Genomic DNA, 54,821 nt, shown 5'->3' with positions numbered 1-54,821 from the left:
AGTCGCTGTCGTCGTGGTCGCGTTCGTCACCACCGTCGCTGCCGTCTGGGTCACATCACTCGGTGGCGTCCCGGGTGGACTCGGCGGTGGTCCACCACTATTTGCGATACCGGTTGTCATCCTCGTGAACGTTTTTCTCGGCGGGCCACTTGCCGAGGAGGCCGGATGGCGAGGCTTCGCGCATCCACTCCTCCGTGAGCGCTTCGGTCCCGGAACCGCAGGGGTCGTCATCGGGAGTCTCTGGGGGCTGTGGCACGCACCGCTGTTTCTCCTCTCGGGCCAATCGTTCGCCGTCGGCGGCGGCGACCCACTCGCGTTCGTCGCGTTGACCGTCTCGTGGTCGGTTCTGTTCGGCGTCGCCACGGAGTGGGCTGATGGAAGTCTCGTCCCGGCGGTGTTCGGACACGCAGCGGTCAACACGTTTCTCGGAACCTACGGCGTGTTCGCGGCGGCCCACAACCGCCCCGCTGTCGTCGTCGGGTTCATCATTGTCGCTGTCGCGTCGCTCGTCGTCTACCGGGTCAGAGCCCGCTGGCCTACCCTGCTGTCGCCGGACGCGACGTGACTGTCTCGGTACGCGCTGGTTTTGCAGCGATTTTGCTGAGACCCCAGCATCGCGTGCGAGAGACACACGCAGTGCCCCCGCGAGCGAACTCTTAAACCATTTCACCGGGTATCCACGCGTATGCAGCACGTCAAGGTGCCGCAGGACCGTATCGGTGTTCTCATCGGCGAAGGTGGGTCGACACTCCGCGAAATCGAGCGACGCGCAGAGGTTCGACTCGACGTCGACTCTGAAAACGGCAGTGTCGCCATCGACAGCGTCGGCGACCCCGTTCTCGGGATGGTCGCCCCCGACGTCGTTCGCGCCGTCGGCCGCGGCTTCGCCCCTGAGGACGCGATGTTGCTCCTCGACCAAGAGATGGCGATGTTCGAACTCATCGAAATCGACCGACACACCCGCAATAAAAACGACATGCGGCGAAAGAAGGGCCGACTCATCGGCGAGAACGGCCGCACCCGCGAACTCATGGAAGAGTTGACCGGGGCGGACGTGGTCATCTACGGCTCCACGCTCGGCATCATCGGCCAACCCGAAGAAGTCGAGGCCGTCCGCCGCGCCGTCGAGATGATTCTCGACGGTGCCCCGCACGGTGCCGTCTACTCGTTCCTCGAACGGAAGCACAACGAACTGACCAGCGGATTCAACGTCCGACAGAACAACTGACCCGTCTCGCCGACGAGACACCACTGAGGTGCGGCACGCACCGCCGCCGACGCCACCGTCGGGGCACCGCTTGCGACGCACCAGCCCCGTATCGTTTTTCCACCGCCCGACGTACCGAGAGCTGTGACGCCACAGTTCGAGAGCGACAAGGGACGGCCCGTCACGGCCGACGAGATGCGCGAGGCACCCGGTGTCACCGTCGAACCCGACACGACTCTCACGCTCGCGCTCCCGAAGACCGGGCTTGCTACTGCGGAGGCTGGCGACCTCCTCCTCGCAGACATCGGGATTCCACGAGGCGTCTACGACTCACTCGGCATCGACTACGCCGACCCCTTCGATGGCGCACGCCGAGTTTGGCTTCGTAGTCGTTGATAAACCCATGTAATCGACCGCCGTCGTCGGGTCACGACCGCGCCCCCGTGTTGCGTTTTGACATGCCACTATTCGGAAGGTTTTTATAGAATCACAAACAATCAGGCGATGACTATGAGCCAGCGAATGCAGCAGGGTCAGCCCATGATCATTCTGGGCGAAGACTCGCAGCGCACATCCGGTCAGGATGCGCAGTCGATGAACATCACGGCCGGGAAAGCCGTCGCAGAGGCCGTACGCACGACGCTCGGCCCCAAAGGGATGGACAAGATGCTCGTCGATTCGTCGGGCCAGGTCGTCGTCACGAACGACGGCGTCACCATCCTCAAGGAGATGGACATCGACCACCCCGCGGCCAACATGATCGTCGAAGTCTCCGAGACGCAGGAGACCGAGGTCGGCGACGGCACGACGACCGCCGTCGTCATCGCGGGCGAACTTCTCGACCAGGCCGAAGACCTCCTCGAATCTGACGTCCACGCGACGACCATCGCGCAGGGGTACCGTCAGGCCGCCGAGAAGGCCAAGGAAGTCCTCGAATCGAAGGCTATCGAAGTCACTGAGGACGACCGCGAGACGCTCATCAAAATCGCCGCCACGGCGATGACCGGCAAGGGCGCAGAGTCCGCCAAGGACCTGCTCGCCGAACTCGTCGTCGACTCCGTGCTGGCAGTTCAGGACGACGACAGCATCGACACGGACAACGTCTCCGTCGAGAAGGTCGTCGGTGGCTCCATCAACAACTCCGAACTCGTCGAAGGCGTCATCGTCGACAAGGAACGCGTCGACGAGAACATGCCGTACGCGGTCGAAGACGCCAACGTCGCTATCCTCGACGACGCGCTCGAAGTGCGCGAGACGGAAATCGACGCCGAAGTCAACGTCACCGACCCCGACCAGCTTCAGCAGTTCCTCGACCAGGAAGAAAAGCAGCTGAAGGAGATGGTCGACACGCTCGTCGACGTCGGCGCCGACGTCGTCTTCGTCGGTGACGGCATCGACGACATGGCGCAGCACTACCTCGCGAAGGAGGGCATCCTCGCGGTCCGCCGCGCCAAGTCCTCGGACCTCAAGCGCCTCGCCCGCGCGACGGGCGGCCGCGTCGTCTCCAACCTCGACGACATCGAGGAAGACGACCTCGGCTTCGCCGGCTCCGTCGCCCAGAAGGACATCGGTGGCGACGAGCGCATCTTCGTCGAAGACGTCGAAGACGCGAAGTCCGTCACGCTCATCCTCCGCGGCGGCACCGAGCACGTCGTCGACGAACTCGAGCGCGCTATCGACGACTCCCTCGGCGTCGTTCGCACGACCCTCGAAGACGGCAAGGTGCTCCCCGGCGGCGGTGCTCCCGAGACGGAGCTTTCGCTCACCCTGCGCGAGTTCGCTGACTCCGTCGGCGGCCGCGAGCAGCTCGCTGTCGAGGCGTTCGCCGAAGCGCTGGACATCATCCCGCGCACCCTCGCCGAGAACGCTGGCCTCGACCCCATCGACTCCCTCGTCGACCTCCGCTCGCGTCACGACGGCGGCGAATTCGCCGCTGGTCTCGACGCCTACACGGGCGACATCATCGACATGGAAGAAGAGGGCGTCGTCGAGCCCCTCCGCGTCAAGACGCAGGCCATCGAGTCCGCGACCGAAGCCGCTGTCATGATTCTCCGCATCGACGACGTCATCGCTGCTGGCGACCTCTCCGGTGGCCAGACCGGCGACGACGACGACGAAGGCGGCGCACCCGGCGGCATGGGCGGCATGGGTGGCATGGGCGGTATGGGCGGCATGGGCGGCATGGGTGGCATGGGCGGTATGGGCGGCATGGGCGGTGCTATGTGAAAGTCGGGGGATCCGACTTTCACGTAGGCCACCGAGCTTCGCTCGGTTACGCCGATGTAAATCGCGCCCCAGTAGGCCACCATACACCCATCCACTGACTCACGCATCGACTCGAAACGTCGGCCTGATCCGACCCGATTTTTTTTGCGTCACGCCCGATAGCGGCGCGAATCGACACACGTAGAGTGAAAAGAGCGCCCAATCAGTCTCGAATCCAAATCTTCTCCCACCAGCCCATGCGATAGTCAACCATGGGCGACCGAGCGTGCTATCGAGAGTTCTGTCCCGACTGCGACGCGCAGGTAACAATCGTCGATTCGGCGTGTCCCGATTGTGGGCGAGAGTTGGAAGTCGTCTGAGATTCGGCGTTACTCCGGTACTTGCGCGTCGATGTGGTGGACCGCGTGCGGGGAGAGATACCGGCCGCCCGGCACCTCGACCCAACCGTTGACGAGGACGCGGACCGGTCCCTCGTGGAGCACAGACTCCATCTCGGCGTCGCCGTAGACGACCGCGTCGTCTATCGTCTGTTCGAAACGTCCACCGAACGGGGAGTCAGACGCGAAGACCATACAAAAGACAACTAGCCGATACGTATTGAGAATGGTGGGTGACCGGAGTATTCACGAGGACCCAGAATCGACCACATCGGCGCGCCGAGCGAGGAAGTCGACCAGCACTGAGACAAGGAGCAGGGCCGCGACGAGTTTGAGGCCGCGGGCGACGTCCAGTCCGAGCACCCCCGCGATACCGAAGTGTTCGACGACGTGGAACGTTGCGGCGATGAGTCCTAGACAACCGAACAGGGGCCTCGTGAATCGGCCGCCGAGGCTCGTCACGAAATTGTAGGCGGCGACGCCGAAGACGACCGCGGCGGCAACGATGCCGAGAACGTCCATACGAGGCATCTTGCGCCACTCGATCAAGAAAATGTCGCTATTCTAACCCGATCGAAACACGCATATCCAAGGGCATGTTCCGATGCTCGTCAGGAATAGAGACTCTACCGAAAAGAGCGCGACGGGATGTTCCGACACGCCTCGCTGGCGCTCAGCAACCAACCGCAGTTCAGCAACAAAAAGAGCGCGACGGGACTCCCGCGAGGCATCGCCGAGTGGGAGTCAGTCGCGCGAGCGAGGCCTCCGGCCGAGCGAGCGCGACGGGATTCGAACCCGCGACCATCGGATTAGAAGTCCGACGCTCTGTCCGACTGAGCTACGCGCCCTCGGATGCCACAAATCGGCCCCGGAAGAAAAACGAATCGGGTTCTATCCGTCGAACCGGTACAGGGAGGTGACCACCGGCAGCCGATTGAACATCCAGAAGGCAACCGGAAGGCCGACGACAGTGATTGCGAAGAACGCCGCGGCGTTCGCCCAGAACCAACTGAACCACCAGCCGATGAACACGAAGTAGACGGCACGAACGAGAAGCGACCGCTGCCCGCGGGCCGAGTCGGGGTCGGTGAGCGACCGTGGCTCCTTCAACGAGAGCACCGTCGGGACGAGATTGATGAGTTTGATGCCGAGCGGGAGGCCGATGATGGTCGCGTTGAGGAACCACGCGACGTTGACGACGAGCGGCGTCGCCCACCACCCGACGACCACGAACCACAGCGCGCGAACGACGAGCGAGCGTTGAGACATAGTCTACAGTGGGCGACGAGACGCGAAAAGTGTCGCGCCGCCCGCAGGTCGGTGTCGTGAACGAGAGAATCAAGCGACGACAGAGGAAGAACCGAGCGACAGTGACGGGAGAGTCGGGCGACGGGAAATCGAACCAAGCGACGGTGAAGGGAGGGTTTAACAGCGCGAGCGCGGTAGCAACCGCCATGAAAGTCATCGGGACAGTCGGCCTGCCCGGCAGCGGAAAAGGCGAACTCGCCGAAGTAGCCCGCGAGTCGGGGATTCCCGTCGTGACGATGGGCGACATCATCCGCGGGGAGTGCCGTGCTCGCGGTCTCGACCCGGCGACCGAGCACGGAACGATTGCGAAAGCACTCCGCGAAGAGGAAGGCGACGACGCCATCGCAGCGCGCTCGCTTCCGGTCGTCGAAGACCACCTCGAATCGAACGGCGTGGTGCTGGTAGACGGCCTGCGGTCGGACGTGGAACTCGACCGCTTCCGCGACGCCTTCGGCGAGGAATTCGTCCTCGTGAGCGTGGAAGCGCCGTTCGAAACGCGCGCCGAGCGTCTGCTTGACCGCGGGCGAGACGCGAGCGACACCGACGTCAAGTCGCTGAAGAAGCGCGAGGAGCGCGAACTCGACTTCGGGATGGGCGAGGCGATGGACCGTGCCGACGTGGTCATCGAGAACACCGGCACGCTGGCGGAGTACCGCGAGAAAATTACCCTCCTGTTCGAGGAAGGCCCAGACGCCGTCGCGGAGGCCAACGCATGATATACAGCGTCGACGTTCGTATCGAGGCCCCCGTGCGCGACACCGAAATCACCGACCGCGTCGGCGACGCCGTCGAGAACCTCTTTCCCGGCGTCGAACTCACCCACGAAGACGGGACGCTCGTCGGCGAAACCCACGAGTTAGAGCGCTTTTCGGAGCGCCTCCACGAGCAGGCCATCCTCGATACGGCCCGCCGCGAGTTCGCCAAGCGACAGGACGACGACGGCTTTTCGTTCGCGCTGAAGAAGCAGGCGGCGTTCAAGGGCGTCGTCAACTTCGCCGTCGGCAACCCCGACGAACTCGGCGACATCGAAGTCCACGTGACCGTCCGCGACCCGACGGTGGACGAAGTCATCGACTACATCGCACCGCCGACCGAAGACGGGCGACCGGTCGACCCGAACGACAGATAACGCGGCGACGGCCGCGGCGTCTCAGGCGACCAGCACCGCCACCGCGATAGCGATAAATACGATTTTTAGCCCCGTGTTGACGGCGATGACCTTCGACCCGAATTCGGGGCCCCAGATGCCGTACTGGAAGGGTATCGACCGCTTGAACGTCGAGACGGCAAAGGAGATGATACCGCCGATGAGCATCGTCGCCACGGCCTGTTTCGGCGTGAACGTCTGTCCGATAGCCGGCGCGATGGCCGCGGCCCCGGCGGTCGTGTCGAACGCGAAGGCGACGACAATCGGGACGGCGGCACCCGGCAGTCCGACGAGATTCGTCAGCGGACTGGCGAGCGCGGTGAACGATTCGAGGTCGGTCGTCCGCAAGAGGAGCGTGACGAGCACGTAGACGATGGCGAGTCGCGGGACGATTCGCCTGAGCGTCTTCCACGTCTTTCGCCCAGCGTCTTCGAGCATCGACCGGAGCGACTGTTCGTCCTCGCTGGCCTCACCAGCACCATCAGTCTGTGCGACTGCGGTAGCGTCGACGTTCCGCCCCGAGAGGAGCACCGCTCCGGCGACGACGCCCGTGAGCGTGATGGCGAGCGCGATAGCCGCGCGAGCGCCGACGTACATGAACCCAACCTCTTGGCCGAGAATGGGGATGAGAACGGGCCAGTAGAACGTGAAGATGTGCTGGACGAAGCCGAAGAACGTGTTGATGGTGACCGCAACGAGCGTGGCCCGGTCGTCGAGGACGCCGGATTCGCGGTACTCGGCGAGCATGCCGTATCCGGCCGTCGTCGAGGCGGCGGTCGTGACGATGGCTGTTCCCACCTCGTCGGGGAGGTTCGCCGGACCCGTCAGGTACCGCGAGAGTCCGGCGATTCGCTCCACGAGTCCGAACGCGACAACGAGGTTGGCCGCGAAGACGCCGAGTGCGATGTAGACCGCGATACGGGCGACTCGCGGAAGTACCTCGAACAGGACTGGGAGAAACGCCGACGGTTGCACGGTCTGTCCTGGGGAGCGAGCGAACTAAGCGGCGTCGGTCGGGGAGTGGGTGTCAGCAGTCGGCAGCGAAATCACACCAGCACCTGCACCACGCCGAACAGCACCACGACCCCGAGCACGTCGCAAACGTTGGTCACGACCGGGATGACCACGTCGTCCGGGTCGAGGCCGAACTGGTAGGCGGCGTACGTCGCGGTAAGCGTCACAGCCACCGCCAGCACCGCGAGAATCGTGCCGCTGGTGAGCGCGACCAAGATGACAGTCTGCGCTGCGAGCGTCGCCCCGCCCGAAACGAGCGCGGCCAGCACCCACGCACCGAAACCGATGACCGGGAACATCGTCACCGCGAGGGCGAACGTCGCAATGGCGTTGCCAGCGAGTTCGTCGTCAGCGGGTGAAAACGAGAGCGTCCCGAGGTGGAACGACGTCGAGAGGCGTGCCGCGAGAATACTTCCGAGGTTCCCTGCCGTCCCGATAGTGACCGGCACGAGGACGAGAAGCGACGGATACCGCAGTAATTTCGACTCGAAACTCCCGAGGACGAGTCCGCTTCCGAGTTCGACGAGCGTGAGCACGAGCAAGACCGGGAGCATCGCCCGCGAAATCGCTCGGACAGTCCACTCCGTGGGCATCTCAGAACACCCCTGCGATGGCGAGGACAGTTCGCACGGCGATGAGCAAAAACAGGATGCCGAACACGTCACCGGTCGTCGTCACGATTGGACCGACGAGCGTGTCGGGGTTGCGGCCGCGGCGATAGCCCGCGAAGACGACGGTGACGACGACGGCTGTGAGGACGATACCAGATAGGAGTCCGGCGACGATGGCCACGCCGACGAGAATCGGAAGCGGTGCGACCTTGCTTCCGAGGAGTGTCAGGAGGAAGAACGCGGCGACGGCGGCGAAGGTGCTGGTCAGGACACCGTTTGCGAGGGCGGCCGCCGCGGCGGCCTGGAGTCTGTCGTCGCCTGCGGTGACGCGCGGTTCGATGAGCCCCTGATGGAGCGCGGTTGCGACGCGGGCACCGAGCGAGCCGTAGACGTTCCCGCGAGTCGCGAGCAGCGCGGGCACGAGAACGAGAAGTCCTGGAACCGCACGGAGTTCCGCGCGCATCCCGCCGAGGACGACGCCCGCGACGAGACCGCCGACGAGACTCGCAGACAGCGCCGGGAGTGCTTCCCGGTATGCCTCGACAGCGACGTCGCGCACGGTCATTGTGGGGTGCGACGAACGCGAACGTTAAAAGTCGGCGGTATCTCGGAACTCCCTTCGAAAAACCGTGAGAGACGAAGTCGGAAACGAGAGGTTCGTGTCGGCGTCGTCAGAACGGCCCCATGCCGCCCATACCGCCCATGTCGCCGCCTTGCTGCTGCATCTTCTTCATCATCCGCTGCATGTCGCCGTCGCCCATACCCTGGAACTGCTTGATGGTTCGTTCCATCATGCGGTGTTGTTCGAGGAGTTCCTGAATCGTCTCCTCGTCGCGACCGGAGCCCTGTGCGATGCGCTGGACGCGAGAGGCACCGATGATGCGCGGGTTCTCCAGTTCCTCGTCGGTCATGGAGTCCATGATAATCTCGAACGAGCGCATCCGGTCTTTCGTCACGTCCATGGCGTCGTCCGGCAGTTGGTCTTTGAGCCCGCCGCCGAGTCCGGGAATCATGTCGAGAACCTGGTCGAGCGGCCCCATCTTGTTCATCGCCTCCATCTGCTTTTGCATGTCCTTGAGGGTGAAGCTCCCCTTCATCATCTCCTCGGGGTCCCAGTCCTCGTCCTCGGCGGTCGTCTCCGCCATGGCGCGCTCGACGCGCTCGGACAGCTGCTTGAGGTCGCCCATACCGAGGAGCCGCGAGATGAAGCCGTTCGGCTCGAAGCGCTCGATGTCCTGGACGGTCTCACCCATGCCAAGGAAAGCGATAGACGAGTCCGTCTCGTTGACTGCGGTCAGGGCACCGCCACCTTTTGCGGTCCCGTCGAGCTTGGTGATGACGACGCCACCGATGCCGATGGATTCGTCGAACTGCTGGGCCTGTTCTTTCGCGCCCTGCCCGATTGCCGCGTCGAGGACGAGCAGGTTCAGGTCGGGCTGGACGACGCCTTCTATCTCCTCGATTTCGGCGATGAGGTCGTCTTCGAGGGCGTGGCGACCGGCCGTGTCGACGATGTGGACGTCTGCGTCTTCGGTCGCTTCGAGCCCTTCGCGGGCGATTTGGACCGGGTCGTCGCAGTCGGGGTCGCCGTAGAAGTCGACCTCCGCCCGCTCACACATCTGCTTGGCCTGGTCGTACGCGCCGGGGCGGAAGGTGTCAGTCTGGATGACCGCGGGGCGAAGTCCCTTCTTCGAGAACCACCACGCCATCTTGGCGGAGGTGGTGGTCTTCCCCGACCCCTGCAGACCAGCGAGCATGATGGTCTGGGATTCGAGGGGAATCTCCGTCGACTCGCCGATGAGGGAGACGAGTTCTTCGTAGACGATTTTCAGGACGTGGTCGCGGGCGCTCGTGCCACCCGGCGGCTCTTCCTCCAGCGCGCGCGTCTTGATAGAGTCAGAGAGGTCCATGACGAGGCTGACATCGACGTCAGCGGAGAGCAAGGAGCGCTGAATCTCCTTGACGATCTCCTGAACGTCGTCCTCGTCGATGCGGGACTTACCCCGCAGCTTATCGAGACTGCCGCGGAGGGAACTCCCGAGATTGTCGAGTACCATTGTCCCTTCCTACGCCGTCCCGTCGGTAAAGGCTTTATCCGTCGCGTCCGCGGGCGAACACCTTTCGGTCGCGCAAGCGACACCACGAACGATGACCCGAATCCTCGTCCTCGACCAGCCAAATCACGATATCCCCGCCGAGGAGTACGTCGATGCGCTCCGCGAGCGCCTCCCTGAGGCGACACTCATCCACCCGAAGACGACCGCCGAAACCCTCGATGCCGCCCGCGACGCCGACATCATCACCGGAACGTACCTCCAGGACGACGTGCTCGCTGCCGCAGAGAACCTCAAGTTGTTCGCGGGCGCGGCCGCCGGATACGACCACCTCCCGATGGAGACGCTCCGAGAGCGAGACGTCGCGGTCACGAACGCATCCGGTGTCCACGGCCCCAACATCGCCGAACACGTTATCGGCTGGCTCCTGATGATTACCCGCCGCCTCGACGAGGGAATCCGCCGACAGGAACGCCGCGAGTGGCGGTCGTTTCAGGCGTACGGCGAACTGAACGGCTCGACAGTCACCGTCGTCGGCCTCGGCGCAATCGGACAGGCGGTGGTCGAGCGACTCGAACCCTTCGGCGTCGAGACGATTGGTGTTCGCTACACGCCCGAGAAGGGCGGGCCGACCGACCGCGTGGTCGGCTTCGACGACCTCGAATCCGCCCTCGTAGAGACTGATTTCCTCGTGCTCGCGTGTCCGCTAACCGACGAGACACGACACCTCCTCGACAAGCAAGCGTTCGACGCACTGCCGAACCACGCCGTCCTCGTGAATATCGCCCGCGGTGGCGTCGTCGACACCGACGCGCTCGTCGAGACGGTCCAACGCGGTCGAATTCGGGCGGCCGCACTCGACGTAACCGACCCCGAGCCGCTCCCGGAAGCCCACCCGCTGTGGAACTTCGAGAACGTGTTCATCACCCCGCACGTCGCGGGCCACACGCCGCAGTACTACACCCGACTGGCCGACATCCTCGCGGAGAACGTCGAACGGTTGGAAGCAGACGACGGGTGGGACGGAGAAACGGCCGACGAACCGCTGCGGAATCAAGTGCTTCCCGAACCCTGACGTACTTCAGCGACGGAATCCTAGCCAGAGTCGATGACCGGCATCGCGTTCGGACTCGGCCCGGCGACTCTCCTTGCCTTCTGCGCCGCGGCTATCGCGCTCATCCTCACACCCGGCCCTGACACGGTGTACGTCCTCGCTCGCGGCGTACAGGACAGAAATTCGGGGATTCGCTCGGCACTCGGCATCGCCACCGGCGTCTTACTCCACACCGCAGCGGCGACGCTCGGGTTGGCGGCATTACTCCGAGCCGCGCCGGTTGCATATCGCGCCCTGAAGTACGCCGGCGCGCTGTATCTGGTCTATCTCGGACTCACAGCCATCCGGCACCGTGAGTTCGACCCGCAGGTAGAGACGAGTTCGGGCGGGAGTTTTCGCCGCGGCGTTTTCGTAAACGCGCTCAACCCGAAAGTCGCGCTGTTCTTCCTCGCGTTTCTGCCCACCTTCGCCGGGACGGGAGCCGGGGCCGACGTTCGGATGGTACTTCTCGGAGGGGCCTACGCAGTTCTCACGGCGGCGTATCTCTGTCTGGTCGCGGTCGCGTCCGACCGCGCGAGCGACGCGCTCGAATCACGGCGAGTTACCTCGGGGCTCAACTGGGTCGGCGGCGGCGTGATGGTCGCACTCGGCGTCGGTCTCGGCCTCGAATAGCCCTAAATAACATATTTGATAATTTCAGCAGTAGCCTTATTGGCTACATCCCCATGCCGTACGGTATAATTGGGCTGAGTAGCGATAGTACACGTTCGAATGACACTTTCAGTATCACTGTAGATTCGTGGACAAAGACAGCCGGAATGCGGTCAGAGCGTTTCTCACCAGTCTCGTCGTTCTCTCTGCGGTGGTGTTTGCACCGGCAGCGACCGTCGGCGTCAGTTCGGGGCCGGCCGTCGCGTCGGCGGCGTCCGCGCCGGTAATCACGAATTTCACATCTGAGAACACTGGCGGACAAACGGTCGAAATCAGCTTTTCGTCCTCCAAGTCGCTTCAGCAAATCGACGTCGGGTTCTACAACAGTTCGCTGAACCTGAGCGACTTCGAGAAAGTCACCGAGTACAACATCGACGAATCGAGTTTTTCGACGAGCAACTCGACCGCACCATATCACTACACAGCCACGCACACAGCGTCCGAGGACGGCAACTACACCGCCGAACTGCTCGTCGCCAAGGGCGACGACGGAAACAACGGTGCGAGCGGAGAGAAACAGTCCGTCGTCGTCGACACGACGCCACCGAATATTTCCACCCTCGCTGTCACCGACGACGCCGACGGCAACGGCCACGTCACGACCGGCGACGCCGTCACAGTCAGCGCGACCGTCGTCGAGAACACGACGAGCATCGGGTCGGTGACGGCCAACCTCAGCGCCTTCGGCGCAGACGCCGCCGAACCACTCAGTGCCACCGGCGGCGACACCTACGAGACGACCATCACCGTCGGCGCCGAGGGAGCACCGACCGAAGGAAACCACTCGGTCGAAGTCATCGCGACCGACACGGACGGCGCAGGAAACGAGGAGAACGCGACGACCGGAACGACGCTGACGGTAGACACCTCGACGCCGTCGGTCTCGAACGTCCAGTTTACCGGGACCGCAGTCCAAGACGGCGTGCTCAACGACGGCGACACGTTCGGCATCGAGGCGGTCATCACCGACGGCCCGGCCGGACAGACCCTCGACGGCGCACAACTCACAGTCGACCTCTCGTCGTTCGGTGCCGGTTCTGCCGTCGTGCTCACGAAAGACACCGGCGACACCTACACCGCGACAGCGACCGCGGACGGCGCGGCGGCCGCACCAGATGGCTACTACAACGCGACCGTGACCGCCGTCGACCGGGTCGGCCAGAGCGCTTCGAACGAAAGCGGGGCGGTCGCAATCAGTGCCCCGCCGGACATCACCGCCTACAGCGTCACCAACCCGAGCGGACAGAACCTCACCGTCAGCTTCGACTCCTCGGAGACGCTGGCCGACATCGAAGTGTCCGTCAGCGGGCCAAGCACGACGACGCTGACAGACACCGATTTCACCGAGTCCGGCGGCACCTACACCGCGACGTGGAACACCAGCACAGAAGGCGATTTCACCGCCGACCTGCTCGTCGCCAACGACTCGACCGACCTAAACGGCGCAGGCGGCCGGTCTGACACGACGACCGTCGACACCATCGACCCGTCGCTGACGAACGCAACGCTCGTCGATGCCGCCGACGGCGACGGTGTCGTCGCGGACGGTGACGACGTGCGCATCCACGCAAACGTGACTGACGCGACGAGCGATATCGCCAGCGTCACGTTCGACGCGGGTGACTTCGGCTGGGGAGACGCCGGTGAGAGCGAGGCGTTGACAGACTCCAACGGCGACGACGTGTACGACTTCACGGCGACCGTGAAAGCCGAGAACGCGGCGTCCGACGGAACCACCTCCGTCCAACTCACGGCCACGGACGCCGAGGGCAACGTCGAGTCGGTGACGACCAGCACGCTCGTTCTCGATACGACAGCGCCCACGCTCACCGACATCTCGGTAACGGACGCGACAGACGGCGACGGAATCGTCGAGGACGGCGACAGCATCGAGATTCGCGCGAACAGCACCGACGCGACGAGCGGCGTCGTCACCGTCACCGCCGACGCCTCCGCCTTCGGTGCAGGCTCGGCAGTCACCCTCACCAACAGCGGCGGCGGTACCTACACCAGGACCGTCACGGTCGACGCGGCGAGCGCCTCCGGCGAAGGGACCTACGCAGTCGCGGTGACGACGACAGACGACGGCGACAACGAACAGACAGGGTCGTCGGGAACGCTCGCGTTGAACACCGCACCACCGACAATCACGAATCCGACCGTGACCGACGCGACCAACGGAGACGGCGTCGTCGCCGACGCGGACTCTCTCACTGTCTCAGCGACCGTAACCGACGTGGTGTCTATCTCGACGGTGACCGCGAATCTCTCGGCGTTCGGCGCTGGAACCGCCGTCTCGCTCACCGACGGCGACGGCGACGACACCTACGACGCCACCGTCNTCTCGGCGTTCGGCGCTGGAACCGCCGTCTCGCTCACCGACGGCGACGGCGACGACACCTACGACGCCACCGTCGCGGTTGACGACGCCAGCGCAGCTGCAGACGGAAACCACTCGGTCGAAGTCACCGCGACCGACGAAAAGACGAAGCGCGCGTCCGCAACGACTGCAAACCTGACGCTCGACACGACCGCACCGAGTGCGACCGGCGCGACCATCTCAGACGACGGCGACCGACTCGTGACCGACGGCGACAGCGTGACTGTCAGCGTGGACGTAACCGACGCGACTGCGGTCAGTTCAGTCACGGCGAATATCTCGGCGTTCGGCGCTGGAACCGCCGTCTCGCTCACCGACGGCGACGGCGACGACACCTACGACGCCACCGTCCCGGTCGACGACGCCAGCGCAGCCGCAGACGGAAACCACTCGGTCGAAGTCGTTGCGGACGACGGCCACGGGAACGACGTGACTGTCACGACGGGCGAACTCACGCTCGATGCGGCCCGGCCCGGGTCGTTCTCGCCGACCGTCGAAGACATCGCCAACGGTGACGGCGTCGTCGGCGACGGCGAGTCGATTCGCGTCACAGCGACCGTCTCGGATGCGACGAGCGGCGTCGTCAACGTCACCGCGAACCTCTCGGCGTTCGGTGCCGGTGTCGTGGAACTCACACACGTCACGGGCGACACCTACAACACGACGGCCTCGGTCGACGATGCCAGCGCGGCCGCAGACGGCACGCATTCGGTCGTCGTGCGCGCGACCGACGCGGCCGGAAACGACCGAAACCAGTCTGCGGGCGACCTCACGCTCGACACGGACGCGCCGGTCGTGACGAACGCGACGCTGACAGACGCAACCAACGGAAACGGTGTCGTCGCCGACGGCGACAGCGTGACACTCTCCGCGAACGTGACCGACGCGACGACGATTCAGAACGTCACCGCCGACGCCTCCGCGTTCGGTGCAGGGTCGGCCGTCACTCTCACCAACAGCGGCGGCGACCGATACGAGGCAACCATCACCGTCGATGGCGGCAACGCGACACTCGGGTCGCAATCGCTCACGGTCGCCGCCGAGGACGCGCAGGGGCGAACCCAAACGGCCGGAACTGGGAGCCTGACCGTCGATACCGTGAAGCCGACCATTTCGGACGTGAGCCTCGACGACGACGGCGACCGGGTCGTCGGCGACGGCGACGACCTCACGGTGACGGCGACCGTCTCGGACGGAGAAAGCAGCATCGGGACGGTGACGGCCGACCTGACCGACTTCGGACTCGGCGCGGCAGTCACGCTGAGTCACTCCTCGGGCGATACCTACGAGGCGACTGCCACCGTCGACGGCGCGAACGCCGCGGCAGACGGGAATCACACTGTCAGCGTCACCGTCGCCGACGCCGGGTCGAACACCCGGTCTGATACGACCAAAGAGATAACGCTCGACACGACCACTCCGGTCCTCTCGAACAGTTCCGTGACTGACGCGACCGACGGGGACGGCGCTGTCGACGGCGGCGACCAACTCACGCTCAACGTGACCGTCGCCGACGACACGGCGCTGTCGGGTGTGACCGCAGACGCCTCGGCGTTCGGTGCCGGGTCAGCAGTCTCGCTTTCGGACCCCAACGGCGACGGTGAGTACGGCGCGACAGTGACCGTCTCCGAGTCGGGAACGACCGACGGCGCACAGAGCATCACGTTCGCTGCAGTCGATACCGCCGACAACGAAGGGACGAAAGCAGTCAGCGGACCGACCCTCGACACGACACCACCGGGCCTCTCGAACACCATCCTCACCGACGCGACTGACGGAAACGGCGTCGTTGCGAACGGGAGCGCAGTCACTATCTCGGCCGATGTAACCGACCTCACGACCGTCTCGACCGTCGTCGCCGACGCCTCCGCGTTCGGCGCTGGCTCGACGGTCACGCTCTCGGACGCCGACAACGACGACACCTACACGGCTACCATTACCGTCGACGAGGCCGGTGTCTCGTCTGACGGTGCCCACGACGTCACGGTTCAGGCGACCGACGGGCAGGGCAACACGCAGACCGCCACCACGACACAACTGACCGTCGACACCGCAGCGCCGTCGCTCTCCGGCGTCTCGATAACCGACGCGACAGACAGCGATGGCACCGTGAGCGACGGGGACGAACTCGTCGTCTCCGCGACTGTCTCGGATGCGACCTCGTCAGTATCGTCCGTCGTCGCCGACGCCTCCGCGTTCGGCGCTGGCTCGGCGGTCGCCCTCACGGACGGTGACAGCGACGGGACCTACGAAGCGACGCTCGTCGTCGACGAACCCGGCGTCGAAACCGACGGCAGCCAATCTGTCAGCGTCACGGCGAACGACTCCGGCGGGACCGCACAGACCGCCACGACTGGCACGCTGACACTCGATACGACGCCACCGGCGACGAGCGGGCTCTCACTCACGGACGTGACAGACGGTGACGGCGCAGTCGGTGTCGGCGATACGGTCACAGTCAGCGTCACCGTCGCGGACGCGACGACCAGCGTCGATTCCGTGACGGTGTTCCTCTCGGACTTCGGCGTCGGCTCTCCGGTCGACTTGACCGACGGCGACGGCGACGACACCTACGAGACGACTGTGAGTGTCGGAGGGAGTGCGTCGGCCGGCACACAGTCCGCGACGCTCGTCGTCGAGGATACCCTCGGAAACGGCGGCGTAGTGCAGTCTAACACCGTCTCAGTGGAAGTCGATGGCAGCAGTGGTGGCGGGAGCGGCGACGGCGGTGGGAGTGGTGGAGACGATAGCGGCGACGGTGCAGGCGGGTCGGACGGGAGTGAATCGGCCGACGACGGTGGGTCGAGCGGTGGCGGGAGTACCGACGGAGATTCGGAGCGCTCCAGTTCGGACGACCGCACCCAACCGGCGACTGTCGTTCGCGTCGAGAACGCCACGACTGACGGGCGCGCCACGAACGTCTCGGTCGGGAACCCCGCACGAAACGAACCAGTCGCGGTCGACTTCGGCGGCGAGGTCGCGACCGACGGGATGAACCTGACGCGACTCTCGGTCACGACGACACACGAAGGCAACTACTCGCTCTCTGTCGCGGGCGACTCGCCTCTTCTCGACGCGGCGGACCCCGGCGAGGTAGTCGACGTGACGGCCGGAAGCGGTGCTGACGCGTCGACTGACAACCCCGCTGCTGACGCGTCGGCCGACGACCCGACAGCCCAGTTCGACGGCGTCGTCTTCGGGTCGCTTCGCGTCGACCACGAAATCAGTGATTCGACCATCGACGCGGCCGCGTTCACGGTCGACCTCGACGCAGACCGACTCGAGCGCCTCGGCGTCGATGCGGACGAACTCTCACTGTACCGGTACCACGACGGCACGTGGAATCGCGTCGAGACCGCCGTCGAGCGCCGGGACGGTGGGACACACACCCTCCAAGCGAACTCGCCCGGCCTCTCGCGATTCGTCGTCGGCGTCGACTCCGACACTCTGCTCTCGGTCGACGGCGCAACCCTCTCTCGGCCGAGCGTCTCGACTGACCAACCGCTGACGGTGTCGGCCGAGCTCTCGAACCCACGCGGCTTCGGCGTGAAAAAGACTGTCGCGGTGACGGCGAACGGAGCAGTTGTTGGGACGCGCGATGTGACACTCGACGCGGGCGAGCGAGCGACCGTCAGTGTCAACGTGACGCTAGACCACGGCGGCGTGACGAACGTCTCCGTCGATGGCGTCTCCGCCGGGACCGTAACCGTTCGAAGCGACGGCCAGTCCGCAACAGAGACGGCGACCCCAACCTCGACATCGAATTCGACGCAAGCAGATGGGGACAGTACCGAGTCGGGACAGTCGGGACAGTCAGAATCGAGCGCACCATCCGAGGAATCGACAGCCAAGCAGTCGGCGACAGCGACCGACACGCCCGGGTTTGGCGTGGTCGTCGCGGTCGGAGCGGTCGCCATGCTCGCGGTTATCGCACGCGTTCGAACTCGTCGTCAGAAAGGGTCGTAGACGGTCGACGGACCGTCCCGCAGTGTGGGTTTCGAGCGCTTACTCGTCTTCGCCGAGGAGTCGCTCGACCATCGCTTCGGGGTCGAACCGTTCGAGGTGGTCGTACCCTTGTCCGACACCGAGGAACAAGATTGGCTTGCCCGTGACGTAGGCGATAGAGATTGCGGCCCCGCCGTTGGAGTCCGCGTCGGCCTTCGTGAGGATGGCCCCGTCGATGGCCGCCGCCTCGTTGAACTTCCGGGAGCGCTCGACGGCGTCCTGTCCGGCCACGGCCTCGTCCACGAAGATGGTGAGGTCCGGGCCGACGACGCGGTCGATTTTCTCCAACTGCGCCATCAGGTCGTTCGAGGTGTGCAGCCGACCTGCAGTGTCGCCGAGGACGACGTCGATGTCGTGTGCTTCGGCGTACTCGACGGCGTCGTAGATGACCGCCGCCGGGTCACCGCCCTGCTCGTGGGCGATGAGTTTCTTGTCGAGCGCGTCGGCGTGCTCTTGAATCTGCTCGTTCGCCCCGGCGCGGTAGGTGTCTCCGTTGGCGAGCACCGTCGAGAGACCCTGTTTTTCGAAGTACCGCGCGAGTTTGGCGATAGTGGTCGTCTTCCCGACGCCGTTGATGCCGGTGAAGATGAGCGTGACCGGCTTGTCCGCCTCCTGGATGCGCTTGTCGAAGTCGAACTGGCCGACGCTGATGACCTCGTAGAGCGCGTCGTGGAGCGCCTCTTCGACGAGTTGGCCCGTGCTCTGGACCTGCTTTCGCGTCTCGCCGACGAGTTTGTCGCGGATGGTGTCGAGAATCTCCTCTGCGACTTGCATCTCCACGTCGCTCTGGAGAAGCGCCATTTCGAGTTCCCACAGCGGGTCTTCGAGGTCTTCTTCCTCGATGACGACCTTCCCCGTGGCGAACGCGGCGGCGCGCTTCAGGCGACCCGCACTCGACGAGTCGTCTGCTTCCTGCTCGGCCAGCGCGGCCTTCGCGGCGTCGGACGCGAGCGATTCAGGCTCGTCTGCGTCCGCTGCGGCGTCGGCATCAGCCGACTCGCTCGCCGCGTCAGTTGTGTCCGCCGAGGCATCTCCCGAGTCACCCGCGTCGGCTGGGGTCGTCTCGGATTGGGCTTCGTCGGACGGTTCGGGTGCCGGTTCGGGGGTGTCGGAGGTCGAGGCGGCTGTCTCCTCACTGTCGGATTCGACAGCCGCAGGCTCGGCCGCTTCCGAGTCGTCGGCGGGGGACTCGGCGTCGGTCACCGCGTCGTCGTCGGCCTCGGCAGCGGCTGCTTCGGCTTTCTCTTCGGCGGTGTCTTCGACGTCTTTTCGGAAGCGGTCGAGTTTCTTTTTCAGTCCGTCGAACATCTAAATTGAAAGGGGGAGTCGCTTACTCGTCGTCGTCGCCGTCTTCGCCCTGCATCTGCTGCATCTGCTGCATCTGCTGTTGCTGCATCTGCTGTTGGGCTTCCATCGCCTGCTGTTCGATTTCCTCGCTCTCTTCTTCGAGTTCCTCGATTTCGCCGCGGATGGTGGCGATGTTCTCGTCGAGGAGGTCCTGCTTGCGCTTCAGGGATTCGACGGCGTCGCCCTGGCTCTGTTCGGCCGCGTAGTTGCCGCCGAGGGAGACGATGATTTCGTCGATGTCCTGCACTTCGGCGCGGAGGTACGCGTCGCCGCCGAGCGGGACCTGCACCGTCGAGCCGGTTTCGAGCGTCTCGATTGCTTCGATAGCCTCGTCGATTTCCTGCTTCTCGGTCGTCAGGTCGTCGATTTCACCTTCGAGCGATTCGATTTCTTCGTCGATGGCCTGCAGCTCTTGGGAAAGCTGTTGGAGTTGCTGCTGACCACCGCCCATCATGCTGCGGACACCTCAGAGAGGGAGACCTTCGTACGTTTGATGCCGTGTTCGCTCCCGATGAGCGAGTAGGCGAACTCTCGTGCGACGTTCTCGTTCGGTGCGTCGACAACTTTCGTGAAGTTGTGTGTGACACCTCGGCTGGTGAACGTACCGCTGATAGTGAACTGGCTCATGGCCGTGATTCTGGCGGCGAGCGGGAAGAGTCTTCCTACTCGGGTCGCCGAGAGAACGAAGAATCGGCGGACGCGCGTCCTCAGTCGATGTAGCCGAGGGCGTCTTCGATGCGGCCCAGTTCGGGGCCGGTCGTGTCCTCGCCGACGACGTAGCTCTCGTCGTTGGCGACGAGACCGGAGCCGACGAGCGGTCCACCGTAGTTTATCGTACCGATATCTGCTCGCACGTCGAGGACGTCTTCGAGCGCGTCGAGTTCCGGTTCGCGGGACTTGGGGTGACAGAGGACGCCGCGATTGTTGGCGACAGCAGCCGTCCCCACAGTCCGAACGTCCGCGAGGTCACCGCGTTCGACGGGAACCTCAAGTGCCTCTTCGACGGCCGAGACGGCTTCGTCGGAGAGGTCAGGATGGACGTACGCGCCGTAGTCGTTCGCGAGAACGACGTTTCCGGCGGCGTTGATGCGACCGGGGAGTTCGTAGACTGGGAGGTCCGCGGCGTCGGCGAGTGCCTCCTGTTCGCGGGTCGTCGCGCGACTCGACACGAGGAGTCCGTTCTCGTTACCCGTCGCTAACGCACCGACGGTGCCGGACCCGCCGACAGTCGTCGCCAGCGCCGGGACGCCCAGTTCGTCCGAAAGGTCATCGACGAGCGAGTCGTCGGCGTCCGGGCGGACGATGAGGATGTCGTCGGTCGCTCGGGCGAAGACACCGATGTACGAGGAACCGGCGAAGGAGGCGCGGAGCACCGTTTACTCTGCCGGTTCGGCTTCGACGACAACGTCGCCGTCTTCGTCGAATCGAGCGGCACGGACGCGGAACTTGCTCGGCGGCGACTGCCGACCGTGCGCCCAGATTGCCTCGTTGATTTCCGAGTCGAGACGGACGTCGTCCGCGTCGACCTTGAAGTGCTTCGCGAGGTGTTCGCGAATGATCTTCATCGCGCGACCTGCGCGCTCGTGGGACGGGACAGCCTTCACGTCACGGAGCGGGACGGTGACGACTCGCTCCTCGAAATCGCTTGCGCTCATGGCTTACTCGTCCGTGTTACTTCGCCGCCAGTTGCGACGCTTGGGGTTTCGCGTGACTTCCATGTCGGTCTTGAGCATGACCCACGCCGGGACACGACTGTTCTGGCGTTCGAGCTTCGCCAGACGCTTCTTCTTAGCCTTCGACTTCTTACCCATAGTGGCCTACAGTTCCAATCCTCCGCATAAAATCTTGTTCCTTCGCGTCTGAGCAGTGTGTGAAGGTGGACCACGGTGTGAATAGCGAGAGGTCAACTCCAAAACCGGCGCACACACCCGGAACCGACTCATTCAACCCCGCCCGTGAGAAACCCCGAGTCGAATGAGTCGGACCCGTACGCTCGTCGCCTTTCTCGCCCTCGCTGCGGTCTGGGGAAGCGCGTTTCTCGCAACCGACGTTGCGCTCGGGTTCGTCCCGCCGGCGTTCCTCGCGGCGGTCAGGTTCGACATCGCGGCGGTTCTCTTGTTCGCGTTCACTGTCGCCCGCGGCGACCGATTCATCCCGACCGCACGCGGCGAGTGGAAACCCATCCTCGCCGGGGGAGTGTTCAGCATCGGCGCGCACCACGCGCTCCTCTTTTCGGGGCAGGTGTACATCCCCGGTTCTGTTGCCTCCGTCCTTCTCGGCATCATCCCACTGGCGACACCGACTCTCACCCGACTCACGTCCACCAGAGAGCGACTGACCCCGCTCGGTGCAGTCGGACTCACACTGGGCTTCCTCGGCCTCGTCGTCATCGCTAACCCGAACCCCGAGAATCTGCTGTCCTCGAACCTCGTCGGCGCGGTGCTCGTCCTCGGGTCGGCGCTCGCGTTTGCGCTCGGTGCCGTCTTCACCCACGACAGCGAGACAGGGATGTCACTGCTCGCGGTGCAGGCGTGGATGATGCTCATCGGGGCCATCACGCTCCACGTGACGAGCGCGGCGCTCCCGTGGGAGTCGGCCGCCGACGCGTCGTGGACCGCGACGGCACTCGTCGCCACCGGCTACCTCGCTGTCGTCGCGGGGGCGGGTGGATTCCTCCTTTACTTCTGGCTCCTCGACCGAATCGGCCCCATCGAGGTGAGCCTGCTCGAATACGTCATCCCACTTTTCGCCGCGCTCGCGGAGTTCGTCTTCCTCAGGCGCATTCCGACCGCGACGACGGTGGCTGGCTTCGCGCTCATCTTCGCCGGGTTCGTCCTGTTCAAACGCGAGGCGATTCGCGGCGAGTTGCGGCGAGCAGTCGAAGGGCGGCGAACGCGGTTACACGACGATTGAGCGTGGCTTCGAGATGGTTTCGGGTCTACAACGAAAACCGTGACACCGTCTCGTAGACGGGACCGCCCGACCTGAGTTCGCTCTTTTTCAACTGAACGTCGCGCACGCGAAACATCCCGATTCGCGGGGCTTCGCCTTCGACAACTTTCCTAACCCGGTCTTTCCCGCGGGCGTCTTCCATCCGTGCGAGCGTGACGTGCGGCGTGAATTCGTGTGACTCCCCATCGAATCCGAGCGCTGTCGTCTCACGTTCCAGCGCCTCGTGGAGTCGCGTCATCTCCGCAGCGCCGTCCTGTACGCCGGTCCAGATGACCCGGATGTAGTCGAGCGATGGGAAGACACCCAATCCACCGACAGTGGCGTCGAACGGCCCCACGTCGGCGGCGTCGATGGCGTCTTCGACCGCATCTTCGATTTCGGGAACCCGGTTCGCGGGCGTCTCGCCGAGGAACTTCAGCGTGACGTGCGCCTGCTCGGGGTCTGTAAACCGAAGGCTACCGGCGTCGCCGAGCAGTTCCTGCACCGACGCGACGGACTCGGCGACCGATTCCGGGAGGTCGATTGCGAGGAAGAGTCTCATGACAGTATATCGACCGAAAAGCGACGTATAGATTCCGCCCGAGAGCACTCAGTCGTCGGCCGCGGGCTGTTCGTCGTCGGCCGGGACCCACGTCCGAGCGACACCGGCGAACTCGCCGTTCACGAACGTCGCTTCGTACACGTCCGGCATCGTCAACCCGGTCCAGAACTCGTAGCCGTATCGCGAGTCGTAGGCATTCAACACGAGCGCCATGAGCGTGCCGTGCGTCCCGACAACGACGTGGCGGTTCGGGTAGGCTTCGACGAGTCGTTCAATGGCAGCGACCCCGCGGGATTGCGCCTCAGCGTGCGACTCCCCGCCGGGGTGGGAGGCCGTCGGATTCGCCCAGAGGTGTTCGACGGCGCTGTCGAAGTCCTCTACGTGGTCGTCCGTAAGTTCGCGCTCGCGGAGGTCCTCATCGACGACGAGCGGGACGTCGGCAGCGTCAGCAACCCCCTCGACAGTGGCGCGAGCGCGTTCGTAGGGGCTGGTCACAACGACATCGGCAACGTCAGCGAGGTGGGCTGTCACCCGTGCAGCGTCGCGTCGGCCGCGACGCGAGAGACCGCGCGTGCGCTCTGCGTTGGGGACGTACGGAGAGTGAGCGTGCCGGACGAAAGACAGCACAGTCGTCTCGGGGGCAGTCATTCGTAGAGCGCACCCGACCGAAGCCTAAAAAACAGTCGATGTCGCCGCTCTGACGTAGCGCTTAACCGCGACGACGCCCAAGCCCGGCTATATGACCGACGACGGCAATCGACCCCACCGCTTCTCTGAGGGACAGGGGTTCGACGAGGACTATTCGGCTTTCTCGCTCGACCCGCCCGAACTGGAAGTGGACCCGACGAAGGTCGACCCGGTCGACTCCCGCGTCCTCACGGACCTCCTCGACCAACGGAACATCGACCCAGAAGACGTCGACGTGGAGAAACTCCTCGACGTCGGCCTCTCGTACATGCAAATCAACCGCTTCGAGGAGGCTACCGAGGCCCTCGAACGCACCGCCCGCTTCGCCGAAGACGACTCGCTTCTCGAACAGGAAGCGTGGGTGAACAAGGGTGCGGCCCACGCGCAACTCGAAGAGTGGGACGAGGCAATCGGGTCGTATCAGGAAGCACTCTCCATCGACGAGGAGACCGAACACGGCGCAACTGCACACACCAACCTCGCGTACGCGCTCTGGGAGTCCGGCCGGACCTCTGACGCGCTCCACCACGCCGAGCGCGCCGTCGAACTCGACCCGCGCTTCCCGCAAGCGTGGTACAACCGAGGGTTCTTCCTCCACGAGCGCGGCCTGAACGAAGACGCCGTCAACGCCTTCGACAACGCGATTCGCCTCGGCATGCGGAACGCGACCGTCCTCGAAGAGAAGGCGCGAGCGCTCGAAGAACTCGGCCGCGAAGACGAAGCACAGCAAGTCCAACAGCAGGCTGACGAAATCCGCGACCGGGCCGAAGAGAACCTCGTCGAGGACTACTGATGTTACTCCGCGAACGAGAGACGCCGGAAGGACTGCTCGTGTCGGTCTGTGACCCCGATTGCATCGGTGAGACCTACAGCGAAGGCGATGTCTCACTCGACGTGACCGAGGATTTCTACGGCGGCGACGAAGCCGAACCGGCCGACAGCGAGACCGTCGTCGACAGTCTCACTCGCGCAACCGTCGCCAACATCGTCGGGGAAAGAGCCGTCGGCGTCGCCATCGACGCGGGTCTCGTCGACGAAGAGACGGTCCTCGAAGTAGACGGCACGCTCCACGCGCAACTGCTCTGGCTCCGTTAACGGGACTGTTTACTCAGCGGCGCGGCGGTCGACGCCAGTAATTTCGAACCGGGCACCGCCAGACACCGACTCAGTGAGTTCGAGACACCACCCGTGGGCACCGGCGACCTGCGAGACGATAGACAGTCCCAGACCCGTGCCCTCACTGTCGACCGAGTATCCGGCGTCGAATACCTCATCGCTGTCACGTTCGGGAATTCCAACACCGTCGTCTTCGACGTAGAAACCGGGGCCATCGGGATCCTCCAAGAGCGGACCGACTGTCACCGTTAGGTTGGTATCCGACTCCTCTGGACGGGCGTGTTCGATAGCGTTCCGAAACAGGTTCTCGAAGACGTGCGAGAGGAGGCTGTCGTCCGCCTCGAACAGCATCGTGTCAGCGACGGCCAATTCCACGTCACCAGTCTCGACGTGACTCCATGCCGTCTCAGCTTTCGTCTGGAGGTCGACCGTGCTCGTCGTTTCGACGGTGTCGTGGCGGGCTAACACCAGCGCGTCGGAGATGATGTCGTCCATTCGTTCGAGGGAGCTGACGATGCGCTCGATGCGCTCTGTCGCGATTCCCTCGTCGAGGACTGCCTTGGCGTATCCGAGCGCGACTGAAAGCGGGTTCCGGAGGTCGTGCGAGAGAATACCTGCGACGTTCTGGAGTCGGTTCGCCTTCTCGTCGACCTCCAGTTCGGCGAGTTTGCGGTCGGTGATATCGAGATGGACGACCTGTACGTACGTCTCATCTTCGTGCTCGAACCGGGTCACGCGCATCGTGAACCAGCGTCGCTCGTTGTCGCTGTGGCAGGGGTATTCGTACGAGAACTCGTCGTCGGTACCGTCGATGACCGAGCGAATTCCGCCGCCCGCTGCCGTCGCGGACTGGTCGGGGTCGACGTCACAGACACCCAAATAGTTCATTCCGATAGAGCTCGCGTCACCAGCGTAGTCGTTCTCAGTTCCGAAGCGCTTCCACGCCTCGTTCGTGTACAGAATCGTCCCATCTATGTCCAAAATCGCCAGTTGTGTCGGGAGAGCATCCAGACTCGAAGCCGGGAGCGTGGATGGGAAAGCCATAGCATACCTTGTGTCGAGAAGTACTTCACGTTTCGCCTGTCCTGACAGTTCAAGAAGTAGTACGAGCCATCCGAGAGGAGGGTATCTCGACCGATGCGACACCAAACGTGATAGATTCCGGCATCATTGGCTGGTGTTCGAAACTGGAATTGGTTTCGTCGCCATGGCTGGACCGAAGACGTGTTGTGCCTACGGCCGTAACCCTCGCATAATGGAAGTGCAGGAATCGTACCCAGTCGACGTCGACTCACTCCGTGCGGACTTCCCGATTCTCCAGCGGAAGGTCGGCGGCGACATCTCGACGCCGGGCGAGGATGACGACGACACCGTCCCCCTCGTCTATCTCGACAACGCTGCGACCAGCCACACCCCGGACCAAGTCGTCGACGCCATCGCCGACTACTACCGTGAGTACAACTCGAACGTCCACCGCGGTATCCACCACCTGAGTCAGGAGGCCTCCGTCGCGTACGAAGAGGCTCACGACCGGGTCGCCGAGTTCATCGGTGCCTCCGGCGGTCGCGAAGAAGTCGCGTTCACCAAGAACACGACTGAAGCGATGAACACAGTCGCCTACGCGTGGGGGCTCAACGAACTGGGTCCAGGCGACTCCGTCGTCCTCACCGAGATGGAACACCACGCCTCGCTGGTCACATGGCAGCAGATTGCCAAGCGAACCGGTGCCGAGGCGCGCTACATCCGCATCGACGAGGACGGCCGCCTCGACATGGAACACGCAAAAGAACTCATCGACGACTCGACGAAGATGGTCTCGGTCGTCCACATCTCCAACACGCTCGGGACCGTCAACCCCGTCTCCGACCTCGCCGACATGGCCCACGACGTGGGTGCGTACATCTTCGTCGACGGCGCGCAGTCGGTGCCGACCCGCCCGGTCGACGTGGAAGCCATCGACGCCGACTTCTACGCCTTCTCAGGCCACAAGATGTGCGGCCCGACCGGTATCGGGGCGCTCTACGGGAAACGCGACCTCCTCGACGAGATGCAACCGTACCACTACGGCGGGTCGATGATTCGCCGCGTCACCTTCGACGACGCCACCTGGGAAGACCTCCCGTGGAAGTTCGAAGCCGGGACGCCGCCTATCGCGCAGGGCATCGGCCTCGCCGCCGCCATCGAGTACCTCGACGACATCGGCATGGAGAACGTCCAGGCCCACGAGGAACTCCTCGCAGAGTACGCCTACGACCGCCTGAACGAGTTCGACGACATCGAAATCTACGGCCCGCCGGGCGACGACCGCGGTGGTCTCGTCTCGTTCAACCTCGACGGCGTCCACGCGCACGACCTCTCGAGCATCCTCAACGAACAGGGCGTCGCCATCCGCGCCGGTGACCACTGTACGCAACCGCTCCACGATAAACTGGGTGCCGCGGCGTCGACCCGAGCGTCCTTCTACATCTACAACACGAAAGAGGAAGTCGACAAACTGGTCGACGGCCTCGAAGTCGCACGCGACCTGTTCGCCTGAATACGGCCCGCGTTCCCGCGTCTCGGCTCTTGCTCGCCCCAATGCATTTGTTCTGCTGACACGTCGTCGGAGCGTATGCTTCAATCGGTGACCGACTTCCTCGTCGAGACGCTCCGGCAGACCGCCGCGGAGTTCGGGACCGCGGTGCAGGATGCCGCACCGAAGGTGCTCACTGCGGTCGTCTTCCTCGCGCTCGCTTACGTCGGCATCAGAGCGATACTGTTCGTCGTCCGCGGCGTCCTCGACGGTATCTACCCCGAAGAACAGGACCTCGTCGTCGACCTCGGGGTCGCCGTCGCGGGCGTGTTTCTGTGGTTCGGCGCGGCGCTCGCGCTGTTGAACATCGTCGGGATGGAGGAGATTGCGGCGAGTCTCGGGACGGCGACCGGGTTCATCGCGCTCGGCGTCTCCTACGCGCTGTCGAACATGATAGCCGACACAGTTGCGGGCGTCTACCTGCTTCGTGACCCTGATTTCAATCCCGGCGACCGCGTGAAGGCCGATCCTGTCACGGGGACGGTCACCGCCATCGAACTCCGCAAGACGCGCTTCGAGAGCGACGAGGGCGACACGGTCGTGGTGGCGAACCGCGACGTCGAAAAGAAGTGGACGAAATACGACGAGCCGACGACTACAGCAGACGCGACGTAAGCCGTGAAATCGGCCGATTTTCGGCTCCCCGGAATCCTTTTACGGCGCTCGGGCGTAGCCCCGACGAATACCAATGGGCATTGGCTCAGACATGTATCGTCAGCAGATTTTGGACCACTACAAGAACCCCCGTAACCACGGTCGGCTCGACGAGCCGACGTTCAGCCACACGGGGGAGAACCCCTCCTGCGGCGACACGATTACGATGGACGTGCAACTCGCCGACGACGGCGAGACGATAGAGCGCGTCGCGTTCTCCGGCGACGGGTGTGCCATCAGTCAGGCCTCGGCGAGCATGCTCACCCAGCGACTGCCGGGGACGACGCTCTCGGAACTGGAGGAGATGGACACCGACGACATCACCGAGATGCTCGGCGTCGATATCTCGCCGATGCGCATCAAGTGTGCCGTCCTCGCGCGACAGGTCGCACAGGACGGCGCGAAGATTCACGACGGCGAGATAGAAATCGAGAAGACGAAGACCGAAGACGACGACTAGTTCGGACCTGTTTTTCGTCGGCCGTCGAGTCGGAAGCAGAGTTGTTTCCGAAGTCAGGAGCAGAGCTGTCGCCGAAGCGACTGAGCCGCCGCTCTCTCTGGGTGCAGTTGTGTGCGGAAGGAATGTGGGAAGGAAACGCGTTGGGGAGCGGGGAGAAAACGCGTTGGGGGAACGCGTGTGGGGGAATGTGTGTAGAAGTGTGTAAGTGACGTGACGCAGCCGAAACGCGTTATTCCGGCTTCAGGCCGCCGTCCTGCACGCGCATGACTGCCTCGCCGTCGGCGAGGTTCGGCGCGTCCACGAGGCGGACGATACGCTTGTCACCCTTGGACTTGCGGAGGTAGATACGGAACGTCGAGGTGTGGCCCAGGATGTTGCCACCGATGGGCTGGGTCGGGTCGCCGAAGTAGGAGTCGGGGTTCGACGCAACCTGGTTCGTCACGAGGATACCCGTGTTGAACAGGTCGCCAATGCGCATCAGGTCGTGAAGGTGCTTGTTGAGCTTCTGCTGGCGCTCGGCGAGTTCACCGCGGCCGACGTACTCGGCGCGGAAGTGAGCGGTAAGCGAGTCGACACAGAGGAGGCGAACCGGCCAGTCGGTGTCCTCGTGCTCACCAGCGAGTTCCTTGGCCTTCTCGGCGAGGAGAATCTGGTGATTGGAGTTGAACGCCTTGGCGACGTGAATCTTGTCGAGGACATCGTCGACGAGTTCCTGCATCGTCTCTTCGTCGTCGACGGAGCCTTCGATGCCGCGGTCGGCGAGCGTCGCTTCGAGGACGTCGTCTTCGAGGCCACGGACCATGTCGTCGATACGCTCCGGGCGGAACGTGTCTTCGGAGTCGATGAAGATACAGCCGCCGCCGAGACCGCCCTGTTCGGGCGGAAGCTGGACGTTGACGGCCAGTTGGTGCGTAATCTGGGACTTACCGGCACCGAACTCACCGTACACTTCGGTGATGGACTGGGTTTCGAGACCGCCACCGAGGAGTTCGTCCACTTCGTCGATTTGCCAGCTCAGCTTGCCGATTTGCTGGCGTCGTTCGAGCACCATCGAACCGGTCTCGAAGCCACCGACGTCGGCGGCGTCGCGGGCGGCGTTGATGATGTCCGAGGCCGTGCTGGAGCCAATGTCGGCCTTGTTGGACAGTTCGCCGGGGCTGGCGACTGCGATAGACTGATAGCTGTCGTAACCGCTCTCGACGAGTTTGTCGGCTGTGGCCGGGCCGACGCCGGGGAGACTTTCGAGGTCGTCTTCTGCCATACCAACTCGTTCCGCCCATACCCACATAAACCCTCGTTAACAGCAAGGTGAAAGTGAAATCGGGAGACAGCGGCGACCCGGTGACGAGCGTCTGACGGAGGTTCAAGTGAGAACGCGCGGATTTCGGCGAGGAAAGTTAGTCAGTCCGACTCGTCCGGACAGTCACTCCCACGGGTGGCCGTTCGGCGTCGACGGCCACAGTGGGTACCAGTAGCTCTCGTCGTCTTCGATTTCCAACTCACCGTCGAGGACGGATTCGAGTTTGAACTCCAGTTGTTGGTTCCGCTTCGACGTTCCCTGTGGCGAAAACGGGTAGTACGCGCCGCGGCGGAACGAGTACACCCAGTAGGCTCGGTCGCCGTCCTTTCGGAAGCCGAAGAGGGCGGCGAGGAGGCGCGACCCGTAGCCGCGTTCGATGAACTCGTCGGCCGCGAAGTGGACGCTCGTCACGAGGTCCTCTGGGTCGTCGTCGACGAGAACGACCCAGTTGTAGCCGTGGTCGTCGGTGTGGCGGCGGAATTCCGTGCCCGTCTCTTCGCTTCCGGCGGAGAGGATAGACTCGACAGCGTCGACCGTGTCCGCGAAATCGGTGCTATCGACAGAGGAGAAACAGAGGGCCGCCTCGTCGGACGAGTCGAATCCGAGGTCCGCCTCCATCGTCAGGTAGGCGGTGCTCATTCCGAAGAGGTCGTCGGGGTCGGCCTTGCTGGTCGCATCCGACTCGGCGCTGATGCCGAGGGCGGAGCGAAGCGAATCGAACAGTCCCATGGGCACCGCTATGAGTGGCTACAACTTAGCGTCGTGGGGCGAAAACGAGGGTCGTCAGGGTGGGCGAGCGAGCGCGCGCCTCAGAACGTCTCCATCTCGCGCTCCATGTCGCGGAGGCGCTCGACGCGGTTTTCGGTCGAGGGGTGAGTGCTGAACAGCCGGCCGATGAAGTCCGACTTGATGGGGATGATGAAGAACGCGTTCATCTCCGAAGTCTCGCGCATGTCGCGCTTCGGGACGTTCTCCATCCGACCCGAAATCTTGAGCAGCGCGGAGGCGAGCGCAGACGGGCGGCCGGTGATGACCGCTGCACCGCGGTCCGCAGCGTACTCGCGGTAGCGCGACAGCGCCCGGATGAGCAGATACGAGATAATCCAGACGACGAGCGAGGCGAGGATAGCCACGATGACCGGCATGTTCTGTCGGTCGCGGTCGCCGCCGAAGAACCAACCCCAGCGGACGATGAGGAAGGCGATGCTGGAGAGGAACGACGCGATGGTCATGACCATCACGTCGCGGTTCTTCACGTGCGCGAGTTCGTGGGCGATGACGCCTTCTAACTCGTCGTCGTCGAGGGTGCGCATCAGCCCCGTCGTGACGCAGACGGCCGCGTTCTTCTGGGAGCGACCCGTCGCGAAGGCGTTCGGGACAGACGTGTCCGCGATGGCGACCTTCGGCTTCGGGAGGTCGGCCTGCTGGGAGAGGCGACCGACCATCGCGTGGAGTTTCTTCGCCTGCGGGCCGTCGTCCTCGTCGACGACAGTCGCACCCATGCTGTAGAGCGCGAGCTTGTCGCTGAAGAAGAATTGGGCGAAGAGGAAGATGCCCATGAACCCGACCATGATAGCGAGGTTCTGGAAGTAGGCGAACAGCACCCCCGCGAAGACGATGTAGAGGGCGAACAGGAGGAACATCGTGAACGCCATGCGACCACGCAGTCCCCAGTCCGGTTTCCATTCCATAGGGCGTGATTAGTAATCCGGCTAATAAACGCTGTTGGAGTGAGATGAGCTAACATATGGGGCCAGATTTAGCAGACCAGCGGCCCATCATCAAGCATGGAAACCGTCATCGTCACCGGCGCACTCGGGCGCTCCGGGCGCTGGATTACCGACCGACTCGCCGAGGACTACGAGGTCGTCGCTGTCGACCTCGACCACCCCGGTTTCGAAGTCGACGCCCGCGAAAACCTCGACTTTCGGGCCGCCGACCTGACGAACGTGGGCGAGGTTGTCGACCTCGTTGCCGAGTGCGACCCCGACGCCGTGGTCCACTGGGCGGCAATTCCCTCGCCGACGCGCCACGCCGGAAGTCGCGTCTTCGAGACCAACGTCGAATCGACCTACAACGCCCTCGTTGCGGCCGCTCGCGCCGACGCGCGAATCGTTTGGGCCTCGTCCGAGAGTGCCTACGGCTTCGCCTTCGCCGAGGAGACGCCGCTTCCCGACTTCCTGCCCATCACCGAAGACCATCCACTTCGGCCCGAAGACCCGTACGGGACCGCCAAAGTCGCGGGCGAGGAGGTGTCGAGGATGGTCGCCCGCAAGCACGACGCCTCGACCTGCGCCATCCGGCCGTCGTGGATTCAGTACCCCGGCGAGTACAACTGCCGCGACATCGCCGAATCGGGTGACCTCGCGGGCGGTGCGGGCAACTGCTGGTCCTACGTGGACGTGCGCGACGTTGCGGGGTTGGTCGCCGCAGCCCTCGAACACCCTGTCGACGGCCACGAGGCAGTCCACGCCGCGGCCGCGGAGACGTATCTGGGGCGGGCGACCGCTGACGCAGTCGAGGAGTTCTGGGGAGAACTGCCAGATGACTGTACTCTCGATGGCGAAGAATCAGCGCTCTCGACAGCGAAAGCCGCCGAGTTATTCGATTGGGTGCCGGAATATTCGTGGCGCGACGCCGCCGACGCCGAGGTTTCGGAGCCGACGCTCTGGACCTGAGCGACCGCCGAGAGACGGCGAAAAACAGCGGAAATCGGGACACACCGTTTTGACAGCCGGGCGCGTAGGTCCATGCAGATATGTTCGCCGACAGAGAAGACGCTGGCCGCAGGCTGGCCGACCTGCTCGACGACCGGGAAACCGAGGCAGACCTCGTTCTCGGTATTCCGCGGGGAGGACTCCCGGTCGCCCGCGAGGTGGCCGACCGACTCAGAGCGCCGCTCGACGTGGTCGTCGCGTCCAAAGTCGGCGCGCCCGGAAACCCGGAACTCGCGGTCGGAGCCGTCGCCGGCGACGGGAGCGCGTGGTGGAACGAGGACCTCGTCTCCTATCTCAGCGTGGACGACGACTATCTCGAACGCGAGCGCGAGCGCGAGGCCGAAGCGGCCAGAGAGAAAGTGTCGATGTACCGCGGCGGCGACCCGCTCCCAGACGTCGAGGGCAAGCGCGTCGTGGTCGTCGACGACGGGGTCGCGACCGGCGCGACAGCACGGGCCTGCCTCCGGCAAGTCGTCGCTGGCGGGGCAACACACGTCGTGCTCGCGGTTCCAGTCGGACCGCCGAGCACCGTCACCGAGTTGGAGTCGGAGTGCGACGACGTCGTGACAATCGACTCGCCGGAGGCGTTCGGCGCGGTCGGCGCGTTCTACCGTGACTTTACGCAAGTGACAGACGAGGAAGCCGCCGCGTACCTCGACTAGAGCCGCACGCTGGAGCCAGCGCGACTGTGACGCGGAACTTAAGCGGCACAACTGTCTATGCCCTCCAATGAGCGATTCCCGCGACTTCTGTCCCCGCTGTGGGGACCCTATTCCGGAGCGAGACGAACCGCTTCCCGGGATGCCCCGCGAGCGCGACGACGTCCTCTGTGATTCGTGTTACTTCGACGACTTCGAACTCGTGGATGCCCCCGAGAAAGTGCAGGTCCGCGTGTGTGCCCAGTGCGGTGCAATCGAACGCGGTAACCGCTGGGTCGATGTCGGCGCACGCGACTACACCGACATCGCCATCGAAGAGGTGTCGAACGCCCTCGGCGTCCACGTCAACGCCCAGGACGTACGCTGGGGCGTCGAACCCGAGCAGGTCGACCAGAACAACATCCGGATGCACTGCCATTTCTCTGGCGTCGTCCGCGACACGCCGGTCGAAGAGACGGCTATCGTCCCGGTGAGCATCGCACGCGAGACGTGCCAGCGCTGCGGCCGCATTGCCGGCGGCTACTTCGCCAGTCTCGTGCAGGTCCGCGCCGACGACCGGACGCCTACGACCGAAGAGGCCGAGACAGCTATCGAAATCGCCGAGTCATACATCGCAGAGCGCGAGGACAAAGGCGACCGAGACGCGTTCATTTCGAGTATCAAGCGGACGCCCAACGGCCCGAACATCAAGATTTCGACCAACAAGATGGGAAGTGGGGTCGCAAAGCAGATTCGCGAACGCTTCGGCGGCACCATCGAGGAACACCCGACGCTCGTCACGGAGGACGGCGACGGCAACGAGGTCTACCGCGTCACATTCGTCGCCCGCCTGCCGCGGTACACCCCCGGCGACATTATCGACCCCGAAGACGGCGACGGGCCGGTGCTCGTGCGGAGCAACCGCGGCCGACTCAAGGGGATGCGCCTCACCTCAGGCGACCTGTACGAGTCGGAGTTCGAGGACGGTGAGCGACCAGAGGCCGAGCATCTCGGTTCTATCGACGACGCCGAAGAAACGACCGTCGTGACGGTCGAAGACGAACACGCGGTGCAGGTTCTCGACCCCGAGACGTTCGAGTCGAAGACCATCCCGCGACCGGACTACTTCGACCCCGACGCTGCGATGGTTCCCGTCCTCAAGAGCCAATCTGGCCTGCACATCCTACCGGACGAGGCAGTCGAGGACGAAGACGAGGAGTAAGCAGACCGAAGAACGGTACCGAGACCAACGAGGGCGAGGAGGCGGGAAGATACGAGCGGGCGGCAGTGCGCTCTTTTTGCAGCGAGAGCAGAATTTGCAGCGAGAACAGAACAGGAACGAGCCGTCAGCTAACGAACGTCGAGATATCGAAACCGAGAGGTATCGTTAGTCCGCGCGGGCGGGGCTGTCGGAAGAGACCGCCGTCGCGGGCGTGTCCTCGCGCACCGTCACACCGTGGCGTTGGAGGGCGACGACGAGTTCGTCCTCAGAGTAGCCGGAGCGGGCGGCCGCCTGCGATAGTGTGAGTGTCCCGCTGCGATACAGTGTGATCGCCGAGGCGAGTGCGGTAGAGTGCATGGCCGATACACAGAGTATCAGTAGCATTGGTGTTAACTATTTCGTGAGAAAGCATATCAAACACAAACTACTCAGCGCATTTGGTTTACATACAGGATATAAATCAGAGATTCTAGCCACACACCCACAAACACATTAACAACCATTGAAGATTCGTCCGGGAGTTCTCGACACTCTTGGACGGGCGGGAATTATTGCATCGGTAGTCGAATGGTAACAAATAACACAATTGGCACACTGAGAGAGGAAGCAGTACTCAGAGTCGAGTCAACTAGAATCTCAAAAGAGATGGACGCTCTGCAGGAGCAAACCCAGCCATGTTTCCGTTATCACACCTGCGAATCGTGCCGAAGCGTTCATTTCTCCCCAGCCACGTCGTACGTCCATGGACAAACAGCAACTGCTCGCGCTGACACTCGTCGCGCTGATGCTGGGGTCGTCGCTGTTCTACGCGGTTAGCTTCGCGCTGTAATCACTCGCCCCAGACGTCAGAAAGCGGATGGTCCCCGCGACCACCGTCGTTCGAATCCGACTCCGAGCGACTGCGACCGTCGCGAGAGCCGCCACGAGAGCGACCACTGCTCCCAGATTGGCCACCTGATGACTGCCCATCCGAGGACCGACTACTGGCCGAGTTCGTCGCGCTCGACCCGGTTCCAGTCCCGTCCCTCGACTGCCCCGACGACTGGCCACCGAATCCCGACTGGCCCTGCGTCGCATTACTTCCCCGACCCCCGGCAGCGACGGGGTCGAACTCGGGGAGGTCCGGTTTCGACATCCGGTCGACCTGTTCGGCGAACCAGTCGGGCATGTCGTGGCGCGTCTTTTCGAACAACTGCAACAGACTGCTGTCGGCGACGTAGGTGTCGCCGTAGTCGTCGGGGGCGCGAACGACCCGGCCGCACGCCTGAATCACGGTTCGGAGCGCGGCGCGACGGTACCACGACCACTGACCGTCTTCGAGACGGCGGGCGACGCGCGAATCGTTCGTGTTGAGATACGGCGCTTTACAGAGCACCTGCCACCGACAGAGGTCGCCTTTCAGGTCCAGTGCCTCCTCCATCTTGACCGAGAGGAACACCTCGGGGCGGTCGGTCGCCTTCCACGTCTCTAACTCGGCGTTGCGGTTCTCCCGGTCGTGACCGTGGATTCGATTGCCGAGTCCCATCTCGGCGAGTCGGCGGCGAAGTTCGGCCTGAATCGCATACGAGTGACAGTGAATCAGGCCCTTCTCGTCGGGGTGTTTCGCCATCAGGCGAACGATGAGGCGGGCGATTTTGGGGAGCGTCTCGTCGCGGTGTTCGTAGGTCATCTTCCCCTGGGCGACGTTGTACAGGGGTCGGTTCTCGACCGGGAAAGTGTGGCCCACGTCCACGAGCGCGACGTTCGAGGGGTCGAGGCCGACCGACCGACAGAACGCTGCCTTGTTCAGGATGGTCGCCGACAGGAGCGCGAACCTGTTTCCGCGGTCCCAGACGGTGTGTTTGAGGTACTTCGCCGGGTCGAGCGGCTTGATGGCGATAGGCGACCCCTCGCCGTCGTGCTGGTCGACGACCCACGTCGTCGGACTCTGCGGGTCGCGGTAGTCCTCGACGAACCAGTTGAGTTCGCCGCGGAGTTCCTGGAGGCGGTCGCGTCGGGCCGCCTCTTCGGGCGTCAACTCGGGCTTCGCCAGCAACTCGTCTTTCGCCCGCTCGCAGACGCCAGCGACAGTTTCGGCGAATCGTGCAGCCCGCTCGACGGGGTCGCCCGCCTCGGAGAGGTCAGGAACGCCGATATCGTCCCAAATCGGGACTGTCCGAGGTTTCAGGTCGATAGTTGCGTACATCTCGGCCCACTCGGCCAGCCCGTGGGCCTCGTCGATGACGACCACGTCGCGCTTTCGGAACACATCCGACCCAGCGGTCTGCATGAAGTACGCGAGCGTCATCGCCGCAATCTGGCGATTCGAGGCGATAGCGCGGTCCGAAAAGTACGGACACCGATGCCGAATGGAACAGTCGAATCCGCGCTCACGGGCGCAGGGGGCGCGGTCGACCGGCGTGTCTTCCTCCCCGCGGATGATGCAGTTGTAGTTCGACTTCCCGCGGATTATCTTGAGGTCAGAAAGCAGGTCGTCTTCGGCTACGTCGTCGAGTTGCGACACCTGCGGCGTCGTGTAGTAGGCGTCTGTCGCCTGCGCGGGCGTCGCCTCCTCGACGGTCCGGGCCGCGCCCGCGATAGAACGCGCGAGGAGCGACTTGCCACTCCCGGTCGGCGCGCGAACCAACACCACGTCGTTGCCGTCGGCGAAGGCGTCTCGAATGTCGCGCAGTGCACGCTCCTGATTCCCACGATACTCAGGAGCCGGAAACGAGTCGATGATACGCGACGGGTCCACGATGGTTCCTGTCGGTGGGCGGGCCTAAATCCACCGCTCCCCGACGGTTCGACAGGAAGACAGTTACAGCGCCGCCACGTCTTCGGCCGTCGGTTCGCGGTCGCCCGGAAGGCGCTCCATACACTCGAAACAGAGGAAGTGCTCGGACCCGTCGACGAGTTCGAGCGTCATCCCGCCCGACGAGGAGGTCGGAAAGTTCCACAGGTCGCCGATACCGCCGGCGATGCGGACGCGCTTCCCGCAGACGTCACACGGTTCTGAAGCCATACACCGGGAGAGGAGACGCGGCGGGAAAAACACCCCGCCGAGGGGTTCATGTCCATCGACGTGTAATTTCTATGGCATGCGTGTCGATTGTGAGGATTGTGCTGGGTGCTGTATCGACTGGCGACCAGTTTCGCCCGTCACGCTGGACCACGAGCGCCGCGGACCGCGGGCACCACTCGACGACACCTACAATCTCGTGCCCCTGACGCGCGACGAAGTGCGCGAGTTCGTCGACGCCGGTCTCGGAGACGTGTTGACGCCGCGACTCTGGGAAGCAGCGCCGGGTGAGGGCGTCGAAATCGACGACATCGAGGTAGCTGCGATACACGGGAAACCGGCGTTCTTCGTCGGAATGCGAAAGCCGCCGAAGCCCGTCTCCCCGTTCGGTATCGAGCGGACGTGGCTGCGCAGCTGTGTCTTTCTCGACCCCGATACCCTCCAGTGTCGCATCCACGAGTCGGACCTGTACCCCGCCGAGTGTTCGGAGTACCCCGGTCACAACCTCGTGCTCGACAAAGAGACCGAGTGCGAACGCGTCGAGCGAATCCACGGTGGCGACCGCCTGCTCGACGACACGCCGCCAGAGAACCACCAGGGCCTCCTGCTCGGTCCCCACGCGCTCGGGGCGAAACTGTTCGTCCACCCCGAGCCTGAACGTCTGGACGGCGTGGTCGAACGACTCCGAACGCGCTCTCTGACCGAGGCCGACAGAGCCGAGTTCGTCGGCGTCGCGGTCGGCTCGCACCCGGGTTCGACCGAAGTCGACGACGAACGCGCCCGCGACGCCCGCGAACGAACACTCGAAGCCGACTCGTGGGCCGGAGACGCGTTCGAGACGTGGGTCGAGGCGGCAACTGTGCTCGGTGAGGACGCGGTCGACGCACCCGACCCGGCGGACGTCGAAGTCGCACGCGGTGCTCCCGAGACGCCTGGTTGGGACGCCATCCGGCAGGAAAACTGAGTCACCGACAGCGCGACCGCCGCCCGCGACGAGTCTTTAACACCTGTGGTGTCGTTAGCATGAGTCATGAGAGTGCTCGTCACTGGTGCGACCGGATTCGTCGGTCGGCACCTCGTCCCCGCCCTCCTCGACGCCGGCCACGACGTGGTCGCGTTAGTTCGCGACGCAAGTCGGTACACGGGACCGGACGCTGTCGAGGTTGTCGAGGGCGACCTGCTCGAATCGGACTCGCTCGGCCCGGCGATGGAGGGCGTCGACGCCGCGTACTATCTCGTCCACTCGATGCAGTCGGGAGGCGATTTCGAGGAACGCGACCGCCTCGCGGCCCGCAACTTCGTGGATACAGCGTCAGCGGCGGGCGTCGAGCGAGTCGTCTATCTCGGCGGCCTCGGCGAAGAGCGCGACCGACTCTCGCCGCACCTTCGCTCTCGACGCGAGGTGGAACACCTCCTCGAATCTGGCGCGTTCGAACTGACGACGCTCCGGGCGGCAATCATCGTCGGTGCTGGGAGCGCGAGTTTCGAGGTGATTCGCCAACTGGCGAAGCGTCTTCCCTTGATGGTGACGCCGCAGTGGGTCGAAACGCGTTGTCAGCCAATCGCTATCGCCGACGTGGTTGGCTATCTCGTCGGCGTCCTCGACTACCCCGAGACGGCGGGCGAGACGTACGAAATCGGCGGCCTGGAGGTACTCACCTACCGCGAGATACTTCACCGAGTCGGGTCCCATCTCGGACACGACCCGCGAATCGTTCCGGTACCGGTGTTGACGCCGCGGCTCTCGTCGTACTGGATTAGCCTCGTGACCGACGTGGACGCCGGAGTCGCACGGCCGCTCATCGAGGGACTGAAGAATCCCGTCGTGGTGCAGGACGACCGCATTCGCGACATCGTCTCGGTCGAGGCGACGCCCTTCGACGAGGCAGTCGAGCGGGCACTGGGCGAAGAATCCGAAGACGAGACGACCGTCACCGTAGAATCACCGACTGAAACGGTGTGAGTCGCAGGCAGTCGAGTGAGTCGCGGTCAGTCGAGTGGATGGCTGGCGACGACGGGGTTCAGAGAGGAGAACGCAGGACGATTGATAAGTCACGGGACCTAACCAGCGGCGTATGAACGACGCCCCGGAGTACGGCGAGACGTGGGTCTACGAGAGCATCGTCGGCGCACTTCCGGGCGTCAACATCAGCGAGGCGGGTGCAATCGCGCTGCAAGTCGCTATCTTCGAGGTCGCCGTCCTCGCTCTCGCGTGGGTGTACGACCTCTGGGCCGCGGCGGTGGCCGGGACTGCTGCAGTCGTCGTCGCCGCGGTCGGGAGCATCGTCATGCTCCGAATGGGACAGTTGACCCGCGCCGCTGCCGTGCCGGGTCCCTACCGACGCCTCCTGTTCGGGTCGAGCATCGAAGTCGTGTTAGCGGTGCTCGCGTTCGTCGCGCTCGTGACGCATCTGTTCGTCTTCGACGGGCGGCAGACGGCAGTCCCACTCGTGAGGGTACTGTTCGGCCCAGAACCACCAGTCGTGGTCGTCTATCTGATGCTGCTCGTCCTCTGGGACCTCTGTTACCGCATCGGAACGTCGTGGTGGGCGGCGGTCGTCGGCCTCTGGGGCGTCCTCCGCTACCGCTTCGACGACCCGACTGCGAAGACTGTCGGACGAGTCAATCTGCTCAACGTTGGATTCGGCGCGGCACAGTTGCTCCTCGTGCCGTTTCTTCAGGACCAACCGATACTCCTCGTGGCGGTTGGTGGACACGTCGTCGCCGTGACCGTCGTCTCAGGAGTCGCAGCGACGCTCGTTCGGGTTCGGTGACACGGCGGCCGAGAAGCGTTCGCGAATCAGTCGCCCTTCATCTGCTTGAACTGCTCAAGGAGGGCCTCGGTCGAGTCGCCGGAGTCGTACTCGACCGTTCCGCGGTAGGTGTTTCGGTCGTCGTCGGTGCCGGGTTCGACTTGACTCGTCATGCGTTCGCGGCGTTCGTGTTCTTCTTCGTCGTAGGCACCCATTGACATGGTTCATCATACCGTGTGAAGTCTTCCCACATATAATTAACGGTGACAATCAAAATCATGATAGATTCGGGGAGGATGGCGGGAAAAGATAAAACCTCCCCGTAGACTACACCACCTGTGGCACGCCCCCTCCGCTTTCGCTTTGCAACCGGTCGCTGGGACGAATCACGAGTTCGTCGCGACGTCTTCGAACCGCTGGACTCGAATCTCGGTGCGACGATGCGTTCGCCAGCGCACGCCCCACCCGACGGTTACGAGGCGCGTCGGTTCGACATGGAAAACGGCGACACCGCCCTCCTCGCGTGGACTGACGACCACGCCTACTGGTTAGGCAACACCGAGACGCCGAGTTCGCTGTGGCGAACAGACAAAGAAGGGTTCGACGAGGCACCCTTCTCGATTTCTCGCTGGGCACAGCGCGAGCTCATCGACGAACTGTTCGAGGAGTCGCCGTGGCTGGAACCGTATCCGCATCTCTCGTGGTTCTTTCTCCCGGTGTTCCTCTCGAAAGACGGGCGCGAGACGACTCGCGAGTTCTTCTACGACCACGCAGCGGGCTTCCCCGATGCGACACGCGAGGAGGCGCTGTCGTTCTACGAGCGCCTCTTTGCGACCGGGGCGCTCGACGAGTACCGAGAAGTCATGGCCGGAAAGCTCGGCACCTCCGAGTACTTCGACCGAATTCGGATGACGGCGGCGATGGGCGAGTTCGACGTGGCGCACCTGCTTACGGAGGCTGGGTACGACATCACGCCAGAAATCGAGGTCACGACCGGCCACTCCATCGACTTCCGCGTCGACGACGCCCGCACGGGTGGAGCACTCGTCGAAGTGACGCGGCCGCTCCCGCCGAATCGACGGTCAGTGAGCAATCCGGTCGCGGCGATTCGAGACACCGCACAGACTAAAACCAGCGGTCAGGGCCAACTCGCCGAACACGGCGGTGGCGTAACGCTGTTCGTCGATTGTTCGTCGTTCCCCGACGACGACTGGGCCGCCATCATGGGCGAGAAACCGGACGTCCGTCACCGGCCCGCAGTCGTGTTTCGACTCCGGCCGTCAGGAGACGTCGAAGGGTACGCGAAGGGGTCGGTCCCGGTGGACCTCCCGTGGCTGTCGTAGTTAGAAGGAGAGCATCTGCGGACCGTCTTCGCCCAGCGGGCTGGGGTCGCGGTCGCTGTAGTATCGGCGACCGATTGCCTCGTGCCCGACTGCAGTGTAAAGCGAGTCCCGCACGTCCTGCGGGCAAGTGTACGTCTCGTCGCCGAGACGTGCCAGAATCTGTGCGACAGTCTCCTGGCCGTTTTGGAGCTCGATTACTTCGTCCCCGTAGTGTTGGACGAAGTCTGTCGAGCTAGTCGGGTATTCGTGGCGATCGATTGCGTCGCCGAGTCCGTTCAGGCGCATTACACCCCAACGAAACCGGACCACATTCTTAATGATTTTCCATGAGCGTCATTAGAGACTTTGTAGTCCTTAATCATCCTTAATTGAAGATTTCGCGTAAGGCTTCTTGTCCCTCGCACGGACCACAGGGTATGACGAACGACGCCCCGGTTGCGGACCTCCACCTCCATACGACCGCCTCGGACGGTCGTCTCACTCTCGATACGCTCCCGGCCGCGGCACGTGCTGGCGGCGTCGAGGTCGTGGCCGTGACCGACCACGACCGATACCATCCGCAACTCGATGCACCTGTCGTCGAACGCGAGGGCGTGACTATCGTCCACGGAATCGAACTACGCGTCGACGCCGAGGACCGCCGCGTCGACCTGCTCGGGTACGGCGTCGAACAGACAGACGCCCTCACGGCCGAAGTCGAGCGTCTCCAGCAGGACCGCGTCGAGCGCGCCCGAAAAATCGTCGCGGCCGTCAAGGAGACGACCGGCGTGCACCTCGATATCGACATCCACCACGGGATTGGTCGGCCGCATATCGCCCACGCTATCGACGCGAGCGACGCCCCCTATGACTATCAGGAGGCGTTCGACGACCTCATCGGCGCCGACGGCCCGTGTTACGTCCCGCGTGCTCTCTCGACCTTCGACGACGGTGTCAGTATTCTCCGAGAGGCGTGCGACGTCGTGAGCCTCGCCCACCCGTTTCGCTACCGCGACCCCGAGTTCGCCCTCGAACTCTGTGCCGACCTCGACGCAGTCGAGCGATACTACCCCTACAGCTACGAGGTCGACACCGACCTGCTCGACGAGGCTATCGAAACCTACGACTTGCTCACAACCGGCGGGAGCGACGCACACGACGACACACTGGGGAAAGCCGGACTCCCCGCAGCGGAGTTCGAGCGCTTCGCGGACGAGATTTCAGGTCTCTGATTCGTTTTTTAGCCGACAACTGCACCGTCTGACGCGGGCGTAGAGTTAAATCATATCGGGTCTGAAAAGGGGGTATGCAGTGTCACTACTGCGACCGCGAGGCCGCATACGCCGCGGAGAAAGACTCCATCAAAGTCGGCCTCTGTGAGCGACACTTCCGTAAACGCGTCGAGGAACTCGCCGAATCCGAGGAACTCGCCGCCCTGAAAGAAAAACTCGACATCAACCGAACGAAGTGAGGTCGCAGTCCGGTCCCCGGACATCCTCCGCTACCCTCCTTCGAGCCATCCATTTTTTTGGACCTGATAGTCGAGAGAGCTACGCGAGAACTCGACCACCGAGCAGGTAGAGCGCCGCGAGCGCGCCCTCGAAGACGAGCGTCCCGAGCGCAGAGAGCGCGAGGAACCGCCGCGGCGACATCTCGGCGAATCCCGCCGGAACGGTGAGCATCCCGCGCGTGAACAGCATCGCGTTACTCGCCGGGACGACAAGCGGGCCCCAGCGGTCGAACCAGCCGTCGAACCGCTCGATTTTGGACTCGTCGATACGGAACCACGACCGCGAGAGGAGATACTCGCGGCCCCCGCGCTGGGCGACGAGAAACAGCGCGAACTGGCCGACTGTCGCGCCGAGGACGGCAATCCCTAGGATGGGTAGGAGGTGCTCTGGGCCAATCAGCACCAGCGCACCGGGGACGAGCAGTTCACTCGGCGCGACGTAGAGTAACATCGCGCCTTCGAGGACGAACACCGCAAAGAGGACGACAAAGGCGAGTTCAGACGCGAGAAGTTCGCGAAGGAAGGGCGGAAGTTCTGCAACCGGGGCACTCATCGCTCTCGCGTTGTGAGGGGTGTGGCAAAGCGGTTATGGTGTGACACGGTACCGAGAGCGACGCCGTTTTGCCACCGCCTGTCGAAGCCGACGTATGGACCTCACCGACCGCCCGCGACGACTTCGGACAGACGGGATTCGACCGCTCGTCTCGGAGACGACGCTCGACGCGACAGACCTCGTCGCGCCGGTATTCGTGGACGCGACGACCGACGAGCGCGTCCCCATCGAGTCGATGCCGGGCCACGAACGGGTTCCGATTTCGGAGGCGGCCGAGCGCGTCGCGGAAATCCGAGAAACGGGCGTCGAGGCCGTCATCGTCTTCGGTATCCCCGAGTCGAAAGACGCCGAGGGGTCGCGCGCGTACGCGGAGGACGGTGTCGTACAAGAGGCGGTCCGCCGCATCACCGCCGAGACCGACGCCTACGTCATCACCGACGTGTGTCTCTGTGAGTACACCGACCACGGACACTGCGGGGTGTTGGAATCGCACGCCGAAGACGACCCGACACTCACCGTCGAAAACGACCCCACGCTCGACCTCCTGACGATGACGGCGGTGTCCCACGCCGCGGCCGGTGCCGACATGGTCGCCCCCTCGTCGATGACCGACGGGATGGTCGGGGCGATTCGCGAGGGACTGGACGACGCGGGATACAGCGACGTTCCAATCATGTCCTACGCCGCGAAGTACGAGAGCGCCTTCTACGGCCCCTTCCGGGACGCTGCCGACGGTGCCCCGGCCTTCGGCGACCGCCGCCACTACCAGATGGACCCCGCCAACGCCCGCGAGGCGATGCGCGAAGTCGCCCTCGACGTCGAACAGGGTGCCGACGTGCTGATGGTCAAACCCGGCCTGCCGTATCTCGACATCGTCCGTGCCATCCGCGAGACGTGGGACCACCCGGTCGCCGCCTACAACGTCTCCGGCGAGTACGCGATGCTCCACGCTGCCGCCGAGAAAGGATGGCTCGACCTCGACGCGGTGGCTCACGAGTCACTGCTGTCGATAAAGCGCGCCGGGGCGGACCTCATCATCACGTACTTTGCGGAGCGCGTGGCAGAGCAGTTATCGTCCGGTCGCTGACCGACCACCAGCCGTTTTCTCGACCCCGTGAGACCGGACCGCGCGCGACGAAATCAGCCGTCTGTGGCAATATTTTCCTGAACGTTCGTCCACACAGAGCCGAACATTCGTCTCAGTTCTGGACGGAATACAACCTTATACGCATAGTATTCTACCGTATTTTGTTTGTTCGTCTTATTATGGACCACCAAATTGGACAGTTTCAACCCCACTCTTTATTTACTACCTTCTCATGAAGCTCAACCGTGATGAAGCACCACAATCTACACAGAACTGGTGAAAAAGAACCACTTTGTCCACCAATCGAATTTGGAGGTGGACACGCGTGATTCCCTTGCAGGTCGACCCGGCGGTCGTCGCGCAGGGTATCAACTACGTCTGGATACTGGTCGTCTCGTTCCTCATCTTCTTCATGCAGCCGGGCTTCGCACTGCTCGAAGCCGGGCAGGTTCGCGCGAAGAACGTGGGGAACGTCCTGATGAAGAACATGACCGACTGGGCGCTGGGCGTCCTCGTCTACTTCATCGTCGGTGCGGGCGTGGCGACTATCGTTGGCGGACTCACCTCGCCGGGTGGCTTCGACGCGGCCGCCGCGTTCTCCTACATCGGAGACTCCGGCACGTGGATTGACTGGCTCTTCGGGGCCGTCTTCGCCATGACCGCCGCGACCATCGTCTCCGGTGCGGTCGCAGAACGCATGGACTTCCGCGCCTACGTCGTCTTCGCGGCGACCATCACGGGATTCATCTACCCCGTCGTACAGGGCCTGACGTGGTCCGGCGGCCTCCTCTCCGGTAGCGGCTTCCTCGGTGCCGCACTCGGTGTCGGCTACCTCGACTTTGCCGGTGCGACCGTCGTCCACATGTGCGGTGGCGTCGCCGGTCTCGTCGGTGCAAAGATGGTCGGCCCGCGTAAGGGGCGCTTCGACGAAAACGGCGAGAGCCAGCCCATTCCGGGCCACTCGATGCTCCTCGCCGTCCTCGGAACGCTCATCCTCGCGTTCGGCTGGTACGGCTTCAACGTCGGCACGCAGGCGACCGTCCTCGCGGCGACCGAAAGCGGCGGTCTGGAGTTCATGGGTGCCGCACTCGGCCGCGTCGCACTCGTGACCACCCTCGGCATGGGTGCTGGCGCAGTTGCCGCGATGCTCGTCTCGACGAGCTACCAGGGCAAGCCCGACCCACTCTGGATGGCGAACGGCCTGCTCGCCGGACTCGTGGCTGTCACGGGCGCTGTCCCCCACGTCACGTGGTGGGGCGGTCTCGTCCTCGGCGCACTCGGCGGCGCAATCGTCCTGCCCGCCTACCGCTGGACGGTCGATTCACTGAAGATAGACGACGTGTGTGGCGTCTTCGCCGTCCACGGTGTCGCCGGTGCGGTCGGCACGGCCCTCATCCCAGTGTTCGCGGTCGGCGACTTCTCCGCCACGCAACTGGTCATGCAGGTCGCTGGCGTCGGCATCATCGCCCTGTGGACCATCGCCGCCTCCGCCGCCGTCTTCGCGCTCACTGATGCCATCTTTGGCCTCCGCGTCTCGGAGGAAGAAGAGCTCGAAGGCCTCGACATCGGCGAACACGGCGTCTCGGTCTACCCCGAGTTCGTCGGCGACTCCGGTCCCGACCGTGGGCTCGGCACGCCCGCGAAGGCGACTGCGACCGACGGCGGTGTCACTATCACTGAGAACACGACGGAGAACGGAGGTGAAGACCAATGAGCGACGAATCCGATGACATCAAGCTCATCATGGCCATCATCCGGCCCGACAAACTCGCCGACGTGAAGACCGCGCTTGCCGAAGTCGGCGCGCCCTCACTGACCGTTTCGAACGTCTCCGGCCGTGGCTCGCAACCCGCCAAGAAGAGCCAGTGGCGCGGCGAAGAGTACACGGTCGACCTCCATCAGAAGGTCAAAATCGAGTGCGTCGTCGCCGACGTCCCCGCCGAAGACGTGGCGAACGCCATCGCCGATGCGGCCCACACCGGCGAGAAAGGCGATGGAAAGGTGTTCATCCTTCCCGTCGAGGGCGCACTACAGGTTCGTACCGGAAAGACCGGCCGCGACGCAGTCTGAACCGCGCGCGAGCCCCCACGCGAAACCGTTTTTTAACTCGGCCCCAAGCGACCTGACGATGAACGGTGTGCCGTCGTGCTGAGCGTCGAACTCCTCGGAGGTCTCGCTATCGCGCTCGCCGGGATGCCAATTGCGGGTCTCGTCGTCACTCGCTATCGCGCGTCGCCACCTGACACACGGCGCGACCTTCTCGCAAGCGACGCGGTCAAGTGGCTGCTTTTGGCCGTCTTATGCGGGTACGTCGTCTTTGTCGAGGGGCGACCACTGTCGTCGATGACGGGGCGCTCGTTCGACCTCGGTTCGTTCGCGATTATCGTCGTCACCGGCACTATCGTCCTGTTCACGGCGAGTGCGGTGACGACGCCACTGTTCAATCGCTTCGGCGTCGGCGGACTCGAAGGAGAGATGTCGCAGTTGACGTCGCTGTCGCGTCGCCAACGAATCTTCGTGGCCGTGACCGCTGGCGTCACCGAAGAGGCGCTGTTCCACGGCTACGCAATCGAGCGACTGCTCGAACTCACTGGGAGCCCGCTTCTCGCCGGTGGCATCTCGTTCGTGGCGTTCACTCTCGGCCACGCAGTCGGCTGGAATCGTGGCGCAGTGGCTCGAATCGCAGTTCCGGCGCTCTTGACGACGGTCCTGTACCTCATCGTCCGCGACGTGGTCGCGTTGATGGCGATTCACTCGCTGAACAACGCGGCGAGCCTCCTGTTGGCAGGGGCGCTCGCGACCGATTCGCCGGGTGCCGGAGGCGTCGCTGACGCCACCAAATCCGCTGACGGGACGGCTTCACAGAACGACGAGTCGAGCCAGTAAGCTCTTTCCCCCGAGCGTTCGAACCGCCGCGTATGAACCACGACGAGTCACGCGGGCTGTACGACCGTGCGCTCTCAGTCCTCGCTGGCGGTGTGAACTCCTCGGTTCGGGCCACGAAGCCGTATCCGTTCTTCGTCGAGCGCGGTGACGGCGCACACGTCATCGACGCCGACGGAAACCGCTACATCGACTACGTGATGGGCTACGGGCCGCTGCTCTACGGCCACGACGCCCCCGAACCGGTGCAGGCCGCCGTCCAGAAGCACGCCGCTGCCGGGCCGATGTACGGCGCGCCAACCGAAATCGAAGTCGAACACGCCGAGTTCGTCGCGAGACACGTCCCCTCGGTCGAGATGATTCGCTTCGTCAACTCCGGGACCGAAGCGACCGTCTCGGCAGTGCGACTCGCCCGCGCGGCCACCGGCCGCGACAAAATCGTCGTCATGCAAGGCGGCTACCACGGCGCACAGGAGACCACGCTCGTTGAGGGTGGACCCGACGGTGTGTCCCCGAGTTCACCCGGTATTCCGTCGTCGTTCGCTGAACACACGATTCCCGTCCCGTTCAACGACCCCGAGACGGCTCACGAAGTGTTCGAGGAACACGGCGAGGACATCGCGGCGGTCCTGACCGAGCCAATCCTCGGCAACACGGCCATCATCCACCCCGTCGACGGCTACCTGCAGACGCTCCGTGACCTCACGGACGAACACGGCGCGCTCCTCATCTTCGACGAGGTCATCACGGGCTTCCGCGTCGGCGGTCTGCAGTGCGCGCAGGGTAAGTTCGGCATCACGCCCGACCTCACGACGTTCGGGAAGATTATCGGCGGCGGGTTCCCCGTCGGCGCAATCGGCGGCCGGGCCGACCTCATCGAGCAGTTCACCCCCGGCGGCGACGTGTTCCAGTCCGGCACCTTCTCGGGTCACCCAGTCACGATGGCCGCGGGCCACGAGTACCTGAAGTACGCCGCCGAAAACGACGTGTACGACCACGTCAACCGCCTCGGTGAGAAACTCCGCCGCGGCATCACCGACATCCTCGAAGACCAAGCACCCGAGTACACGGTCGTCGGCACCGACTCGATGTTCAAGACGGTGTTCACGCGTCACGGCGCACCCGACCGCGCCGACGCGTGCAACGACGGCTGTACGCAACACGAGGCGTGTCCGAACTACGACTACTGCCCAAAGACCGGCGCGGACGTGGCGAAAGCCGAGACCGACCGCTGGGAGCGCGTCTTCTGGCAGGAGATGAAAGACCAGGGCGTGTTCCTCAGTGCGAATCAGTTCGAAGGCCAGTTCGTCTCCTACGCGCACACGGACGAAGATATCGAGGAGACGCTGGAAGCGTACAAGGAAGCGCTGTAGTCGCACCGAGGGAGACCTGAGAGTCGCCCGCAAGAGACACTGCATCCCGGATTCTTCTTCGATTCACCGCACACGGACTCCCATCCGATGAGAATGATGTCATATTGTTATCTAGAAGAGAGTCGTACCTTGGGGTGAGGCGTGAAACTCATGGCACATTCCAAGAAACACCCAGATAGTGATGATAGCGCGGCAGTAATACCCGAAATCGTGGACCGGGAACCGACGACTGTCGTCGGTATTCAGACCCACTACGAGGGCGACGATTCGATTTTCGAGGCCCTCTGGCAGGAGTTCGGCCAGCGCTGGGACGAATTCCAGTCACTTGCCACCGGCGACGAGGCGTTCGGCGTCATGACCGACGTCGATTTGGAGACGATGGAGTTCGACTACACTGTCGGTGTCGCGGTCGACACCCCAGATGAGGTCCCGGACGAACTCGTCACCGTAGACGTTCCAGGTGGAAGCTACGCAGTCTTCGAGACGACACTCGAACGCTTCGAGAGCGACCACGAAGCAGTCCTCAGCGAGTGGCTACCGCAATCCGGATACGAACACGGGGCGAGCCCGGAGTTCGAACTGTACGGCCCCGAGTTCGAGTCGGGAGACCCAACGTCAGCGTACGACTACTACGTTCCTGTGACCCCGACCGAGTAAGCGATGAGCCTGCTCGCGGCGGTCGTGATTTTTGTCGTCGGCTTCGTCTCGGGTATCGTCGTCCGAGCAGTCGCCGGACTCGCGGCGATTATCGCGCTTCTCTTGGTCGTCTTCGGCGTCGCAGCGCCCGACATCGGCCTCGTCGATTTCATCGTCACCCAGTACTACTCGGGAAACGAACTCCTGTTCCTCGCCGGACTGTTGTTCGGCCTCGACGCCAACAACACCAGAGAAGTCGTGGTGGAGCGCTGAGTTCTGCGGCCCGCAACTCACGCGTCTTCGACTCACAACTCATGCGTCTTCGACCCGGAGTCTCGCTTCCGCCTGTTTCCAAAACGGCGGGTAAGCCATCACGAGACCGAATACGACGCCGACAGCCCACGCGAGGGCGATTCCAGGGACGTTGCTTTCCAGTTGGAAGAAGACGAGAAGCGTCGTCGAGATGACTGTCGTGACGAGACCGACGACCCAGACACGAACGACGAGTCGGAGTCGAAGCGGGCGAAAGAGAACGATACCGAATCCGACGATACCCGCGGCGATGAGCCCGGAGAAGTGCGGAAGGGCAACACCGAGCGACGAGACGAGTAGGTCCAATGGGCCGACGACTGCGGTCAATCCGAACAAGAAGAGTGCGACGACGACGACGTCGCCGACCTGCTGGAGCAGCGAACCGAAGAGAGAGGTACCGGAGTCGTCGGGGGAGGGCGTGGCAGAGTCGCCGTGGGAGGAATTTGAACCGTCGCGGGAGGGCATGCCGGAATCGTCGCAGGCGGCGGCCATTCGTTTTTCCCTTCGTTCGACACGTCACACCTCAGCGTGTCGGACGCGAACTGGAGGGCTTTTCAACGCGGGACGCAGACAACAGCGTATGACTAATCGGACGCTTCGCCTCGCGACGCGAGGGTCGGCGCTCGCGCGCACACAGGCGGCGAGCGTACAGGACGCGCTCGCGAGTCGGCGACTCGACGTGGAGCTCGTCGAAGTCGAGACCGAGGGGGACAAGATTCAGGACACGCTCATCCACCGACTGGGCAAGACGGGAGCGTTCGTCCGTGCACTCGACGAGCGCGTTCTCGACGGAGAGGTGGACGCCGCGGTCCACTCGATGAAAGACATGCCGACCGAGAAGCCGAACGGCCTCGTCGTCGCGGGCGTTCCCGAGCGCGCGCCAGCCGGTGACGTGCTCGTGACGCGCGAGGGCCACGACATCGACGACCTACCGGAGGGCGCAGTCGTCGGCACCTCGTCGCTCCGGCGGCAGGCGCAACTGCTCAACTACCGCGACGACCTCGAAGTCGAGCCACTCCGAGGCAACGTGGACACCCGCGTCGAGAAGTTGCTGGCGACGCACCTCCAGCGCGAACACGAACAGCGCGTCGACGACGACAAAGAACGGCAGGGAAAACACGGGAAGACCGACCACGACGGCGAGTTCGACCAGCGCGTCGACGAGTGGTTCGACAGCCTTTCCGAACTCGAACGGCAGGCGATGGAGCGCAAGGTCGACACCGAGTACGACGCTATCGTCCTCGCCGAAGCGGGACTCAAGCGAAGCGGACTGCTGGACAAGGTCTCCTACGCGCGACTCCCCCGCTCGGACTTCGTGCCCGCACCCGGACAGGGAGCTATCGCGGTGACGGCGTCCGACGAAGAGATTATCGACCTCGTTCACGACAAACTGGACCACGCGCGAACGCGCGTCGAGACGACGGTCGAGCGAACAATTCTCGCGGAGCTCGGCGGCGGCTGTATCGCACCGGTCGGCATCCACGCGCTCGTACAGGGCAAACACGTCCACGTGGACGTGCACGTCCTCGCGACCGACGGCTCCGAGGCCATCAAGACGACCCGCGACCTGCCGATTGGAAACCACGCCACCGCCGCCCGCGACTTCGCCGCCGACCTCCGAGAGCGCGGCGCTGGACAGCTTATCGAGGAAGCGAGCGCGGACGCCGAGGACGAGTGAGATGACAGGGGCAGAACGCGGCACCGACGACACAGACGCCGAATCAGTCGGGACAGTCCACCTCGTCGGCAGCGGCCCGGGCGACCCGGAACTGCTGACGATGAAGGCCGCACGCCTCATCGACGAGGCGGACGTAGTACTCCACGACAAGCTCCCCGGCCCGGAGATTCTCGGCATGATTCCGGCCGAAAAGCGCGAAGACGTCGGCAAGCGCGCCGACGGCGAGTGGACGCCGCAGGAGTACACCAACGCACGGATGGTCGAACTCGCACGCGACGGAAACGACGTGGTTCGCCTGAAAGGCGGCGACCCGTTCGTCTTCGGCCGCGGCGGTGAGGAGATGGAACACCTCGCTGAGAACGGGATTCCGTTCGATATTGTCCCCGGCATCACCTCCGCCGTGGGCGGCCCCGGTTCCGCCGGTATCCCCGTCACGCACCGCGATTACGTCTCGTCTGTCTCGTTCGTCACCGGTCACGAAGACCCGACGAAAGACGAGTCGGCAGTCGATTGGGAGGCGCTGGCGGCGACCGGCGGCACGCTCGTCGTCCTCATGGGCGTCGGCAAACTCCCGCTGTACACGAGCGAACTCCGAGACGCGGGGATGGACCCCGAGACGCCCGTCGCACTCATCGAGCGCGCGACGTGGCCGGAGATGCGCGTCGCCACGGGCACCCTCGACACCATCGTCGACGTGCGCGACGAGGCCGACATCGAACCGCCGGCTATCACCGTCATCGGCGAAGTTGCGGGCGTTCGCGACCGCGTGAAGTCGTTCCTCCGCGACGGCGGCATCGACGCGCTGGCTGAGACGGCCGCGAGCGACACACCGAAGTCGAACGCGAGCGAGGAATCGAGCGAATGACCCAGCAAGTTCGCGCTGCCGTCTTCCGCCCCGACGACGACCGCCTCGCGGACGCCGTCGAACTCCTCGACTCGCTCGGTGCGACACCAGTCGCCGACCCGATGCTGGCTATCGAGCCGACGGGCGCAACACCCGAAGACGCCGAGTTCGTCGTCCTCACGAGTAAGACCGGCGTCGAACTCCTCGCGGCCGACGGGTGGAATCCGGGCGAAGCAACATTGTGCTGTATCGGCCCGACGACCGCCGGTGCCGCGCGAGACGCTGGCTGGGAAGTCGAACACGTCCCCGAGGAGTACACCTCCGCCGGACTCGTCGAGTGCCTCGCAGACGACGTTGCGGGCGCGACGGTCGAAGTCGCCCGCAGCGACCACGGGAGTCAGATCCTCCTCGACGGCCTTCGAGACGCCGGTGCCGACGTTCACGAGACGGTTCTCTATCGACTCGTGCGCCCCGAAGGCTCGGGCGGGGCAGCAGTCATGGCGGCCGACGGCGACCTCGAAGCCGCGCTGTTTACCTCGTCGCTGACAGTCGAGCACTTCCTCGACGCCGCCGCAGACCGCGGCATTCGTGACGAAACTATCGCCGGGCTGAACGACGCCATCGTCGGTGCTATCGGCCCGCCGACGCGCGAGACGGCAGAATCACACGGTATCGAGGTCGATATCGTCCCCGACGAGGCGACCTTCGACGCCCTCGCCTGCGACGTGGTCGAGACGGCCGCGCCGACGTACCACGAGTGAGCGGCGACACCTCGGGTGTGACAGACACCGGGAACACGGGTGACACCACGGGTACGGGCGACACTGGAGGTCCGGAGACACGCCCGTCCCAGCGTGGGTCGTGGCGGGCTGTCGGCGCAGTCGCCGGGTGGCAGACCGCAGCGAGTCTCTGTTACTACACGCTCTTTGCCGCCACGGGGTTCGTCCGCGAGGCGTTTTCCATCTCGGAGTCGCTGGTGGGGCTCTTCCTGACCGCCGGACTGCTCGGCTACACCGTCGCGCTGTTCCCGAGCGGTGCGGCCGTCGATGGCTTCGGTGAAAAACCAGTGATGCTCGGTGGGTTGCTCGCGCTCGCCGTCGCGCTCGTCGTCGTCTCATTTACGCCAGCAACCGGGTCGTACGCCCTTCTGTTGGGAGCAGTCGCCCTGCTCGGGGCGGCCTACTCCACGGCGATGCCCGCATCGAATCGGGGTATCGTCGCCGCGGCACCTGCCGGAAGCAAGAACCTCGCGATGGGACTCAAGCAAGTCGGCGTCACCGCCGGGAGCGGCGCGTCGTCGCTCATCGTCACCGGTATCGCGGCGTTCGCGGCGTGGCAGGTCGGCTTCTGGCTCATCGCCGTCGTCGCGGTCGGGTACGCACTCGTGTTCGCCGTCAGCTATCGTGGGACCGACGGGACAGGTCGCCTCGAACCGCCGGAACTCGCCGGTCTCGGAAGCAACCGAACCTACGTCGCACTCGTCGCGGCGGGACTCTTCGTCGGCGCGTCTATCTACTCGATGCTCGGGTACACCATCCTCTACGTCGAGGACGTGGTCGGCGCGAGCGCGTCGATGGCGGGTATCGTCCTCGCGGCGACGCAAGTCACGGGCAGCGTCGGTCGCATCGGCGCTGGAAGCCTCGCGGACCGACTCGGCGGCGCAAGCGGCGCGGCGACTGTGGCACTCGTCCAGCTTACGGGTGCGACCGTTCTGTTTGCCCTGCTCGCCGGGTCCGGCGGGTCGCTGGTACTCACACTCGGCGTCTTCGTCGCGCTCGGCCTCACGATTCACGGCTCGACCGGCGTCTTTTACTCCTGTCTGAGTAGCGTCGTCGACGACGACGACATCGGCGCGGCGACCGCCGGCGGCCAGACCGCCATCAACGCTGGCGGGCTCGTCGCACCACCACTGTTCGGCGCGTTAGTCGAGTTCTCTGGGTACGGCGCTGGATGGGCGATGGTTACGGTGTTGACTGTCGCTGCGGCCGTGTTGCTATTCGTCGTGACGCGACGGCTCTGAACCAACACACCGCCTCCCCCGTTTTCTCCGCAGGTTTTTGTACCAAGACGTGACCACCTCGTCACAGCATGCCCGTCTCACGAACAACCGGACTCCCAACCCGGACAGCCGAACCAACCACGAACAGCCAGCGTTTATGCCGGTGACGACGAGAGTATCGAACTGATGGACGGACCCGTCCCCGACCTCACGGCCCACGCCACGGCGTGTGCAGACCGCCTCCGCGACGCCGACAGCGTGCTTCTCGCTTCGCACATCGACGCCGACGGGTTGACCAGCGCCGGCATCGCCTCGACCGCGCTCGAACGCGCCGGGATTCCGTTCGAGACGGTGTTCTGTCGCCAACTCGACGCGGCGTCGGTCGCCGACATCGCCGCGACCGACTACGACACCGTTCTCTTCACTGACTTTGGGAGTGGCCAACTCGACATCATCGCCGAGCACGAGGCCGCAGGCGACTTCCACCCGGTCATCGCCGACCACCACCAACCGGCCGAGGGCGTCGAGACGGAACACCATCTCAACCCTCTCCGGTTCGGTATCGATGGC

62 protein-coding genes and 1 tRNA gene (2 of these 63 cut by a window edge) are annotated in these 54,821 nt (G+C 64.2%); 36 read left to right on the top strand and 27 right to left on the bottom strand.

The features are described from left to right. The 4 genes from C453_RS02845 to thsA form a co-directional block, all read left to right on the top strand. Positions 1 to 565: the 3' portion of a CPBP family intramembrane glutamic endopeptidase gene (locus C453_RS02845; RefSeq protein ID WP_008322594.1), read on the top strand. 239 nt of this gene lie to the left of the window's left edge; only the last 565 of its 804 coding nucleotides appear in the window; its start codon lies off the left edge, out of view; its stop codon occupies positions 563 to 565. 120 nt (positions 566 to 685) lie between these two features. After that, positions 686 to 1,228, top strand: coding sequence for a KH domain-containing protein (locus tag C453_RS02840; protein WP_007544179.1), 543 nt, complete (start codon positions 686 to 688; stop codon positions 1,226 to 1,228). A gap of 123 nt (positions 1,229 to 1,351) precedes the next feature. Continuing rightward, on the top strand, positions 1,352 to 1,603 hold the full coding sequence (locus C453_RS02835; RefSeq protein ID WP_008322593.1) for a sugar kinase: 252 nt from the start codon (positions 1,352 to 1,354) through the stop codon (positions 1,601 to 1,603). Positions 1,604 to 1,747: 144 nt separating this feature from the next. After that, positions 1,748 to 3,433 (top strand): thermosome subunit alpha, encoded by a 1,686-nt coding sequence (thsA, locus tag C453_RS02830; RefSeq protein WP_008322592.1) that lies wholly within the window; start codon positions 1,748 to 1,750, stop codon positions 3,431 to 3,433. Between the two features lie 368 nt (positions 3,434 to 3,801). On the opposite strand, the gene C453_RS02825 is transcribed toward thsA, so the two are convergent. From C453_RS02825 to C453_RS02810, 4 genes are all read right to left on the bottom strand, one after another. Beyond that, a complete protein-coding gene (locus C453_RS02825; RefSeq protein WP_008322591.1) occupies positions 3,802 to 4,005 on the bottom strand; it encodes a hypothetical protein in 204 nt (67 codons plus the stop codon). A gap of 51 nt (positions 4,006 to 4,056) precedes the next feature. Next, positions 4,057 to 4,332, bottom strand: a complete 276-nt coding sequence (locus C453_RS02820) for a hypothetical protein (protein ID WP_008322590.1) — start codon at positions 4,330 to 4,332, stop codon at positions 4,057 to 4,059. A 252-nt stretch (positions 4,333 to 4,584) separates the two neighbouring features. Beyond that, positions 4,585 to 4,658: transfer RNA gene (locus tag C453_RS02815), tRNA-Arg, on the bottom strand. Between the two features lie 43 nt (positions 4,659 to 4,701). Then, positions 4,702 to 5,079: a YccF domain-containing protein gene (locus tag C453_RS02810; protein ID WP_008322589.1), complete on the bottom strand. Its 378-nt coding sequence runs from the start codon at positions 5,077 to 5,079 to the stop codon at positions 4,702 to 4,704. Positions 5,080 to 5,264: 185 nt separating this feature from the next. Between C453_RS02810 and C453_RS02805 the strand changes: the two genes are divergently transcribed. Together C453_RS02805 and C453_RS02800 are read left to right on the top strand one after the other, a co-directional pair. Then, the gene (locus C453_RS02805) at positions 5,265 to 5,834 is read left to right on the top strand and encodes an AAA family ATPase (protein WP_049907515.1); all 570 of its coding nucleotides are present in this window, start codon (positions 5,265 to 5,267) and stop codon (positions 5,832 to 5,834) included. After that, a complete protein-coding gene (locus C453_RS02800) occupies positions 5,831 to 6,247 on the top strand; it encodes an RNA-binding domain-containing protein (RefSeq protein ID WP_008322585.1) in 417 nt (138 codons plus the stop codon). Before C453_RS02805 ends, C453_RS02800 begins: the two co-directional genes overlap by 4 nt. A 21-nt stretch (positions 6,248 to 6,268) precedes the next feature. On the opposite strand, the gene C453_RS02795 is transcribed toward C453_RS02800, so the two are convergent. The 4 genes from C453_RS02795 to C453_RS02780 form a co-directional block, all read right to left on the bottom strand. Next, positions 6,269 to 7,240: a transporter gate domain-containing protein gene (locus C453_RS02795; RefSeq protein WP_008322584.1), complete on the bottom strand. Its 972-nt coding sequence runs from the start codon at positions 7,238 to 7,240 to the stop codon at positions 6,269 to 6,271. Between the two features lie 71 nt (positions 7,241 to 7,311). Continuing rightward, the gene (locus tag C453_RS02790) at positions 7,312 to 7,872 is read right to left on the bottom strand and encodes a magnesium transporter (protein WP_008322583.1); all 561 of its coding nucleotides are present in this window, start codon (positions 7,870 to 7,872) and stop codon (positions 7,312 to 7,314) included. Position 7,873: 1 nt separating this feature from the next. Further along, positions 7,874 to 8,455, bottom strand: coding sequence for a magnesium transporter (locus tag C453_RS02785; protein WP_008322582.1), 582 nt, complete (start codon positions 8,453 to 8,455; stop codon positions 7,874 to 7,876). 106 nt (positions 8,456 to 8,561) lie between these two features. Next, on the bottom strand, positions 8,562 to 9,947 hold the full coding sequence (locus tag C453_RS02780) for a signal recognition particle protein Srp54 (RefSeq protein WP_008322581.1): 1,386 nt from the start codon (positions 9,945 to 9,947) through the stop codon (positions 8,562 to 8,564). A gap of 91 nt (positions 9,948 to 10,038) precedes the next feature. Between C453_RS02780 and C453_RS02775 the strand changes: the two genes are divergently transcribed. From C453_RS02775 to C453_RS02765, 3 genes are all read left to right on the top strand, one after another. Further along, entirely contained in the window at positions 10,039 to 11,019 is a 981-nt protein-coding gene (locus C453_RS02775) for a D-2-hydroxyacid dehydrogenase (RefSeq protein WP_008322580.1), read from the top strand. A gap of 33 nt (positions 11,020 to 11,052) precedes the next feature. After that, entirely contained in the window at positions 11,053 to 11,670 is a 618-nt protein-coding gene (locus tag C453_RS02770; protein WP_008322579.1) for a LysE family translocator, read from the top strand. 127 nt (positions 11,671 to 11,797) lie between these two features. Next, positions 11,798 to 18,055, top strand: coding sequence for a PGF-pre-PGF domain-containing protein (locus C453_RS02765; protein WP_008322578.1), 6,258 nt, complete (start codon positions 11,798 to 11,800; stop codon positions 18,053 to 18,055). A gap of 39 nt (positions 18,056 to 18,094) precedes the next feature. Here the strand turns inward: C453_RS02765 and ftsY are convergent, their stop codons facing one another. The 6 genes from ftsY to C453_RS02735 form a co-directional block, all read right to left on the bottom strand. Further along, positions 18,095 to 19,402: a signal recognition particle-docking protein FtsY gene (ftsY, locus tag C453_RS02760; RefSeq protein ID WP_008322577.1), complete on the bottom strand. Its 1,308-nt coding sequence runs from the start codon at positions 19,400 to 19,402 to the stop codon at positions 18,095 to 18,097. 22 nt (positions 19,403 to 19,424) lie between these two features. Further along, positions 19,425 to 19,892 (bottom strand): prefoldin subunit alpha, encoded by a 468-nt coding sequence (gene pfdA, locus C453_RS02755; RefSeq protein ID WP_008322576.1) that lies wholly within the window; start codon positions 19,890 to 19,892, stop codon positions 19,425 to 19,427. Beyond that, a complete protein-coding gene (gene rpl18a / locus C453_RS02750) occupies positions 19,892 to 20,068 on the bottom strand; it encodes a 50S ribosomal protein L18Ae (protein WP_007544140.1) in 177 nt (58 codons plus the stop codon). Before rpl18a ends, pfdA begins: the two co-directional genes overlap by 1 nt. A gap of 80 nt (positions 20,069 to 20,148) precedes the next feature. Beyond that, entirely contained in the window at positions 20,149 to 20,814 is a 666-nt protein-coding gene (locus tag C453_RS02745; RefSeq protein ID WP_008322575.1) for a translation initiation factor IF-6, read from the bottom strand. Between the two features lie 3 nt (positions 20,815 to 20,817). Next, on the bottom strand, positions 20,818 to 21,096 hold the full coding sequence (locus C453_RS02740; RefSeq protein WP_007544137.1) for a 50S ribosomal protein L31e: 279 nt from the start codon (positions 21,094 to 21,096) through the stop codon (positions 20,818 to 20,820). A gap of 3 nt (positions 21,097 to 21,099) precedes the next feature. Next, positions 21,100 to 21,252: a 50S ribosomal protein L39e gene (locus tag C453_RS02735; RefSeq protein ID WP_007544136.1), complete on the bottom strand. Its 153-nt coding sequence runs from the start codon at positions 21,250 to 21,252 to the stop codon at positions 21,100 to 21,102. A 163-nt stretch (positions 21,253 to 21,415) separates the two neighbouring features. Here C453_RS02735 and C453_RS02730 point away from each other — a divergent pair, with 163 nt between their 5' ends. Further along, complete coding sequence (locus C453_RS02730; protein WP_008322574.1) at positions 21,416 to 22,354, top strand: DMT family transporter; 939 nt, start codon at positions 21,416 to 21,418, stop codon at positions 22,352 to 22,354. Between the two features lie 25 nt (positions 22,355 to 22,379). Here the strand turns inward: C453_RS02730 and thpR are convergent, their stop codons facing one another. Continuing rightward, positions 22,380 to 22,934: an RNA 2',3'-cyclic phosphodiesterase gene (thpR, locus tag C453_RS02725; RefSeq protein ID WP_049907478.1), complete on the bottom strand. Its 555-nt coding sequence runs from the start codon at positions 22,932 to 22,934 to the stop codon at positions 22,380 to 22,382. A 48-nt stretch (positions 22,935 to 22,982) separates the two neighbouring features. Beyond that, positions 22,983 to 23,582: a histidine phosphatase family protein gene (locus C453_RS02720; RefSeq protein ID WP_008322572.1), complete on the bottom strand. Its 600-nt coding sequence runs from the start codon at positions 23,580 to 23,582 to the stop codon at positions 22,983 to 22,985. A gap of 91 nt (positions 23,583 to 23,673) precedes the next feature. Here C453_RS02720 and C453_RS02715 point away from each other — a divergent pair, with 91 nt between their 5' ends. Together C453_RS02715 and C453_RS02710 are read left to right on the top strand one after the other, a co-directional pair. Then, positions 23,674 to 24,414: a tetratricopeptide repeat protein gene (locus tag C453_RS02715; protein WP_008322571.1), complete on the top strand. Its 741-nt coding sequence runs from the start codon at positions 23,674 to 23,676 to the stop codon at positions 24,412 to 24,414. Further along, positions 24,414 to 24,716, top strand: coding sequence for a DUF424 domain-containing protein (locus C453_RS02710; RefSeq protein ID WP_008322570.1), 303 nt, complete (start codon positions 24,414 to 24,416; stop codon positions 24,714 to 24,716). The genes C453_RS02715 and C453_RS02710 overlap by 1 nt, the downstream gene beginning before the upstream one ends. A 9-nt stretch (positions 24,717 to 24,725) precedes the next feature. On the opposite strand, the gene C453_RS02705 is transcribed toward C453_RS02710, so the two are convergent. Continuing rightward, entirely contained in the window at positions 24,726 to 25,781 is a 1,056-nt protein-coding gene (locus C453_RS02705; RefSeq protein ID WP_049907477.1) for a PAS domain-containing sensor histidine kinase, read from the bottom strand. 217 nt (positions 25,782 to 25,998) lie between these two features. Between C453_RS02705 and sufS the strand changes: the two genes are divergently transcribed. The 3 genes from sufS to sufU all read left to right on the top strand — a co-directional run bounded on the left by sufS (position 25,999) and on the right by sufU (position 28,423). Continuing rightward, positions 25,999 to 27,273, top strand: coding sequence for a bifunctional cysteine desulfurase/selenocysteine lyase SufS (sufS, locus tag C453_RS02700; RefSeq protein ID WP_241430677.1), 1,275 nt, complete (start codon positions 25,999 to 26,001; stop codon positions 27,271 to 27,273). Between the two features lie 75 nt (positions 27,274 to 27,348). Next, complete coding sequence (locus C453_RS02695; RefSeq protein WP_008322567.1) at positions 27,349 to 27,924, top strand: mechanosensitive ion channel domain-containing protein; 576 nt, start codon at positions 27,349 to 27,351, stop codon at positions 27,922 to 27,924. A gap of 73 nt (positions 27,925 to 27,997) precedes the next feature. Continuing rightward, positions 27,998 to 28,423: a Fe-S cluster assembly sulfur transfer protein SufU gene (gene sufU, locus C453_RS02690; RefSeq protein ID WP_007544127.1), complete on the top strand. Its 426-nt coding sequence runs from the start codon at positions 27,998 to 28,000 to the stop codon at positions 28,421 to 28,423. Between the two features lie 229 nt (positions 28,424 to 28,652). Here sufU and radA read toward each other — a convergent pair whose 3' ends face one another. The 3 genes from radA to htpX form a co-directional block, all read right to left on the bottom strand. Beyond that, entirely contained in the window at positions 28,653 to 29,684 is a 1,032-nt protein-coding gene (radA, locus tag C453_RS02685) for a DNA repair and recombination protein RadA (protein ID WP_008322566.1), read from the bottom strand. 162 nt (positions 29,685 to 29,846) lie between these two features. Further along, on the bottom strand, positions 29,847 to 30,452 hold the full coding sequence (gene pspAB, locus C453_RS02680) for a PspA-associated protein PspAB (protein WP_007544120.1): 606 nt from the start codon (positions 30,450 to 30,452) through the stop codon (positions 29,847 to 29,849). Positions 30,453 to 30,532: 80 nt separating this feature from the next. Beyond that, positions 30,533 to 31,414: a zinc metalloprotease HtpX gene (htpX, locus tag C453_RS02675; RefSeq protein ID WP_008322565.1), complete on the bottom strand. Its 882-nt coding sequence runs from the start codon at positions 31,412 to 31,414 to the stop codon at positions 30,533 to 30,535. A 96-nt stretch (positions 31,415 to 31,510) separates the two neighbouring features. Here htpX and C453_RS02670 point away from each other — a divergent pair, with 96 nt between their 5' ends. The 3 genes from C453_RS02670 to C453_RS02660 all read left to right on the top strand — a co-directional run bounded on the left by C453_RS02670 (position 31,511) and on the right by C453_RS02660 (position 34,300). Further along, entirely contained in the window at positions 31,511 to 32,401 is an 891-nt protein-coding gene (locus tag C453_RS02670) for an NAD-dependent epimerase/dehydratase family protein (RefSeq protein ID WP_008322564.1), read from the top strand. Positions 32,402 to 32,481: 80 nt separating this feature from the next. Then, positions 32,482 to 33,102, top strand: a complete 621-nt coding sequence (locus C453_RS02665; RefSeq protein ID WP_008322563.1) for a phosphoribosyltransferase — start codon at positions 32,482 to 32,484, stop codon at positions 33,100 to 33,102. A 67-nt stretch (positions 33,103 to 33,169) separates the two neighbouring features. Continuing rightward, positions 33,170 to 34,300 (top strand): 60S ribosomal export protein NMD3, encoded by a 1,131-nt coding sequence (locus tag C453_RS02660; RefSeq protein ID WP_049907476.1) that lies wholly within the window; start codon positions 33,170 to 33,172, stop codon positions 34,298 to 34,300. Between the two features lie 165 nt (positions 34,301 to 34,465). Here C453_RS02660 and C453_RS02655 read toward each other — a convergent pair whose 3' ends face one another. From C453_RS02655 to C453_RS02645, 3 genes are all read right to left on the bottom strand, one after another. Next, positions 34,466 to 34,657 carry a DUF7317 family protein gene (locus C453_RS02655; RefSeq protein WP_008322561.1) on the bottom strand — a complete coding sequence of 64 codons (192 nt, stop codon included), beginning with the start codon at positions 34,655 to 34,657 and terminating at the stop codon, positions 34,466 to 34,468. Between the two features lie 472 nt (positions 34,658 to 35,129). Continuing rightward, positions 35,130 to 37,037, bottom strand: coding sequence for a helicase C-terminal domain-containing protein (locus C453_RS02650; protein WP_008322560.1), 1,908 nt, complete (start codon positions 37,035 to 37,037; stop codon positions 35,130 to 35,132). Positions 37,038 to 37,100: 63 nt separating this feature from the next. Continuing rightward, positions 37,101 to 37,304, bottom strand: a complete 204-nt coding sequence (locus C453_RS02645; protein ID WP_007544105.1) for a DUF7561 family protein — start codon at positions 37,302 to 37,304, stop codon at positions 37,101 to 37,103. 76 nt (positions 37,305 to 37,380) lie between these two features. Between C453_RS02645 and C453_RS02640 the strand changes: the two genes are divergently transcribed. From C453_RS02640 to C453_RS02630, 3 genes are all read left to right on the top strand, one after another. After that, on the top strand, positions 37,381 to 38,265 hold the full coding sequence (locus C453_RS02640) for a zinc/iron-chelating domain-containing protein (protein WP_008322559.1): 885 nt from the start codon (positions 37,381 to 37,383) through the stop codon (positions 38,263 to 38,265). A 66-nt stretch (positions 38,266 to 38,331) separates the two neighbouring features. Further along, positions 38,332 to 39,264, top strand: coding sequence for an NAD(P)H-binding protein (locus C453_RS02635; protein WP_008322558.1), 933 nt, complete (start codon positions 38,332 to 38,334; stop codon positions 39,262 to 39,264). A gap of 112 nt (positions 39,265 to 39,376) precedes the next feature. Next, positions 39,377 to 40,075 carry a DUF7530 family protein gene (locus C453_RS02630; protein ID WP_008322557.1) on the top strand — a complete coding sequence of 233 codons (699 nt, stop codon included), beginning with the start codon at positions 39,377 to 39,379 and terminating at the stop codon, positions 40,073 to 40,075. Positions 40,076 to 40,101: 26 nt separating this feature from the next. Here C453_RS02630 and C453_RS20330 read toward each other — a convergent pair whose 3' ends face one another. Further along, a complete protein-coding gene (locus C453_RS20330; protein ID WP_008322556.1) occupies positions 40,102 to 40,275 on the bottom strand; it encodes a DUF5786 family protein in 174 nt (57 codons plus the stop codon). A gap of 117 nt (positions 40,276 to 40,392) precedes the next feature. Here C453_RS20330 and C453_RS02625 point away from each other — a divergent pair, with 117 nt between their 5' ends. Then, positions 40,393 to 41,397, top strand: a complete 1,005-nt coding sequence (locus C453_RS02625) for a DUF5784 family protein (protein ID WP_008322555.1) — start codon at positions 40,393 to 40,395, stop codon at positions 41,395 to 41,397. Here C453_RS02625 and C453_RS02620 read toward each other — a convergent pair whose 3' ends face one another. Next, positions 41,398 to 41,682: a DUF5789 family protein gene (locus tag C453_RS02620; RefSeq protein WP_007544095.1), complete on the bottom strand. Its 285-nt coding sequence runs from the start codon at positions 41,680 to 41,682 to the stop codon at positions 41,398 to 41,400. A gap of 131 nt (positions 41,683 to 41,813) precedes the next feature. Between C453_RS02620 and C453_RS02615 the strand changes: the two genes are divergently transcribed. Together C453_RS02615 and C453_RS20325 are read left to right on the top strand one after the other, a co-directional pair. Next, entirely contained in the window at positions 41,814 to 42,608 is a 795-nt protein-coding gene (locus C453_RS02615) for a PHP domain-containing protein (RefSeq protein ID WP_008322554.1), read from the top strand. Between the two features lie 74 nt (positions 42,609 to 42,682). Beyond that, positions 42,683 to 42,847: a DUF6757 family protein gene (locus tag C453_RS20325; protein ID WP_007544093.1), complete on the top strand. Its 165-nt coding sequence runs from the start codon at positions 42,683 to 42,685 to the stop codon at positions 42,845 to 42,847. 79 nt (positions 42,848 to 42,926) lie between these two features. Here the strand turns inward: C453_RS20325 and C453_RS02610 are convergent, their stop codons facing one another. Next, the gene (locus tag C453_RS02610; protein WP_008322553.1) at positions 42,927 to 43,439 is read right to left on the bottom strand and encodes a DedA family protein; all 513 of its coding nucleotides are present in this window, start codon (positions 43,437 to 43,439) and stop codon (positions 42,927 to 42,929) included. Positions 43,440 to 43,533: 94 nt separating this feature from the next. Here C453_RS02610 and hemB point away from each other — a divergent pair, with 94 nt between their 5' ends. The 7 genes from hemB to C453_RS19870 all read left to right on the top strand — a co-directional run bounded on the left by hemB (position 43,534) and on the right by C453_RS19870 (position 49,691). Beyond that, positions 43,534 to 44,526, top strand: coding sequence for a porphobilinogen synthase (hemB, locus tag C453_RS02605; RefSeq protein ID WP_008322552.1), 993 nt, complete (start codon positions 43,534 to 43,536; stop codon positions 44,524 to 44,526). Between the two features lie 325 nt (positions 44,527 to 44,851). Further along, positions 44,852 to 46,240 carry an ammonium transporter gene (locus C453_RS02600; protein WP_008322551.1) on the top strand — a complete coding sequence of 463 codons (1,389 nt, stop codon included), beginning with the start codon at positions 44,852 to 44,854 and terminating at the stop codon, positions 46,238 to 46,240. Beyond that, positions 46,237 to 46,596: a P-II family nitrogen regulator gene (locus C453_RS02595; protein ID WP_008322547.1), complete on the top strand. Its 360-nt coding sequence runs from the start codon at positions 46,237 to 46,239 to the stop codon at positions 46,594 to 46,596. Before C453_RS02600 ends, C453_RS02595 begins: the two co-directional genes overlap by 4 nt. Positions 46,597 to 46,671: 75 nt before the next feature. Next, on the top strand, positions 46,672 to 47,412 hold the full coding sequence (locus C453_RS02590; protein ID WP_008322546.1) for a CPBP family intramembrane glutamic endopeptidase: 741 nt from the start codon (positions 46,672 to 46,674) through the stop codon (positions 47,410 to 47,412). Between the two features lie 32 nt (positions 47,413 to 47,444). Further along, positions 47,445 to 48,782: a glutamate-1-semialdehyde 2,1-aminomutase gene (gene hemL, locus C453_RS02585; protein WP_008322545.1), complete on the top strand. Its 1,338-nt coding sequence runs from the start codon at positions 47,445 to 47,447 to the stop codon at positions 48,780 to 48,782. 150 nt (positions 48,783 to 48,932) lie between these two features. Then, positions 48,933 to 49,439 (top strand): GyrI-like domain-containing protein, encoded by a 507-nt coding sequence (locus C453_RS19460; RefSeq protein WP_152418003.1) that lies wholly within the window; start codon positions 48,933 to 48,935, stop codon positions 49,437 to 49,439. Between the two features lie 3 nt (positions 49,440 to 49,442). Further along, positions 49,443 to 49,691 carry a hypothetical protein gene (locus C453_RS19870; RefSeq protein WP_008322543.1) on the top strand — a complete coding sequence of 83 codons (249 nt, stop codon included), beginning with the start codon at positions 49,443 to 49,445 and terminating at the stop codon, positions 49,689 to 49,691. A 39-nt stretch (positions 49,692 to 49,730) separates the two neighbouring features. Here the strand turns inward: C453_RS19870 and C453_RS02570 are convergent, their stop codons facing one another. Next, positions 49,731 to 50,222, bottom strand: a complete 492-nt coding sequence (locus C453_RS02570) for a hypothetical protein (RefSeq protein ID WP_008322542.1) — start codon at positions 50,220 to 50,222, stop codon at positions 49,731 to 49,733. Between the two features lie 88 nt (positions 50,223 to 50,310). On the opposite strand from C453_RS02570, the gene hemC reads away from it, so the two are divergent. The 5 genes from hemC to C453_RS02545 form a co-directional block, all read left to right on the top strand. Continuing rightward, positions 50,311 to 51,408 (top strand): hydroxymethylbilane synthase, encoded by a 1,098-nt coding sequence (hemC, locus tag C453_RS02565; protein WP_008322541.1) that lies wholly within the window; start codon positions 50,311 to 50,313, stop codon positions 51,406 to 51,408. A 1-nt stretch (position 51,409) separates the two neighbouring features. Beyond that, positions 51,410 to 52,273, top strand: a complete 864-nt coding sequence (cobA, locus tag C453_RS02560) for a uroporphyrinogen-III C-methyltransferase (RefSeq protein WP_008322540.1) — start codon at positions 51,410 to 51,412, stop codon at positions 52,271 to 52,273. Further along, a complete protein-coding gene (locus C453_RS02555) occupies positions 52,270 to 53,013 on the top strand; it encodes a uroporphyrinogen-III synthase (RefSeq protein WP_008322539.1) in 744 nt (247 codons plus the stop codon). The genes cobA and C453_RS02555 overlap by 4 nt, the downstream gene beginning before the upstream one ends. Beyond that, positions 53,010 to 54,272, top strand: coding sequence for an MFS transporter (locus C453_RS02550; RefSeq protein WP_008322538.1), 1,263 nt, complete (start codon positions 53,010 to 53,012; stop codon positions 54,270 to 54,272). The genes C453_RS02555 and C453_RS02550 overlap by 4 nt, the downstream gene beginning before the upstream one ends. A 165-nt stretch (positions 54,273 to 54,437) precedes the next feature. Then, positions 54,438 to 54,821: the beginning of a DHHA1 domain-containing protein gene (locus C453_RS02545; protein ID WP_008322537.1), read on the top strand. The gene runs 1,035 nt beyond the window's last position; only the first 384 of its 1,419 coding nucleotides appear in the window; its start codon is at positions 54,438 to 54,440; its stop codon lies beyond the right edge, outside the window.

Source organism: Haloferax elongans ATCC BAA-1513 (genome assembly GCF_000336755.1).
Classification (GTDB): domain Archaea; phylum Halobacteriota; class Halobacteria; order Halobacteriales; family Haloferacaceae; genus Haloferax; species Haloferax elongans.
Note: the sequence above shows the minus strand (reverse complement) of the source record. Positions and strands in the feature narration are given on the sequence as shown.

Excerpts from the sequence above, each read along its gene's own strand:
- C453_RS02840 (WP_007544179.1), top strand. The coding sequence starts at position 686 with ATGCAGCACGTCAAGGTGCCGCAGGACCGTATCGGTGTTCTCATCGGC.
- thsA (WP_008322592.1), top strand. The coding sequence starts at position 1,748 with ATGATCATTCTGGGCGAAGACTCGCAGCGCACATCCGGTCAGGATGCG.
- C453_RS02825 (WP_008322591.1), bottom strand. The coding sequence starts at position 4,005 with ATGGTCTTCGCGTCTGACTCCCCGTTCGGTGGACGTTTCGAACAGACG.
- C453_RS02820 (WP_008322590.1), bottom strand. The coding sequence starts at position 4,332 with ATGGACGTTCTCGGCATCGTTGCCGCCGCGGTCGTCTTCGGCGTCGCC.
- C453_RS02810 (WP_008322589.1), bottom strand. The coding sequence starts at position 5,079 with ATGTCTCAACGCTCGCTCGTCGTTCGCGCGCTGTGGTTCGTGGTCGTC.
- C453_RS02805 (WP_049907515.1), top strand. The coding sequence starts at position 5,265 with ATGAAAGTCATCGGGACAGTCGGCCTGCCCGGCAGCGGAAAAGGCGAA.
- C453_RS02800 (WP_008322585.1), top strand. The coding sequence starts at position 5,831 with ATGATATACAGCGTCGACGTTCGTATCGAGGCCCCCGTGCGCGACACC.
- C453_RS02790 (WP_008322583.1), bottom strand. The coding sequence starts at position 7,872 with ATGCCCACGGAGTGGACTGTCCGAGCGATTTCGCGGGCGATGCTCCCG.
- C453_RS02785 (WP_008322582.1), bottom strand. The coding sequence starts at position 8,455 with ATGACCGTGCGCGACGTCGCTGTCGAGGCATACCGGGAAGCACTCCCG.
- C453_RS02780 (WP_008322581.1), bottom strand. The coding sequence starts at position 9,947 with ATGGTACTCGACAATCTCGGGAGTTCCCTCCGCGGCAGTCTCGATAAG.
- C453_RS02775 (WP_008322580.1), top strand. The coding sequence starts at position 10,039 with ATGACCCGAATCCTCGTCCTCGACCAGCCAAATCACGATATCCCCGCC.
- C453_RS02770 (WP_008322579.1), top strand. The coding sequence starts at position 11,053 with ATGACCGGCATCGCGTTCGGACTCGGCCCGGCGACTCTCCTTGCCTTC.
- ftsY (WP_008322577.1), bottom strand. The coding sequence starts at position 19,402 with ATGTTCGACGGACTGAAAAAGAAACTCGACCGCTTCCGAAAAGACGTC.
- pfdA (WP_008322576.1), bottom strand. The coding sequence starts at position 19,892 with ATGGGCGGTGGTCAGCAGCAACTCCAACAGCTTTCCCAAGAGCTGCAG.
- rpl18a (WP_007544140.1), bottom strand. The coding sequence starts at position 20,068 with ATGAGCCAGTTCACTATCAGCGGTACGTTCACCAGCCGAGGTGTCACA.
- C453_RS02740 (WP_007544137.1), bottom strand. The coding sequence starts at position 21,096 with ATGAGCGCAAGCGATTTCGAGGAGCGAGTCGTCACCGTCCCGCTCCGT.
- C453_RS02735 (WP_007544136.1), bottom strand. The coding sequence starts at position 21,252 with ATGGGTAAGAAGTCGAAGGCTAAGAAGAAGCGTCTGGCGAAGCTCGAA.
- C453_RS02730 (WP_008322574.1), top strand. The coding sequence starts at position 21,416 with ATGAGTCGGACCCGTACGCTCGTCGCCTTTCTCGCCCTCGCTGCGGTC.
- thpR (WP_049907478.1), bottom strand. The coding sequence starts at position 22,934 with ATGAGACTCTTCCTCGCAATCGACCTCCCGGAATCGGTCGCCGAGTCC.
- C453_RS02720 (WP_008322572.1), bottom strand. The coding sequence starts at position 23,582 with ATGACTGCCCCCGAGACGACTGTGCTGTCTTTCGTCCGGCACGCTCAC.
- C453_RS02715 (WP_008322571.1), top strand. The coding sequence starts at position 23,674 with ATGACCGACGACGGCAATCGACCCCACCGCTTCTCTGAGGGACAGGGG.
- C453_RS02710 (WP_008322570.1), top strand. The coding sequence starts at position 24,414 with ATGTTACTCCGCGAACGAGAGACGCCGGAAGGACTGCTCGTGTCGGTC.
- C453_RS02705 (WP_049907477.1), bottom strand. The coding sequence starts at position 25,781 with ATGGCTTTCCCATCCACGCTCCCGGCTTCGAGTCTGGATGCTCTCCCG.
- C453_RS02695 (WP_008322567.1), top strand. The coding sequence starts at position 27,349 with ATGCTTCAATCGGTGACCGACTTCCTCGTCGAGACGCTCCGGCAGACC.
- sufU (WP_007544127.1), top strand. The coding sequence starts at position 27,998 with ATGGGCATTGGCTCAGACATGTATCGTCAGCAGATTTTGGACCACTAC.
- radA (WP_008322566.1), bottom strand. The coding sequence starts at position 29,684 with ATGGCAGAAGACGACCTCGAAAGTCTCCCCGGCGTCGGCCCGGCCACA.
- pspAB (WP_007544120.1), bottom strand. The coding sequence starts at position 30,452 with ATGGGACTGTTCGATTCGCTTCGCTCCGCCCTCGGCATCAGCGCCGAG.
- htpX (WP_008322565.1), bottom strand. The coding sequence starts at position 31,414 with ATGGAATGGAAACCGGACTGGGGACTGCGTGGTCGCATGGCGTTCACG.
- C453_RS02670 (WP_008322564.1), top strand. The coding sequence starts at position 31,511 with ATGGAAACCGTCATCGTCACCGGCGCACTCGGGCGCTCCGGGCGCTGG.
- C453_RS02665 (WP_008322563.1), top strand. The coding sequence starts at position 32,482 with ATGTTCGCCGACAGAGAAGACGCTGGCCGCAGGCTGGCCGACCTGCTC.
- C453_RS02660 (WP_049907476.1), top strand. The coding sequence starts at position 33,170 with ATGAGCGATTCCCGCGACTTCTGTCCCCGCTGTGGGGACCCTATTCCG.
- C453_RS02655 (WP_008322561.1), bottom strand. The coding sequence starts at position 34,657 with ATGCACTCTACCGCACTCGCCTCGGCGATCACACTGTATCGCAGCGGG.
- C453_RS02645 (WP_007544105.1), bottom strand. The coding sequence starts at position 37,304 with ATGGCTTCAGAACCGTGTGACGTCTGCGGGAAGCGCGTCCGCATCGCC.
- C453_RS02640 (WP_008322559.1), top strand. The coding sequence starts at position 37,381 with ATGCGTGTCGATTGTGAGGATTGTGCTGGGTGCTGTATCGACTGGCGA.
- C453_RS02635 (WP_008322558.1), top strand. The coding sequence starts at position 38,332 with ATGAGAGTGCTCGTCACTGGTGCGACCGGATTCGTCGGTCGGCACCTC.
- C453_RS02630 (WP_008322557.1), top strand. The coding sequence starts at position 39,377 with ATGAACGACGCCCCGGAGTACGGCGAGACGTGGGTCTACGAGAGCATC.
- C453_RS20330 (WP_008322556.1), bottom strand. The coding sequence starts at position 40,275 with ATGTCAATGGGTGCCTACGACGAAGAAGAACACGAACGCCGCGAACGC.
- C453_RS02620 (WP_007544095.1), bottom strand. The coding sequence starts at position 41,682 with ATGCGCCTGAACGGACTCGGCGACGCAATCGATCGCCACGAATACCCG.
- C453_RS02615 (WP_008322554.1), top strand. The coding sequence starts at position 41,814 with ATGACGAACGACGCCCCGGTTGCGGACCTCCACCTCCATACGACCGCC.
- C453_RS20325 (WP_007544093.1), top strand. The coding sequence starts at position 42,683 with ATGCAGTGTCACTACTGCGACCGCGAGGCCGCATACGCCGCGGAGAAA.
- C453_RS02610 (WP_008322553.1), bottom strand. The coding sequence starts at position 43,439 with ATGAGTGCCCCGGTTGCAGAACTTCCGCCCTTCCTTCGCGAACTTCTC.
- hemB (WP_008322552.1), top strand. The coding sequence starts at position 43,534 with ATGGACCTCACCGACCGCCCGCGACGACTTCGGACAGACGGGATTCGA.
- C453_RS02595 (WP_008322547.1), top strand. The coding sequence starts at position 46,237 with ATGAGCGACGAATCCGATGACATCAAGCTCATCATGGCCATCATCCGG.
- hemL (WP_008322545.1), top strand. The coding sequence starts at position 47,445 with ATGAACCACGACGAGTCACGCGGGCTGTACGACCGTGCGCTCTCAGTC.
- C453_RS19460 (WP_152418003.1), top strand. The coding sequence starts at position 48,933 with ATGGCACATTCCAAGAAACACCCAGATAGTGATGATAGCGCGGCAGTA.
- C453_RS19870 (WP_008322543.1), top strand. The coding sequence starts at position 49,443 with ATGAGCCTGCTCGCGGCGGTCGTGATTTTTGTCGTCGGCTTCGTCTCG.
- C453_RS02570 (WP_008322542.1), bottom strand. The coding sequence starts at position 50,222 with ATGGCCGCCGCCTGCGACGATTCCGGCATGCCCTCCCGCGACGGTTCA.
- hemC (WP_008322541.1), top strand. The coding sequence starts at position 50,311 with ATGACTAATCGGACGCTTCGCCTCGCGACGCGAGGGTCGGCGCTCGCG.
- cobA (WP_008322540.1), top strand. The coding sequence starts at position 51,410 with ATGACAGGGGCAGAACGCGGCACCGACGACACAGACGCCGAATCAGTC.
- C453_RS02555 (WP_008322539.1), top strand. The coding sequence starts at position 52,270 with ATGACCCAGCAAGTTCGCGCTGCCGTCTTCCGCCCCGACGACGACCGC.